Origin of the sequence: Pseudomonas sp. Leaf129 (assembly GCF_001423465.1) — a bacterium.
GTDB lineage: Bacteria > Pseudomonadota > Gammaproteobacteria > Pseudomonadales > Pseudomonadaceae > Aquipseudomonas > Aquipseudomonas coleopterorum.
Map to the genome: position 1 here is coordinate 230687 of NZ_LMOC01000009.1, position 55851 is coordinate 286537.

Consider the following 55851-nt stretch of genomic DNA (forward strand, 5'->3'; position numbering starts at 1 on the left):
CGCCTGCACGCTTGGAAGGGGGGCGCGACAGTTATAAGCATCGATTATGACGTTCGCATGACAGGCCTGGCCGCATACACATGCTGTCTACGATCTCAGGTTGACAAGCATTGTTCACGACAAGACACATTTGGACACTTTCATGTATGTCCCTGAAGGGTTAGGCTGCGCATTCACTTCGCCAGCATCGATAAAATGCTCCAACAATTCCTGAACGATTTTGGCTATTTCGCCCTGTTCCTCGGCACGTTCTTCGAAGGCGAGACCATTCTGGTCCTGGCCGGATTCCTGGCGTTCCGTGGCTACATGGATATCAACATGGTTGTGGTGGTGGCCTTCTTCGGCAGCTACGCAGGCGACCAGCTCTGGTATTTCATGGGCCGCAAGCATGGCCGCAAGCTGTTGGCGCGCAAACCCCGCTGGCAGCTGCTAGGCGACCGTGCGCTGGAGCATATCCGCCGGCATCCGGACATCTGGGTCCTGAGCTTTCGCTTCGTCTATGGCCTGCGCACCGTCATGCCGGTGGCCATCGGCCTGTCGGGCTATCCCCCGCGACGCTATTTGCTGCTCAACGGCATTGGCGCGGCGGTGTGGGCCACCGCACTGGGATTGGCAGCCTATCATTTCGGCTCGTTCCTGGAACACATGCTGGGCAACGTGAAGAAATACGAGCTGTGGGTGCTGGGTGCGCTGGTACTGATCGGCGCCTTGCTGTGGATACGCCGCCGCATCAAAGCGGCCCGCATCGCCCGCCAGGCTCGCCTGCAACCCCCTGCAGTCACGCCTGCGCCCAGCGACGAACAGCCCTGATCGCCGACTCGAACTGAACACGCGACGCCGATCGGGATCCATGCTACTGAAACAGCGGACAGAATCGGAGTTCGACATGACCAAGAAAATTGCGGTGATCCTTTCCGGCTGTGGCGTCTATGACGGCAGCGAAATTCAGGAAAGCGTGATCACCCTGCTGCGTTTGGACCAACGTGGCTGCGAAGTGCAGTGCTTCGCTCCCGACGTTGCCCAGAAGCACGTGATCAACCACCTCAGTGGCGAGGAAATGCCCGAATCGCGCAACGTGCTGGTGGAATCGGCGCGGATCGCCCGTGGCGAGGTGAAGGACATCGCCCTGGCCAACGCCGACGACTTCGATGCCTTGATCGTCCCCGGTGGCTTCGGTGCGGCAAAGAACCTGTCTTCCTTCGCCAGCGACGGCGCCGCCTGTTCGGTGAACCTGCAGGTGCAGGCACTGGCCGAAGCCTTCGCCGAAGCACGCAAGCCGGTTGGCCTGATCTGCATCTCGCCGGCACTGGCCGCCAAGATCTACGGACCCGGCGTGACCTGCACCATCGGCACCGATGCCGATACCGCGCAGGCCATCGAGAAGATGGGCGGCACTCACCAGGAATGCGAAGTGACCGAGATCGTCGAGGACACCGCGCGCAAGCTGGTCAGCACGCCCGCCTACATGAGCGCAAAGACCATCAGCGAAGCCGCTGCCGGTATCAATAAACTGGTGGATCGGGTGATCGAGCTCACCCAGGCCTGAGTGCTGCTGTACAGGCAGGTCTAGGGGTCTGGGTCCGCATGGTAGTGATCGGCCATGAAATCGACAAAGGCGCGGACCTTGGCTGGCAGATGCGCGGCGCTAGGGTAGAGCGCGTAGTAGCTACGCGCTCCCAGCGTCACCTCTGGTAATACCCGCACCAGGCGCCCGGCGCGCAGATCGCGCGCAACGGTTGCCAGGGTGAAGGCGGCGATCCCCAAGCCCGCGACAGCGGCCGTGTGCAACGCGGCAATGCTGTCGCTGCGCAGTTGCCGTCCGGCGTCCACACTTTGCACCGTCTGCTCAACCGTGTGCAGTTGCCAGTGTGCTTCATCGGCATAGGCCAACAAACTGTGCGCCAGCAGATCGTCCACGCCTCGAGGCAATCCACGGCGATACAGGTAGGCCGGCGAGGCGACCAGCACCATGGGTGACACGGTCAGCAAGCGCGCGACCATGGTGCTGTCGGACAACGGCGGGCCACTGATGCGCAGGGCAACGTCGAAACCGTCGGCCACCAGATCCACCAAGGGATCCGAGCACGACATGTCCAGCTGGATATCCGGGAAGCGCTCCTGAAAAGCCGGCAACCAGAACGGCAGTTCCAGTGTTCCCAACACGAGCGGAACGCTGATACGCAAGCGACCGGAGGGCTGCTTGTGCACGCGCGCTTCCTCGGCTGCGGCATCGACCCGCTGCAGGATATCGACACAGGCCGTGTAGTAGCGTTTGCCCGCATCCGTAAGGCTCAGCTGCCGTGACGTCCGGTTGAGCAGCCGCGCACCCAGCTCGCTCTCCAACTGCTGCAATTGCCGGGATACCGTCGAATGAGTGGTCTCCAGGCGCTCTGCTGCGCCGGTGAAACTGCGTGTTTCCACCAGGCAACGGAAGATGCGCATTGCGAGCAGTTGATTCATTCAGGGCTCAACGTACAGATAACGCCTGGATCTGCGCGGTGCTCAGCACATCGCCGAAGGTGTCTTCGATTTCCGCAAGAGCGGCTGCGTGCAGTGCCTTGTCATCAACGCTCTGGCCGTTGAAACGGGTAATGCTACGGGTCGCCGACGCATCGGACGCTACCACCACGTTATAGCCCAGCGGCACCGCGTCGCGGGCAGCGCCTGCCACACATGCATGAGTCATCAGGCCAGCGACCAGGACAGTATCGATGCCACGAGCCTTGAGCTGAGTGTCCAGATCGGTACTGGCGAAAACGCTGACCGTATTCTTGCGCAACACCTGATCAGTGGCACGGGGCTGCAGGCGTGGGTGAAACTTCACTGTTTCACCACCCTCGGCGAACAGTGCCGACCCCGCAGGTGCAACGTGTTGCACGTGGAACACCGTGATCAGGTGGCGATCGGCATAGCCAATCAATTCCTGGGTATTGGCCAGAGCGGTGGCACCGTCGGGAATCGGCATCTTGCCGGTGAAGTACTCGTTCTGGAAATCGATTACCAGCAGCGCCGTCTTGCCGGCAGGAAGGTGCTGCACGGGCGCCGCACCGAACATTGCCCGAATGGTCGGTTGGTTAGGAGTCTCGGTGCTTGCGCCAGCAGAGCCGACGCCTGCGGCAAGCAGACCGGCACACAGCAAACGGCGGGGGAAAGTGAACATGGGCGGTATCGTGTCAGAAGTGAGCGCCCAGTCTAGGGTTGGTACTGCCCTGCTCCCAGACTGAAACCGCAACACGATCTGTGCAGCCGCCGCACAGATCGGGTTCAGGCAGGTACTCGGCGCAAGGTCGCGAGCAACGTCGCAGCGGCCACGAACAGTCCCGCGAAGGTACGGTTCATGCGCCGCTGCTGACGGGGCGTGCGCAACAGCCGCAAGACCTTGGCCGCAAGCCCCGTGTAGCCGGCCATGACGATCAGGTCCACGGTGATCATGGTCGCTGCAATGGTCAGGTATTGGGCCAGCAGTGGCGCATGCGGATTGATGAACTGTGGTAGTACCGCAAGCATGAACACCAGTGCCTTGGGGTTGCCGACGTTCACCAGAAAGCCTCGAAGAACCAGACTGGACGCTTTGCCTGTCGGCTTTTGCTGGGTTTCTTCACTGATGTCGGCGGGCAGTGCACGCCACTGCTTGACGGCCAGATAGAGCAGATAGAGCACGCCAAACCACTTGATGGCCTGGAACGCCGTGGCGGACGCCGCCAGCACGGCCCCGACGCCCGCGGCGATGATCACGATCTGCAGGAGCAGCCCCAACTGCAGGCCAATCGCATTCCAGTAACCGCGCAGGAAACCGTGCTGCAGGCCGCTGGACATGGACGCGATGGCCCCGGCACCCGGTGAAAGGCTGATGATCCAGCACGCAGCAAAAAAGGCCAACCAGGTTTCCAGCAACATACGGACCTCGACGCTCGAATAGGGACAGCCTAAGGTAAAGCGGCGCAGCGAATTTGGCTATGGACCTGTGACGGCGGCCCGGCATCGAGCCGCAGCGTCAGCCTAATGCCTCGAGTTGTGCCTGCATGTCTTCGAGCAGCTCCAGCGCTTCCATCCACTGCTCCTCCAGCTCGCCCTCGCGAACCTTGAGCTTGGCCTGCTGGGCAAGCTGGTCGCGCAATTCGTCCTTGCGCGCGGCCTCGTAGAGCGCGCTGTCGGACAAGGCGGCTTCTATCTTCGCCAGTTTCTCGTGCACCTCACCCAGATCGCGCTCCAGCTTGTCGGCCTGGCGCTTGTGCGGGGCCAACTGCTGACGCAAGGCAGCGGCAGCCTGGCGCTGGGCTTTCTTGTCGGTCTTGTCGGGATTGACCGGGGTGTTGCTGACCGGGGCATGGCGTTGACGATAATCCACCAGCCAGCGCGCGTAGTCGTCCAGATCGCCATCGAAGGGCTCGACCTTGCCATCGGCCACCAGCAGGAAGTCGTCCGTGGTGCTCTTGAGCAGGTGCCGGTCGTGGGACACCACCAGTACCGCGCCACTGAATTCCTGCAGGGCCATGGTCAGGGCCAGGCGCATCTCCAGGTCCAGGTGGTTGGTCGGTTCATCGAGCAGCAACAGGTTGGGCCGCTCCCAGGCGATCAAGGCCAGCGCCAGGCGAGCTTTTTCACCGCCGGAGAAATTCAGCACCGGCTCGTCGATGCGCGCACCGCGGAAATCGAAACCACCGAGGAAATCGCGCAGCACCTGCTCCCGCTCGGTAGGCGCCAGGCGTTGCAGATGCAGCAGCGGGCTGGCCTTGCTGTCCAGAGAATCAAGCTGGTGCTGGGCGAAATAGCCCACCACCAGATTCTCGCCACGCACCAGGCGCCCGCCGATGGGCGTCAGCTCACCGGCGAGGTTCTTGATCAGGGTCGACTTGCCGGCGCCGTTGGGGCCCAGCAAACCAATGCGCGCACCGGGCGCCAGTTGCAGCTTGACCTTGTCCAGCACAGCCTTGTCGCCATAGCCGAGGCGACCTTCGGAGAGGTCGAGCAACGGGCTGGAAATCTTCACCGACTCGCGGAAGACGAAATCGAAGGGCGAGTCGACGTGCGCCGCCGACAGCTCCTCCATGCGCTCCAGGGCCTTGATCCGGCTCTGAGCCTGGCGCGCCTTGGTGGCCTGAGCCTTGAAACGGGCGATGTACTTCTCCATGTGCGCCCGCTGCGCCTGCTGCTTCTCGTACGCTTGCTGCTGCTGCGCCAGGCGCTCCGCGCGGGCACGTTCGAAGGCGCTGTAGCCGCCGCGATACAGGGTCAGCTTCTGTTGTTCGACGTGCGCCACATGATCGACCACTTCGTCGAGGAAGTCGCGGTCGTGGGAGATCAACAGCAAGGTACCGGGATAGCCTTTAAGCCAGTCTTCGAGCCACAGGATGGCATCGAGGTCCAGGTGGTTGGTCGGCTCATCGAGCAGCAGCAGGTCGGAGGGACACATCAAGGCCTGCGCCAGGCTCAGACGCATCCGCCAGCCACCGGAAAAATCACCGACCTGACGGTCCATCTGCTCGTTGCTGAAGCCCAGCCCGGCCAGCAGCTTGCGTGCACGCGCATCGGCGGTATAGCCATCGGCGCTGTCGAGCTCGGCATGCAAACGAGCCTGGGCGGCGCCATCCTGCCGGGCTTCGGCATCGGCCAGGGCATGCTGCACTTCGCGCAGACGTACGTCGCCGTCGAGCACATAGTCGACCGCAATGCGTTCGAGGGTATCGACCTCCTGGCGCATATGAGCGATGCGCCAGTCGGCAGGCAGGTAGCAATCGCCCGAGTCGGGCGCAAGCTCGCCGCGCAACAAGGCGAACAGGCTGGATTTGCCGGCACCGTTGGCACCGATGAGACCGGCTTTCTGACCGGCGTGCAGAGTCAGCTCGGCATCTTCTAGCAGACGCTGCGGGCCACGCTGTAAAGTGAGGTTCTGAAGTCGGATCATAATGGCGGCGAAGTCTACCAGCTTCCTTGCCCACTGGCGCGAGTAGCACGATGCACGATGAATTGTGGGAGTTTGCCTTGAAGCTCTATGCCCGACCGGGCATCGAGGCCGCCTGCCTGCAGTTGCAGGCAGAAGGCGCCAATGTGTGCCTGCTGCTGTGCGGCGCCTGGCTGGGTGCCAGAGGCGTGGCCTGTTCGCATGAACGCGTCATGCTGCTGCAGGCGATCGCCACACCCTGGCACGATGAGGTCGTGCGGCCTCTGCGCGAGCTTCGCCAGCAGTGGCGCGCAAAGGCCATGCATGATCCCGAGCTGATGCCGCTGCGTGAATCGATCAAGGCGCTGGAACTCAATGCCGAGCGCCAGTTGCTGCAGCGCCTGCATCGCCAAGCCGCTCCGTGGCTCCTTGCCGCGGAACAGTCCAACATGACTTGGCTGCCCGCCTTGCTACCGGCGCCGGCTGCAGGCGTCAGCGATGCATTGCGGACACTGAGCGTGGCAGCCCGCGACACTCAGGCCTCGCTGGACGACGCGCCACCTTTGTCTGGCTGACCGGCCACGGCTTGAGCATCTGACTCGGTTGCGCTCGTATGAACGGCTGCCGCCAGCGACTTGGCGGCGGCAGGCTTCCTTGCAGGCCGGGCGGCAGGCTTGGCAGGCGCCTTCGCTTCGGGCTTGACCGCTGCGCCTGGCGCGGCGAGGGCCTTGCGCGTGGTGCTGCGCGAAACAGCAGGTTTGCTTGCAGTGGCGGCGGCAGCGGCTCGGGTGGTCTTGCTCGCTGCCGGCTTGGCTGCGGCACGCGCGGTCGAAGCTGTCGGACTGGTTTTGGCTGGGGTACGAGCAGCGGGCTTGGCCGCCGAGCTGGCAGGCTGAGTGACGGATGCCGTGGTCACCTTGGGCTTGGTCGAACGGGTTTCGATGGCCTTGCTGGCCGCTTCGCGCACACGACCCACGCCGGCTGCCAGCTTCAGGCTCTCCTGGGCATCACGCTTGAGCTCGACGATGTAGGCGCGGGTTTCGGCCTGGCGTTCCTTGAGATCGTCGAGCAGCTCCTCGAGTTCGCTCACCGAATCATGCGCCTTGGCCTGTTTCTTTTTCTTGCCGGCGGCAGCGGCGTCCTGCACTTTGGTGCGCGACTTGTGCAGTTTTTCCTGAGCCTTGCCGCGTTGCTTCTCGAGCTTGGCGAGCAGTTTTTCAGCATCGGCCAAGGCTTGGGAACATGCACTTTCAAGGTGCTCGAGCAAACTGCCGGACAGCTGTTGCAGCAAGTGCAGCGGGGTGTTTACAGGCTTCTTGTTAGCCGACATAGGTTACCTCCGGGCCGATGGGTTGAGGCTCATACTAGACCTGAGACCGTAGGGCCGCCAGAACATGTTGACCGTACCTGCCAGCCCCCGTTGCGCACTCGGTGGCATAATCGCTCGATGCTCGGTCTGTCTTGTTCTGGAGAACCCCCATGTTGTCTCGCCTGCTGCTGTCGTTGTCCTTGGTGCCGTTGTCGCTGGTGTGGTCGCAAGCGCACGCTGCGCAGGGTACACCGAATGATGGCCACGACCTGGCCTACAGTGTGGGTGCCAGCTTGGGCGAACGCCTGCGTCAGGATGCCCCCGGCCTTCAACTGGACGCCTTGGTCAAGGGCTTGCAGCAAGCCTACCGGCAGGAGCCGCTCGCCTTGAGCGATGAGCGCATGGGCCAGCTGCTGGCTCAATACCAGGCGCAGACGGACAAGGCTGACACCGGCCCGGACACGGAAAAGGCGCAGGCGGCCGAACGTCGCTTCATGGCCGGCGAGCGGGCCAAGGCTGGTGTGCGGGAGATCTCGGACGGGGTGCTGATAACTGTAATCGAACCGGGGGCAGGCAGCCCTGCCACGGCCGATGGGCGCGTGCAGGTTCAATACATGGGGAGGTTGCCTGACGGCAGTGTGTTCGACCAAAGCAAACAGCCGCAGTGGTTTCGCTTGAACAGCGTCATCGAAGGCTGGCGTACGGCACTGCAGCAGATGCCTACGGGTGCGAAATGGCGCGTGGTGATTGCCTCTGCCCACGCCTATGGTGCCGAGGGCGCAGGGGATCTGATTCCCCCCTACACGCCACTCACTTTTGATATCCAACTGTTGGCCACGGCCCCATAGGGCCGCGTCTGACGCCCATCACGCCTGAGCGACGGATTCTTCCTTGTGGGCGTTGTGCAGCACTTCGATCAGGCAATCTTCGAGCTCGAAGCGTTCGTGCAGCAAGCGCCCCAGCTCCTTGAGCTTTTCCAGGATGACGGCGGCATCGGAGCAGTCGCCCTTGTCGCAGTAGTCGTTGAAGTCGAGGGCTTTCTGGGTGATCTCGTCGATGCGTGGCCAGATCGTCTCGGCCAGCTCCAGACCACGCTTGTCGTTGAATGCCTTGGCTTCGTCGGTCAGTTGCTCGTAGATCTCGAAATGGCCTGCCGAGGTGTAGTCGACCAGCAAACCGCAGAAATCCTGAAGCCTCTTGCGATCCTCGACCAGCGCCTGAGGTGTGTCGCCCAGTGCATCGAAGGCCTTGATCAGCTCGTTGCGTTCCTGCAGCCAGCGATCGATCAGCAGGTGAACTCCGCCCCAGCGTTCCTGGGCATTCTTGCAGCTTTCCAACATGATGAGTGCTTCCCTTGTGGGTCATGCCCGGCGTCGCACTCCTGTATCACAGGAAGCAGGGCTCGGACCGATTCGCCGCCTGTGATGGCGAATGTCGATGTACGTGCAGGGGGAGATTATGCCCGTGCGCCAGTGGCATCAAGGTACGCATCGGATAAAGTTCATACAAGTGTTTAATCGTGGCAATACCGGAACGAATGCCGGATTTGCGGGCCTCGCCCCTGTTCCACGATCAAGTGGTGGAACAGGAGCGCATCAGCCTGAGCACTCAGGCCGAAACGGGCTTCAGAGCGGGCGAACCGTGGTCGGCAGCGGCGCGGCCAACAGGCGCTCGTCGAGCAGCCCGAGACCTTCCTGGAACAGCAGGTTGCTGCGCTCGGTATCGCCGAGCTGGGCCAGCAGGCGGGCCAGCTCCGCACAGGTTTCCGGGCTGCGCTGCAGACGCAGGCTGCTTTCCAGGTAATCGCGTGCCTTGCCCCACAGACGGTTCTGCAGACACAGGCGGCCGAGTGTCAGCAACAGCCCGGCGTCATCGGTGTGCTGCTTGAGCCAACCTTCGGCGGTCTGCAGTTGGCGCGCCGGATCGTTGCCGATGACCAGGCCGTACAGGCGAGCCAGGTGCGTGTCGTATTGACGCTTCTGCGCGGTACGCAGGACCTCTTCGGCCTGGGTCTGCGCACCTACCTGCCGCAACTGCTCGGCATAGGCAAGGACCAATGCAGGCTCCTGACGCTGCGCCGAACTCAGCGCCTGCCATGCGCGCTCGAGTGCAGTCAGGCCCGCTTCGCCCTGACCTTGATCCGGTGCCGATACATGCGCGGCCACGCTGAGGTTCTCGCCCCAGGCACGTCGTTCCAGTTCGGCCAGCTCGGCCGCTGGCAAGGCTTTGTCCTTGCGCAGTTGTGGCAGTAGCTTCACCACGGCAGCCCAGTCTCCACGTTGCTGATGCACGCGTTGCAATTGACGCAACACCTGCACGTTGCGCGGATGACGCTCGTGCATGGCCTGCAGGGTTTGCAGGGAGCCGTCGCTGTCGCCGCGATCGCTCTGCAGCTGGGCATGGCTCAAGGCAATCGCCAGTTCGGCTTGTGGCTGACGTGCCAAGGCCTGTTCGAGCAGGCTGTCGCTGTCTTCGTAGCGACCCAGCTCGTTGGCTGCGCGGGCTGCGCCCAGGTAATACAGCAGGGGCTGACGTTCGTGTTCAGCGGCGTGCTGCAGGTGCTTCTGAGCGCTGGCCCAGCGTCCTTCGGCCAGGTCCAACTGGCCCTTTTCGATGGCAGCCTGCACGCGACGACTGCGGTTGCGGCCCGACCACGGATTGACCACGCGACCGGATGTAACCACCACGCTGATCAGCAGATAGATGATGAATACCAGCAGCACCAGCACCAGCAAGGCCAGCAACGTGGTCCACAGGCCGGATTCGTAGCGCATCACATGGGGGTAGTCGATCAGCACGTAGCCTGGGTGCTTGGCCACGGCCAAGCCGAGCCCGACCATGGCGGCGATCACCAGAAACAGGATCACGTAGAACCGTTTCATGGTTGGCTCTCCGCAGCGCCTGGCGTGGCTTCGGTCGATTTCTGCAGGCCTTCGACCGGTGTATGGCGGCGTTGCAGGTAGGCCTGGATGGCATTCAGGCTGGCATCCAGATCAGGTGTGGTGACCGACACCGGCTGGCTCTTGAGTGCGGTCAGCTGTTCGATCATGGCCTGGGTGGGGCCGTTTTCGCGATTGAACCCTGCGATCAGAATGCCGCGTGCGTCGTCCAGCGCTTGGGTATAGACCTTGCCCTGACCGTTGAGCGCGGCCCATTGCGCCTGTTCCAGTGCAAGGCTCAGGGCCAGGCGAACCTGGTTCAGGCTTTGCCCGGCCAGCAACGGACGGATGCTGTCATCGGGGTTGAAGTCGACGCGGAAGAACCCGGAAATCTTGTTCCACCACTGACGCCAGCGGGTTTCCCCTTCAGGCGAAGTGCCTTGCGCGGCGTCGGCGGCGGCCTGGAATTCCGGGGCCAGGGCCGTCAACTGCGTTGCCTGCTCGCGCAGTGCGCTCAACTGCAGGAACAAGCCGGTGCGGTCGGGCTGGGTTGTGCCTTGCAGCGACGCCAGGCTACGGGTCAATTGTTCGCGGGCGGCGAAGGCTTGTGGGTCATCCTGCTCGCGCAGGATTTCATCGGCGCCCTGCACCAGTGCCTTGGCGCTGGTGACATCCTGCAGCGCAGACAGACGCAGGCTGGCCAGGCGCAGCAGATGCTCGGCCTCGGCCAGGCGCCAGTCCTTGCGGCTGGCACCCAGCACGGTTTCCAGGCGTTGGCTCAGACGCTGCTGGTCGCCCTGCAACTGCGCGACCAGACGGCGGCGATCTTCCAGTTCGTTGGCATCAGGCAACTGCGCCAGGTCGGCGCTGAGTTGCCGTTCGTTGTGCTCCAGGGTCAGCGTCTGCGTGGCGAGCCCTTCGATCACCCGCGACTGCTGCTGATGACCGGCGGTGAGCGTGCGCACCTGCCACACGCCCCAACCCGCGGCAGCGAGGCCAGCGGCGGCCAGCAGCAGCGCGATGATCGCCAAGCCATTGCCATTGGCCGAGCGCTGAGGCGGCACGGCGGCTGGCTGTTCGAAAGGCGCCTTCGGGGCGCTCTGCGTCTCGTCTTTGGGCAAGGCTGTTTCGCTCACGTGTCCATCCTTTGCATTGGGGCGCGCCCGCCAGGCTGGCGGTCGCGCCTTACGATCTGGGTGCGGTCTGCGTGTGCAGCGCCGCCAGCAACGCCGAAGTGCTGGCACCTCGGCAATCCACAACATTCAAAGCGCCAGCGTCACGCGCCAGCGCCGCCACCCGCGGGCTGGGCACAAACAGTGGCAGGGCGCGGATCGCCGGCCACTGCTCACCTGCCAACTGGTGCAAGTGTTGAAAACCCTGCCCACTGCTGACCACCACGGCGTTCAAGCGTTCCGATTCTATACGGGTCGCCAGCGTACCCGGCGGGTAGACCGGAATGCTGCGTCGATACAGTTGCAGATACTCCACCGCTGCGCCTTGGTCGCGCAAGTGTTCGGCCAGCGCCTCGCGTCCGCCCTCGCCACGAATGATCAGCACCCGAGGCTGAGGACCGCTCAAAGCGGTGCGCAATTGGGCCAGATTCAGCAGGGCTTCGCTATCGTCTCCTGTTTCAGGATACGTCACGTGCAGCCCGCGCTCTTCGAGAATGGCCGCCGTGCCAGCGCCGACGCTGAACCAGGCAGTCTGGCCAAGGCTGGCAGGTGCTTGCTGCAGTGCCAGGCGCGCGGCGGGTTTGCTGACCACGATCACTGCGTCGTATTGACCAAGGTTGGCCAGCATTTGCCGCTGGCTATCACTCGACGGCAGAGGCTCGATTGCCAGAAGCGGCAAGCTTGCTGCGAACACACCCTCTTTGCGCAGCGCCTGAGTTTGCTGCGCGCACTCGTCGGTGGGCCGTGTCAGCAACACTCGCCAAGGGCTCAAGGATGACCTGCCTCGCCGTACACCGCACGCAGGATGTCGTCGGCGCCCTGCGCCAGCAACGCCTCGGCCACCTGTACGCCCAGCTGTTGCGCATCGGCCAGTGGTGCCCGTGCCTGGGCATGCAGCAAACGCTGCCCGGCTGGATCGCCCACCAGGCCACGAAGCCAGATCTGTTCGCCTTCGAGCACCGCATAGCAGGCGATGGGCACCTGGCAGCCACCGTTGAGGTGCTTGTTCAGGGCACGCTCGGCGCTGACGCGGAATTCGGTATCGCGATGATGCAACGGCCCCAGCAGCGCATGGATCTCGCTGTCGTCCGTCCTGCATTCGATACCGACCGCGCCCTGGCCGCCTGCAGGCAGGCTATCCTCGACGCTGATGCTGGTGGTGATGCGATTTTCGAAGCCTAAGCGGATCAGGCCGGCGGCGGCGAGGATGATCGCATCGTATTCACCGGCATCGAGTTTGGCCAACCGGGTGTTGACGTTGCCCCGCAAGAAGCGGATCTGCAAGTCGGGGCGGCGCGCCAGCAGTTGGGTTTGACGACGCAGGCTGGAAGTGCCGACGACACTGCCGGGCGGCAATGCTTCCAGGCTGTCCCAGGCATTGGATACGAAGGCATCGCGAGGGTCTTCCCGTTCGCAGATGCAGTACAGACCCAGCCCTTCGGGAAAGTCCATCGGTACGTCTTTCATCGAATGCACGGCGATGTCTGCCGTACCTTCGAGCAAGGCGTTTTCCAGTTCTTTGACGAACAGCCCCTTGCCGCCGATCTTCGACAAGGGCGAATCGAGCAGCTTGTCGCCGCGACTGACCATCGGGACCAGACTGACCTGAAGACCGGGATGGGCCTGCTCCAGTCGAGCCTTGACGTACTCGGCCTGCCACAGGGCAAGGGCACTTTTACGGGTGGCGATGCGGATTTCGCGAATGGGCATGAATCGATCCGTATGAAGATTAGCGGACGATGATACCAGCTGTGCGGCAGGCCGCGCCCAGTCAGCCAGACTGGGCGCGGCCACTGGAGCCCTAGAGGTGCTGCATCATCTTGCGCACGCCGGCGACATGGCGTCGGCTGACGATCAGCGCGTCACCGTTGAGGCCTTTCAGGTAGAGCTGAAAGTGGCCCAACGGTGTGCGTTGCAGTCGCTCGATGCGCTCGCGGGCCACCAAAGCATTGCGGTGAATGCGCACGAAACGATCGCCGAACTCGTCTTCCAGTGCCTTGAGCGGCTCGTCGAGCAGCACTTCGCCGCCCTCGTGGCGCAGGGTCACGTACTTGTGGTCGGCGATGAAGTAGATCACCTGGTCCAGTGGAATCAGCTCGATGCCTTTACGGGTTCGCGCACTGATGTGGCTGCGCGGACCGGTACCGGCCTCGGCAGCAGGACGAGTCAGTGCAGCCAACTGCACACGGTTGGGCTTTTCAGCCTTTTTCAGTGCTTCGAGCAGGTGTTCGGAGCGCACCGGCTTGACCAGATAACCCACGGCGCTGACCTGGAATGCGTCCAGGGCGAACTCGTCATGGGCGGTGCAGAACACCACCGCTGGAGGCGTGTCGCGCTCGCACAGCTTGGCGGCGACTTGCAGCCCGTCCAGGCCAGGCATGCGAATGTCGAGCAGGACCACATCGGGCTTCTGCGCGTCGATCATGCTCAGGGCTTCTTCACCATTGCTGGCACCGGGTTCGAGCACATGATAGCCCTCGAGCTCGCCAACCAATCGGCTCAGGCGCTCGCGGGCAAGGGGTTCGTCATCAACGATCAGGACATTCATATAGCGCTGGATTCCTGCGTGAGTCTCGCACATGGATAACGTAGACAAGTGAAGTGACGACCGTCACGGCGATTCACGCTAAGACTTGCGCGCGGACCGAAAAGTGCCGCAAGTCGAGCGCCAATGTTCGCCAGTGCCTGCTGGGTTCCGCCCGAGGCGTGCCCCGCGGCGGCTTCTTGGTAGGGATTGCTGATGGTCAATATGAACTCTCCCCCTTTATAGTCGGCCTCCACGCTGACCACCCCACCCGAAATCAAAGGGGCGATGCCATGTACCAGCGCATTTTCCAACAATGGTTGCAAGGTTAGTTGAGGGATCGGCAGATCATCCGGGATTGTTTCGATCCTCCAGTGCAACTGTAGACGCTCGCCGAGACGATATTGCTCAATCGATAAATAACGTTTGGCCAATTCAACTTCGTCCCGCCACATGACCAGGCTGTTGGGCTGGGCGAGACTGGCGCGGAACAGGTCGGACAGGTTGAGCACCGCCTGCTCGGCCTTCACCGGATCGCTGACCACCAGGCTGGCGATGCTGTTCAGGCTGTTGAACAGGAAGTGCGGACGAATGCGCGCCTGCAAGGCCTGGATGCGCGACTGCAGTTCAGCCTGCTGCTGGCGCCGCCACTGGCTCTGCAAGTAGAAGTAACGCAGCAGCAGTGCCGACATGATCAGCCCGATGAGGGCATGACGCAGGTATCGGTTGACCTCCACGGTCGGCGTGTCGAGCCCGCCCAACTGGAAATAGTCGATCACCGCTGTGCCTGTCAGGGTCAGCCCCACCACCAATGCGCAGCACAGGCTACCTGCCATGCCTGGGCGCAGCCGCGCCAGCCAGGGGCGCAGGGTACAGAGCAGGCCCGCCGTGAGCAGGACGATCCACTGCACGAACAGCGACGTCAGCGCCAGGCGCACCCAGTTGAAGCCCGGATTCATGGGCTCGGCCAGCACCAGCACGAACACCAGCAACTGCGCCAGTACGATCAGCATCAGCAGGGCCTGGGGCAGGCAGAGCTCGGGCAGGAAAAAGTCCGGCTCGGGAGGGTTCGACGGCTTGCTGAACATGGGGGGTTCCTGGCTCTGGCTAAGGTATCAAGCCTGTTCGCGGCCGCTCACCGCTCCCACAGGAATCCGCGCAGATCACGTGTAGGAGCGGTCAGCGGCCGCGAAGAGCTCAACGCAGACAATAGACATCTGCACTATGCCGCCAACAGACCCAGGCCGCATTTGTTATTATCGCGGCAATTTCCCGTTCACGCCTTGCACGAGCCTATTCATGAGCACTGACAAGACCAACCAGTCCTGGGGCGGCCGCTTCAGTGAACCCGTCGACGCCTTCGTCGCCCGCTTCACCGCATCGGTCGACTTCGACCAGCGCCTCTACCGCCATGACATCATGGGCTCGATCGCCCACGCCACCATGCTGGCCAAGGTCGGCGTGCTCACTGACGCGGAGCGCGACACCATCGTCGACGGCCTGCGCACCATCGAGCAGGAAATCGAGGCTGGCCAGTTCGACTGGCGCGTGGACCTCGAAGACGTGCACATGAACATCGAGGCGCGCCTGACCGATCGCATCGGCGTGACCGGCAAGAAACTGCACACCGGGCGCAGCCGCAACGACCAGGTGGCCACCGACATTCGCCTGTGGCTGCGTGACGAAATCGACCTGATCCTGAGCGAAATCACCCGCCTGCAGCAAGGCCTGCTGGAGCAGGCCGAGCGCGAAGCCGACACCATCATGCCGGGCTTCACCCACCTGCAGACGGCCCAGCCGGTGACCTTCGGGCATCACCTGCTGGCCTGGTTCGAAATGCTCAGCCGCGACCATGAACGCCTGGTCGATTGCCGCAAGCGCACCAACCGCATGCCTCTGGGCAGCGCTGCGCTAGCCGGCACCACCTACCCGATCGACCGCGAACTGACTTGCCAGTTGCTGGGCTTCGAAGGCGTCGGTGGCAACTCGCTGGACGGCGTGTCGGACCGTGATTTCGCCATCGAATTCTGCGCTGCGGCGAGCATCACCATGATGCACCTGTCGCGGTTTTCCGAAGAGCTGGTGCTGTGGACCAGCGCGCAGTTCCAGTTCATCGACCTGCCCGACCGTTTCTGCACCGGCAGCTCGATCATGCCGCAGAAGAAGAACCCCGATGTGCCGGAACTGGTGCGTGGCAAGAGTGGCCGGGTGTTCGGTTCGTTGATGGGCCTGCTGACCTTGATGAAGGGTCAGCCGTTGGCCTACAACAAGGACAATCAGGAAGACAAGGAGCCCTTGTTCGACGCCGCCGATACCCTGCGCGACTCACTGCGGGCCTTTGCCGACATGATCCCGGCAATCAAGCCCAAGCACGCCATGATGCGCGAAGCCGCGCTGCGTGGCTTCTCTACGGCCACCGATCTGGCCGATTACCTGGTGCGCCGTGGCCTGCCGTTCCGCGATTGCCACGAGATCGTCGGGCATGCGGTGAAGCACGGTGTGGACACCGGCAAGGACCTGGCGGAAATGAGCCTGGAAGAGTTGCGCCAGTTCAGCGATCAGATCGAAGCGGATGTGTTCGAGGTATTGACCCTGGAAGGCTCGGTCAACGCCCGCGATCACATCGGCGGCACCGCGCCGGCTCAGGTACGTGCAGCCGTGGCTCGTGGCCGGGAATTGCTGGCGGCTCGCTAGGCGCCCGGCAGGTCCGGCCTCTTCGCGGGCAGAGACCCGCTCCCACAGTAGGTGTTGAACATCCTGTGGGAGCGGGTCTATGCCCGCGAAGGGCGCCCCACAGAATCCGACATTGACCCCATCGAGAACATGCCATGAGCGACAACCTGATAGACGAAGACGAAGCGTTCGCCGAGGCCACCCTCACCCAGGCCATCGAGAACCAGATCGAAAGCGACAACCCGCCGGCTGCCAAGGCCACGTTCAACAAGCTGACCCTGGTCGGTTACGAGCGCGAGGACATCCTCAACATGATGGCTCATGTGTTGGCGATCGAGATCGACGCCATCCTGGAGCAGGACCGGCCCTTCGACACCGCCTGGTACGAAGCCGCCCTGCGCGCCCTGCCCGAGCTGCCACCGGAAAAAGTCTGACGCCGCACAGGCGCGTTCGCCCAGGGCTGACTACACTGGAAAAACCCCGCTGCCACCGCATCAGGGGTACAGCGCACGGCGCCATTCGGCGCTGTCGTTCATTCCATAAGAAAGTCGGGAGCGCCTATGTCGTCCTACACCCCGGAACTGGTTGCCGAGCTGGAAATCCTTGCCCTGTTCAACCTCGGCAACACCATGGAAGGTCTGAAAATCCACCACACCGCGTCGCCCGCGGCCATCGCAGCCGCCACTCGCCTGCATGACAAGGAACTGATCAGCAAGCCGGACGGCGGCTACCTGACCAGCCTGGGCCATGAAGCGGCCGAGCATGCGCAGTCGTTGCTGACCATCCTGACGGTGGCCGAACCTGCCTGAGCGGCAGAGGCTTTATCGATCGTCCGCAGGCGCCGCCAGCGCCTGCAACCGGCGCTGCTCGGCAGCCGCGATGATTTCGCGCCGAGTGTCGTCATCGGCCGAGCGCCAGGCCCTGATGTCCTCGACGTGGCGGAAACACCCCTGACAGACCCGCTCTTCGTCCAGTCGGCACAAGCTCACGCAGGGTGACTGTACCGAGGGGCTGACATTGCTGTAGAGAGGCTTGGGCGCGCGTGCAGGCTGGCTCACAATCATCAGATCTCTTCGAAGTCCAGCTCGACGCCGGCTTGCTCCTTGACGGCCCGGGCCAATACTTCGCCCAGCAGCTCCTCGGATTTCTCGCAGCTCCACTGGCCCGACTCTTCGTCGTAGTCGAAGTGATAGCCACCGGAGCGTGCGGCGAGCCACAGCTGGCGCAGCGGCTCCTGGCGGCTGATGATCAGCTGGCTGCCGTTGTCGAACTTGATGGTCATCATGCCGGCGGAAATCTCGATGTCGTCGGCGTGGTCTTCGAGCAACTCCTCCAGCGCCTGCTGGGTGGCATCGACCAGGTCGTGGAAACGGGCTTCGGTCAAACTCATTGCAGGAACCTCGGAAAGTGTCTGTGCGCGCTACGGGCGGCAAGATACGAGCAGCCAGCGGTTTATGCAAAGCATAATGCACCCGTCTGGATCGATGGCACTGCTGGCAGGCCACCTGCATAGCCACCATGCCGGGCGCTGGGTATACTCGGGCGCAATTACTGCTTATACAAAGGATTTCGCCATGAAGCGCCTGATCTCTTCCCTGGCCGCGCTCGTCGCCGTTGCCTGCCTGGTGTCCGCCTGCGGTCAAAAGGGCCCGCTGTACTTGCCCGATGACAGCAAATCCCCCGAAGACCAAGCCAAGTCGTCGCAACCGCACAAGCATTACTAAGGGAACACCATGGACGCTTTTCAACGCCGCGACGGTGAACTGTTCGCCGAAGGCGTAGCGCTGTCTGCCGTGGCCCAGCGCTTCGGCACGCCGACGTACGTCTACTCGCGCGCCCACATCGAGGCGCAGTACAACGCCTACGCCGATGCCCTGCAGGGCACCTCCTCGCTGGTCTGCTTCGCCGTGAAGGCCAACTCCAACCTGGCCGTGCTCAATGTCCTGGCGCGTCTGGGCGCCGGTTTCGACATCGTTTCGGGCGGCGAACTGGAGCGGGTGCTGGCCGCTGGCGGGCGCGCCGATCGCGTGGTGTTTTCCGGCGTCGGCAAGACCCGCGCCGACATGCGCCGCGCCCTGGAAGTGGGCGTGCATTGCTTCAACGTCGAATCCACTGACGAACTGGAGCGCCTGCAGGAAGTGGCCGCCGAGCTGGGCGTGCGGGCTCCAGTGTCGCTGCGGGTCAATCCGGATGTCGACGCGGGCACCCATCCGTACATTTCCACCGGTCTGAAAGAGAACAAGTTCGGCATCGACATCGCGGCTGCCGAAGACGTCTATGTGCGTGCCGCGCAACTGCCCAACCTCGACGTGGTGGGCGTGGACTGCCACATCGGCTCGCAGCTGACCACCCTGGCGCCGTTTCTCGACGCACTGGACCGTCTGCTCGATCTGGTCGATCGCCTGGGCGATTGCGGCATTTACCTGCGCCACATCGACCTGGGCGGTGGCCTGGGCGTGCGCTACAGCGAAGAACAGCCGCCACTGGTGGCCGACTACATCAAGGCCGTGCGCGAGCGCCTGGACGGCCGCGAGCTGACCCTGGTGTTCGAGCCGGGGCGCTTCATCGTGGCCAATGCCGGGGTGCTGTTGACCCAGATCGAATACCTCAAGCACACCGAGCACAAGGATTTCGCCATCGTCGATGCGGCCATGAACGACCTGATCCGCCCGGCCCTGTACCAGGCGTGGATGAACGTCACCCCGGTCAAGCCGCGTGAAGGTCAGGCGCGCGCCTACGACATCGTCGGGCCGATCTGCGAAACCGGTGATTTCCTGGCCAAGGATCGCGAGCTGGTGCTGGCCGAAGGCGACCTGCTGGCGGTGCATTCGGCCGGCGCGTACGGTTTCGTCATGAGCTCGAACTACAACACGCGCGGTCGTTGTGCCGAGGTGCTGGTCGATGGCGACCAAGCGTTCGAAGTCCGCCGCCGCGAAACCGTGGCTGAGCTTTTCGCCGGCGAAAGCCTGTTGCCGGAGTAATCCCATGCTACTGCGTTTTACCAAGATGCATGGCCTGGGCAACGACTTCATGGTGCTGGACCTGGTCAGCCAGCATGCCCACATCCTGCCCAAGCATGCCAAGCAATGGGGCGATCGCCATACCGGCATCGGCTTCGATCAACTGCTGCTGGTCGAAGCGCCGAGCAATCCGGACGTCGACTTCCGCTACCGCATCTTCAATTCCGACGGCTCCGAAGTGGAACAGTGCGGCAACGGCGCGCGCTGCTTCGCCCGCTTCGTGCTGGACAAGCGCCTGACGGCCAAGAAGATCATTCGCGTGGAAACCAAGGGCGGCATCATTACCCTGGACGTTCGCAGCGATGGCCAGATCAGCGTCGACATGGGCCCGCCGCGCATGCTGCCGGCCGATATTCCGTTCCAGGCTGACGCCCAGGCGCATAACTATGCGCTGTCGGTCGATGGCCAGAGCGTCGAGATCGCCGCGCTGTCCATGGGCAACCCCCATGCGGTGCTGCGCGTGGACGACATCAACAACGCACCGGTGCACACGCTGGGGCCGAAGATCGAACATCATCCGCGCTTTCCGGCACGAGTGAACGTGGGCTTTCTGCACGTCGTCGATCGCACCCGCGCCCAGCTGCGTGTCTGGGAGCGTGGCGCCGGTGAAACCCAGGCCTGTGGTACCGGCGCGTGCGCCGCTGCAGTCGCGGCCATCAGCCAGGGCTGGATGGACTCCCCGCTGCTGCTCGATCTGCCGGGCGGCCGCCTGTCCATCGAATGGACCGGTCCAGGCCATTCGGTGATCATGACCGGCCCTGCGGTGCGGGTCTTCGAAGGACAAGTGCGTTTATGAGCGAGTACAGCCAATGACCGATCAGCCTCAAGTACCCGCGCCTGCGGAGCTCCTGGAGGCTTCGGCCGTGGCCGAGTTTCTCGCCGCCAACCCGGCCTTCTTCGAGCAGCATGAAGAACTGCTGACCCAACTGCGCCTGCCCCACCAACGCGGTGATACGGTGTCGCTGGTGGAGCGGCAGATGACCCTGCTGCGCGAGCGCAACGGCGAGATGCGCCAGCGTCTTTCGCACCTGATGGAAGTTGCCCGCGACAATGACCGCCTGTTCGAGAAGACTCGACGACTGATTCTGGCCATGCTCGATGCCACGTCCCTGGATGAGTTGGTGATCAGCGTCGAGGACAGCCTGCGCGAAGATTTCCAGGTGCCGTTCGTCAGCCTCATCCTGTTCAACGACATCCCTGCCCCGGTGGGTCGCAGCGTGACCAGCGGCGAAGCCCAGCAAGCCATCGGCGGCCTGTTGTCGGAGGGCAAGTCGCTCAGTGGCGCATTGCGCGAACACGAACTGGCGTTCCTGTTCGGCAGCGATCAGGCCTCGCAGGTCGGCTCGACCGCGCTGGTGCCGTTGCTGCACCAAGGGCTGCACGGCGTGCTGGCCATTGGCAGCCGCGACCCTGCGCACTACAAAAGCTCGGTGGGCACGCTGTTCCTCAGCCACATCGGCGAAGTGCTCAGCCGGGTATTGCCGCGTTACACCGGCGCCTTGCGCTCGGTGCGCTGAAGTGCGTGAACAGCTGGACGCCTACTGCACGCACCTGCGCAGTGAGCGCCAGGTGTCGGTGCATACCCTGGATGCCTATCGGCGCGACCTGACGAAAGTCGTCGAGTTCTGCGAGAAGGAAGGCCTGGCCAGTTGGCAGGCATTGGACATCCAGCAGTTGCGGCGCCTGATCGCGCGCCAGCATCAGCAGGGACAATCGTCGCGCAGCCTGGCGCGGCTGCTTTCGGCAGTGCGCGGCCTGTACCGCTACCTCAATCGCGAAGGCCTGTGCAGCCATGACCCGGCCAATGGCCTGGCCCCGCCCAAAGGCGAACGGCGCCTGCCCAAGACACTGGACACCGATCGGGCCCTGCAGCTGCTCGAAGGAGCGGTGGAAGATGATTTTCTGGCTCACCGCGATCAGGCCATTCTCGAACTGTTCTACTCCTCGGGCCTGCGGTTGTCAGAGCTGACCAGCCTCGACCTGGGCCAGCTCGACCTCGCCGATGGGCTGGTGCAAGTGCATGGCAAGGGCAGCAAGACCCGCGTGCTGCCTGTAGGGCGCAAAGCGCGCGCGGCCCTGGAGCAGTGGCTGTCCATGCGCCCGATGAGCAATCCGATCGACGACGCGGTGTTCGTCAGTCAGCAGGGCCGACGTCTCGGACCGCGCGCCATCCAGGTGCGGGTCAAGGCCGCCGGCGAGCGCGAGCTGGGGCAGAACCTGCACCCGCACATGTTGCGTCACTCGTTCGCCAGCCACTTGCTGGAGTCTTCCCAGGACCTGCGCGCCGTGCAGGAAATGCTCGGCCACGCCGACATCGCCACCACGCAGATCTATACCCACCTGGACTTTCAGCACCTGGCCAGTGTCTATGACAGTGCCCATCCACGGGCCAAACGCAAAGGCGGCGACTCATGAGCATCAAGCTGATCACCTTCGACCTCGACGACACCCTGTGGGACACCGCCCCGGTGATCGTCAGCGCCGAGGCCATCCTGCGTGACTGGCTCGCCGATCAGGCGCCGAAGCTGGGACCGGTGCCGGTGGAACACCTGTTCAAGATCCGCCAACGCCTGGTCGACGCCGATCCTTCGCTCAAGCATCGCATCAGTGCGCTGCGCCGCCGCGTACTGCTGCACGCCATGCAGGAAGCCGGCTACCCGGAAGACGAAGCCGAGCCGTTGGCCGACAAGGCCTTCGAGGTATTCCTGCATGCCCGGCATCAGGTGGAAATCTTCCCGGAGGCCCAGCCGACCCTTGAAATCCTCTGTCAGCGCTACACCCTGGGCGTGGTCACCAATGGCAACGCCGATGTGCGCCGGCTGGGCCTGGCCGACTTCTTCACCTTCGCGCTGTGCGCTGAAGACCTGGGTGTGGGCAAGCCGGATTCACGGCCTTTTCTGGAGGCCATGCGCCTGGGCGGCGCAAGCGCTCATGAATCGGTGCACATCGGCGATCATCCGGGTGATGATATCGCCGGCGCGCAGAAGGCAGGCATGAAGGCCATCTGGTACAACCCGCAGGGCAAGCCATGGACCGCCGAAGGCAAACCCGACGCCGAAGTGGCCAGCCTTGCCGAACTGCCCGCGTTGCTAACCCAGCTAGCCTAGTCACCGCCGTGGGAGCGGGGCGGGCGGCGAGCCCTCTGCCCGCGAAGAGGCCCGAACTGCCCACCTCACGCCCACAAAAAAGCCCGCAGCGACCGCGGGCTTTTTCGTCAGCGCGCCAAGCGCAGCAGACCGTCAGATAGGACGGCTGCCGTACTTGTTGTCGGGCTTCTTGGGTGGATCGGCCACCACATTGGGCTCGACTTCCTGCACCTTGCCGCCGCGCGAAAGAAATTCTTCCATCGCCCGCGCCAGCGCATCGCGCTCTTTGTTCTTGGCTTCGATACTCGGCAGTTCGTCCACCGACACCGACGCCTTGGCCTTACCTTTGGCAGCGGGTGCGGGCGTGTCGCCACCTTCGTCGTCCGCCACGTCTTCGGCAGCGGCCTCGAGGGTTTCCTCGGTATCGTCTTCTTCGCCTACTTCGAGGTCGTCGTTTTCCAGATCATCGTCGCTCATGTTCTACCTCATGACTTGCGAAAGCAGATTATTTATAGCCCAGCTTTACCTTATGTCGACGGCTGCCGGAAAAAATTCACATCCACTGATAACCAGCGGTCAAGCGTCCTCGCCATACAGCGTGGCAAGGACCCGACGCGCGCCGCCATGATCGCGATGCTCGCCCAAATAAATACCTTGCCAGGTACCTGTCGCCAGCCTTCCCGAGGTAACCGGAACGGTCACCTGGCAGCCCAGCAAGCTGGCCTTGAAGTGCGCAGGCAGGTCATCGGGGCCTTCGTCGTTGTGTTCAAAACCGTCCGAGCCCTGTGGCACCAGACGGTTGAAGAAGCGCTCGAAATCCTGGCGAACGGCCGGATCGGCGTTTTCGTTGACGGTCAACGACGCCGAGGTGTGTTGCAGCCACAAGTGCAGCAGGCCCGTGCGGCATTCGCGCAGGCGCGGCAGCTGTGCAAGCAACTCGTCGGTCACCAGATGAAACCCGCGAGGCCTGGCTCGCAAGGTGATGAGGGTCTGCTGCCACATACCGTTCTCGTCCGTTCGGGGCGCATTCTAGCGCGCTCTGGGAAAAAGCAAAGAGCCTGTTCGTGACTGTTTTGCAGTGAGCCGCCGTCCTCGATCGCTACGGCAAAGGGCCGCCCCGGCGGCAAACCCGCAGGGACTGAAGCAGATGACAAATCGCAGGCAAAAAAATGCCCGGCAAGCCGGGCATTTTTTTCCGAACGGTTACAAGTTGTAGCCGCGCTCGTTGTGTTGCGCGAGGTCAAGGCCCACGGCCTCTTCTTCCTCGTTGACTCGCAGACCCATCACCGCATCCAGAACCTTGAGGATGACGTAGGTCACGATCGCGGTGTAGACCACGGTGAAACCGACACCCTTGAGCTGGATCCAGACCTGCGCGCCGATGTCTTCGACGGTGCCGAAACCACCCAGTGCGGGAGCGGCGAACACGCCGGTCAGGATGGCACCGACGATGCCACCGATACCGTGTACACCGAAGGCGTCCAGGGAGTCGTCGTAGCCCATCTTGCGCTTGAGCGTAGTGGCGCAGAGGAAGCAGATGACACCCGCCGCCAGGCCGATCACCAGGGCGCCCATCGGGCCGACGGTGCCGGCAGCCGGGGTGATGGCAACCAGGCCAGCGACCACGCCCGAAGCGATACCCAGCGCGCTTGGCTTGCCGTGGGTCAGCCACTCGGCGAACATCCAGCCCAGTGCAGCGGCGGCGGTTGCGATCTGGGTCACCAGCATCGCCATGCCGGCGGTGCCGTTGGCGGCAGCGGCGGAACCGGCGTTGAAGCCGAACCAGCCGACCCACAGCATGGCTGCGCCGATCAGGGTGTAGCCCAGGTTATGAGGCGCCATCGGCGTGGTTGGGTAGCCCTTGCGCTTGCCCAGCACGATGCAGGCAACCAGACCCGCCACACCGGCGTTGATGTGCACCACGGTGCCGCCGGCGAAGTCCAGCACGCCCCAGTCCCACATCAAGCCGCCGTTGCCGGACCAGACCATGTGCGCGATCGGTGCATAGACCAGGGTGAACCAGATGGCCATGAAGATCAGCATCGCGGAGAACTTCATGCGCTCGGCGAAGGCGCCGACGATCAGCGCCGGGGTGATAATGGCGAAGGTCATCTGGAAGGTGATGAACACCGCTTCGGGGAAGAGCGCTGCAGGGCCGGTGATGCTGCTTGGGGTGACGCCACTGAGGAACGCCTTGGACAGGCCGCCGACGAAGGAATTGAAGTTGACGACGCCTTGTTCCATGCCGGTCGTGTCGAAGGCCAGGCTGTAGCCGTAGACCATCCACAGAATGCTGATCAGGCCGGTGATGGCAAAACACTGCATCATCACCGAAAGCACGTTCTTGGAGCGCACCATGCCGCCGTAGAACAACGCCAGGCCAGGAATGGTCATGAACAGCACGAGGGCGGTCGAGGTCAACATCCAGGCGGTATCGCCGGAGTTGAGAACGGGGGCTGCCGCCTCGTCCGCCAAGGCAAGGCCAGGCATTGCGAGGGACAACAGGGCTCCTAGCCCTGCGAATTGACGCAGAGTCATATTGTTTACTCCTGGGGCGTTGGGTTGTGTCGGCTTTTTTTTAGATTGCGTCGGTATCGGTTTCGCCGGTACGGATGCGAATCGCCTGTTCCAGATTGACCACGAAAATCTTGCCGTCGCCGATCTTGCCGGTGTTGGCGGCCTTGGTGATGGCTTCGATGACGCGATCCAGATCCTTGTCGTCGATGGCAACGTCGATCTTGACCTTGGGCAGGAAGTCGACCACGTACTCCGCGCCGCGATACAGCTCGGTGTGGCCTTTCTGCCGACCGAAACCCTTGACTTCGGTTACGGTGATGCCCTGCACGCCGATTTCCGACAACGACTCGCGGACGTCGTCCAGCTTGAATGGCTTGATGATGGCAGTGACTAGCTTCATGAAACTCTCTCCCGAATTGGTGGACTTGCCCCAGGAAAACAAACCCGGATCAAGTCTAAGCGCAGTGCCTGGCTTTGTAACGCATCGTCGACCCCGCAGCCCCGGACCGACACCAGATAAACTGCTCCTGACGAAACACATCCTGCGAAGCTCAGCACTGCTCTCGTCACGGCGAGTCCATCAGTGCCTGGGTCACTTGGCTCTAAGCAGAAAGCTTGCCATGTCACGCAAACCGCGTGATTTCGCCGCCCTGCCCGGCTTTTGTGCGACTGCGCGAGCAGGTCGCGCCAGCAGGTGCACAACAAGGGTGCAGCCATGGGCACGCTCGTGCTCGAAAACCGTGCGCAGCCGGCCTGCTTTTCAGCATGGGGCTGCGTGATACACTGCAACCCACTCTGCCTCAGGATATTTCCCATGCTTGCGCCCAAAGCTTTTCTCGACGCCCTGAGCGACCACGCATCCCGCCTGTTCAGCGGCGATACCGCGCAGCCGCGCGCCGAACTCGAAAGCCAGTTCAAGGCCTTGCTGCAGTCCGGTTTCAGCAAGCTGGACCTGGTCAGTCGCGAAGAATTCGATAGCCAGATGGTCGTCCTGGCGCGTACCCGTGCGCGGTTGGAGAGCCTGGAAGCCAAAGTCGCCGAGATGGAAGCCAAGGCCGACTGACTTCAAGGTGCAGCACGTCGCTGGGGCGACTGCACCGCTTTGCGTCACTCCCAGGCATTGCCATTGAACATGCCATTGAACAGCAGGGACGTGCTTCGATGAACCGCAACGAGCTGCGCAAGGCCGATATCAACCTGATGGTGGTGTTCGAAGCGCTCATGCTCGAGCGCAACGTCACCCGCGTCGCGGAAAAGCTGTTCCTCGGCCAACCCACCGTCAGCTCGGCGCTGAACCGGCTGCGCGCCCTGTTCAACGACCCTTTGTTCATCCGCATCGGCCATCGTATGGAGCCCACCGCGCGCGCCGAGGAAATCATCCGGCACCTCTCGCCCGCGCTGGACGCCATGTCCGTCGCGCTGAGCCTGACTCATGATTTCGACCCGACCGTGAGCACCATGACCTTCCGCATCGGGCTCTCCGACGACGTCGAGTTCGGCCTGCTGCCGCAAGTGCTGCGCGCCTTGCGCACCGAGGCGCCAAAGGTGGTGATCGTGGTGCAGCATGTGGATTACTGGCGCATCCCCGACCTGCTCGCGTCCGGCGACATCACCGTGGGCATCAGCCAGACCCGCGGCCTGCCGGCCAACGCCAAGCGCAAACTGCTGCGCCGCATGCGCCCGCGCGTACTGCGCGCCGACAAGTCCGCCACACCGCTGAGCCTGGACGAATACTGCTCACGCCCCCACGTGCTGGTGTCGCCCACCGCGCACACCAGCGGTATTGCGGACGAATGGCTGCAGGAAATCGGTCGCACACGCCAGGTGGTACTGTCGGTGCCCCAATTCAGCTCCCTCCCCGCCCTGCTCGCCGGCACCGACCTGCTCGCCGGCCTGCCCGACTACGCCGCAACCGCCATGGCCGCCCATGGCAATCTGTTCGACGAACCGCTGCCGTTCGATGCGCCTACCCTGGATTTGTCGATGGTGTGGTTGAGCATCACCGATACGGACCCGGCGGAGCGGTGGTTGCGGTCGCGGTTGGAGGCGTTCATGGGGGATCGGGGTGGGGTGGTGTAGGGTCGCAACAAATTGTCACCCATCTTACAAGCCCGCCCTGGTCGTGGGCACGTCGCTGAACAGCAGTGTCTGGAAACCATGACCAGCCTGCTGCTGCCACCCGTAGCACCGTGAATCATTTCCGCACTGGCGCCCCCTTCCCCATCCACTACCCTCGCACCACTACCGCAGGAAGCGGTTCCTCTTTCAACGCATGGAGCACGCATGTCTCTCGCTATCGTTCACAGCCGGGCTCAGGTGGGTGTGGGTGCGCCTGCGGTCACGGTCGAGGCGCATCTGGCCAATGGGCTGCCGGCGCTGACCCTGGTGGGGTTGCCGGAGGCATCGGTCAAGGAGAGCAAGGATCGGGTGCGCAGCGCGATCCTCAATTCGGGGCTTGAGTTTCCGGCGCGGCGGATCACGTTGAACCTGGCGCCGGCGGATCTTCCGAAAGACGGCGGGCGGTTCGATCTGGCCATTGCGCTGGGAATCCTGGCGGGCAGTGGCCAGATTCCGGCGATCACCCTGGATCACGTGGAGTGCCTCGGCGAGCTGGCGCTTTCGGGTGCCGTGCGGCCGGTGCAAGGTGTGTTGCCCGCTGCCCTTGCCGCTCGCGAAGCGGGACGCACGCTGATCGTGCCCAGGGATAACGCCGAAGAGGCGGCGCTGGCCTCGAACCTGACGGTGATTGCCGCGGATGATCTGATGCAGCTGGTCAGTCACTTCAATGGGCGCGACCCGATCAGTCCCTTCAATGCCAATGGGCTGCTGCTGGTGAGCAAGCCTTATCCGGACCTGAGCGAGGTGCAGGGTCAGGTCGCGGCCAAGCGCGCGTTGCTGGTGGCCGCCGCTGGCGCGCACAACCTGTTGTTCAGTGGCCCACCGGGAACGGGCAAGACCTTGCTCGCCAGTCGATTGCCCGGATTGCTGCCGCCGCTGGACGAACGCGAAGCGCTGGAGGTAGCGGCCATTCAGTCGGTAGCCAGCTATGTGCCGCTGAAGAATTGGCCGCAGCGGCCCTTTCGGCATCCCCATCATTCGGCATCGGGTGCGGCGCTGGTGGGCGGCGGTAGTCGGCCGCAGCCAGGGGAAATCACCCTGGCGCACCACGGCGTGCTGTTTCTCGATGAATTGCCGGAGTTCGACAGGAAGGTGCTGGAGGTCTTGCGCGAACCCTTGGAGAGCGGCGAGATCGTGATTGCGCGGGCGCGGGACAAGATTCGTTTTCCTGCGCGGTTTCAGTTGGTGGCGGCGATGAATCCGTGCCCCTGCGGGTATCTGGGTGACCCCAGCGGTAAATGCCAGTGCGGCAGCGATCAGATCCAGCGGTACCGCAACAAGCTGTCCGGGCCGTTGCTGGATCGGATCGATCTGCATCTCACGGTGGCGCGGGAGGCAACGGCCCTGAGTCATGAGCCACAGGCGGGGGAAAACACAGCCAGTGCCGCCACCAAGGTGGCCGAGGCGCGTGAGTTGCAGAATCGGCGTCAGGGTTGTGCCAACGCGTTTCTCGATCTGCCGGGATTACGCGAGCATTGCAGGTTGTCGTCCGAGGACGAGCGCTGGTTGGAAACCGCGTGTGAGCGGTTGACGCTGTCGCTGCGGGCGGCGCATCGGTTGTTGAAGGTGGCTCGTACGCTGGCGGATCTCGAGCAGGCGAAAGATATCGAGCGGGCGCATGTTGCGGAAGCGTTGCAGTATCGGCCTTCGGCGCAGTGAGCCGTGGCGGGAGATGTGCAGTGGAGCCAGAAGCATGATTGCGTTTCAGCAGGCCAATCGGGGATACCGCCGACGCGGCTTGCACCGCTGCTACAGGGGATCAGGCATTCATGCATTACCGCGTCGGCGGTGGGTGCGGTGTATCTGTCGGTTACAGAACGACGCGCAGGACCTGCCCGGCGTGGTAGAGGGAGAAGCCGGTTTCGTAGACGCCGGTACGCAAACCAGCTGCCGACACCGGTTTGTCGGCGCAGAACGGCAGGGGCAGCTTGTCGGCCTGGCCATGCAACAAAAACTGCGCCAAGGCTTTGCCCACGACGGTGCCGGTGGTGTTGCCGCGGCCGTTGTAGCCGGTCACCGACACCAGCCCTGGAGCGGGTTCGAACAGGCGCATCAGGTGGTCGGGGGTGAAGTCGATGCAGCCGGTCCAGTGCATTTCCCAGTCGACCTTGCCCAGTTGCGGGAAGTAATGGGTCTGGATACGGTCGGCCCAGCGGCGGATGAACCAGGCGGGTTTGTTGTCCACCCGGCCCATGCTGCCGAGCAACAGACGGCCGTCGTCGTCGCGGCGGATGCTGCTCAGCACCAGGCGGGTATCCCAGGAGCCTTGCCCATGTTTGAGCACGGCATCGGCGGCTGTCGAATGCAGGGGCTTGGAAGCGACCTGATAGTAGTAGCCGCGGAAGAATTGGCCGCGCAGGTTGCACCAGTCGCCTTCGGTATAGGCACCGGTGGAAATCAGCACTTTGTCGGCGTTGACTTCGCCCTTGGCGGTCTTCACCAGCCAGCCCCCGGCTTGTTGTTCCAGACCCAGTACCGGCGAGTGCTGGAACACCTGCCCGCCCAGACGCTGAACCGCCGCGCCCAGACCACGGGTGTAGGCCATGGGGTTGATGGTGCCGGCGCGGCGGTCGAGCAGGGCCGCTTCGATCTTTTCGGTGCCGCAGTAGTCGACGCATTGCGCCCCGGTGAGCAGCTCTACGTCAGCGCCCCGCCGCTGCCATTGCTCGCAGCGCGATTTCAGATCGGCCACGCCATTGGCGTTGTGAGCCATGTGCAAGGTGCCGTCGTTGTGGGCCTGGCAGTCGATGCCATAGCGTTCGATCAGCGCGAAGACTTCGGCCGGCGCCCCGCCGAGCACGGTGTTGAGGCGGCCGCCCACGGCACTGCCCAGGGTCTGCTCGACTTCGTCGGGCGGGATCCAGGTGCCAGCGTTGACCAACCCGACATTGCGCCCCGAGCCGCCCGTGCCGATTTCACTGGCATCGAGCAGCACCACCCGCTTGCCCTGCTCCAGTAATTCGATGGCCGCGCACAACCCGGTGATACCGCCGCCGATCACGCAGACATCCGCCTTTACCACACTGGCCAGAGCCGCCGTGTGAGGGGGCCTGGCGGTGATGTGTTCCCAAAGACATTGTTGCCGTAGTTCGCTCATGACTCATTCCAAGCCAGGGAAATCGGGTTCGGACCGCGCCGCCGTTATCGCGGGCAGAGCCCGCTCCCACAGGGATCTCCATTGCAGCGAAGATGTGGGAGCGGGTTCCGCCCGCGATAGCGCCAGCCCCGCCACCACATCACTCAACCATCAATCAATCAAACACGATGCCCTGGGCCAGCGGCAGCTCGCGCGAGTAGTTGACGGTGTTGGTCTGGCGGCGCATGTAGGCCTTCCAGGCATCGGAGCCGGATTCGCGGCCGCCACCGGTTTCCTTCTCGCCACCGAAAGCGCCGCCGATTTCCGCGCCACTGGTGCCGATGTTGACGTTGGCGATGCCACAGTCGCTGCCGGCCGCGCTCTGGAAACGCTCGGCTTCGCGCAGGTCGGTGGTGAAGATGCACGAGGACAGGCCCTGTGGCACTTCGTTGTTCAGGCGCAGGGCCTCGTCGAAGTCTTCGTAGCTCAAGACATACAGGATCGGCGCGAAGGTTTCGTGGCGCACTACGTCCGACTGCCCCGGCATTTCGACGATGGCCGGGGCCACGTAGTAGGCGTTCGGGTATTGATCGGCCAACTGACGCTCGCCACCGAACACTTCGCCACCCTCGTCACGCGCCTTGGCCAGGGCACCCTGCATGGCGTCGAAGGATGGCTTGTCGATCAGCGGGCCGACCAGGTTGTCCTTGCGCGGATCGCCGATACGCACCTTGGCGTAAGCCGCCTTGACCCGAGCGAGCACTTCGTCCTTGATCGAGCTGTGCACAATCACCCGGCGCAATGTGGTGCAGCGCTGGCCTGCGGTGCCCACGGCACTGAACAGGATGCCGCGCACGGCCAGGTCGAGGTCGGCGCTGGGGGCCAGAATCATGGCGTTGTTGCCGCCCAGTTCGAGGATGCTGCGGCCGAAGCGCGCGGCGACCCGTGGGCCGACTTCGCGCCCCATGCGGGTGCTGCCGGTGGCACTGACCAGCGCGACGCGTGGGTCGTCGACCAGAGCTTCGCCGGCTTCGCGATCACCGATGATCAGTTGAGCCAGGCCCTTGGGTGCATCGCCGAACTGCTCCAGGGCCTTGTCGAACAGTGCCTGGCAGGCCAGCGCGGTCAGCGGGGTCTTTTCCGACGGTTTCCAGATCACCGAATCACCGGCCACCAGGGCCAGGGCGGTGTTCCACGCCCACACCGCCACCGGGAAGTTGAACGCGCTGATGACGCCCACCACGCCCAGCGGCTGCCAGGTTTCACGCATGTGGTGGCCAGGGCGCTCGGAGGCGATGGTCAGACCGTACAGTTGACGAGACAGGCCGACGGCGAAATCGCAGATATCGATCATTTCCTGCACTTCACCCAGACCTTCCTGGGTGATCTTGCCGGCTTCGATCGACACCAGCTCGCCGAGCTGGGCCTTGTGGGCGCGCAGGACTTCACCGAACAGGCGCACCAGCTCGCCGCGACGCGGTGCCGGCACGGTGCGCCAGGCCAGGAACGCCTCGTGCCCCAGAGCGATCTTGTCGACGACCTGCGCCTTGGATTCCAGGCTCACCGAGGCGATCTGGCTGCCATCGATCGGGGTATGCACGGGATGGTTGCCATCCTTGAATGCACTCGCCGCAACACCCAGGCTTTCGAGCAGGCCATCGACCATTGTTTTCTCCTCACAAGGCTTTAACGATAAGAACGAATTGAGATCAGTATTAATCCGCGGGCCAGACCACCACAACGGAGCAATATTCCATATATCATTCCCTCACCTCATGACCTTGCGCCGATGCCTCCATGTCAAAACGCCTTGTTCCTTCGATGACGGCCTTGCAGTGTTTCGAAGCGGCCGCCCGCCACCTGAGCTTCACCCGCGCGGCGGAAGAACTGCACCTGACCCAGAGTGCGGTCAGCAAGCAGGTCGCACAGCTCGAAGACATGTTGCGCCATCACCTGTTCCTGCGCATTCGCCGACGCCTGCAACTGACCCCGGCGGGCTCGCTGTATCTGGCCGAGGTGAACAAGATCCTCACCCAGGTGGACATTTCCAGCCGCTACATCTTGTCCTACGGCGATGAAACCGAAGTACTGACCGTGGCCACCCAGCCTAGCTTCGGCGTGGGTTGGCTGATCCCCAAGCTCAAGGGTTTCGGCAAGGCGCACCCCAATATTCATCTGGACATCCGCAACGAACTGGAGCCGTTCGCGTTGCTGCAGGCCAAGGCGGACGTGGGTTTCTTCTTCGGCCAGGGCACCTGGCCCGGGGCGACCTGCATCGAGCTGTTCGACGATCAGGTGGTGCCGGTCTGCGCACCCGACCTGCTCGACCAGCCGCTGAGCAACGCCGAGGAGCTGGCCGAGCAGGTGCTGATGCAATGCACGTCGCGGCCCGAAGCGTGGCACGAGTGGTTTCTGGAGCAGGGCCTGAGCGCCCAGAACAGTTACCACGGTCCCCGTTTCGATACCTTCTACATGTGCCTGAGCGCAGCGCTTGCCGGCTGTGGCGTGGCGCTGGTGCCGCGTTATCTGGTGGAGAACCACCTGGCCAACGGCGATCTGGTCATGCCCTGGCCGCACACCATGAGCAGCCAGGGCGCGCATTTCGTGGCGTTTGCCGAGCATGCGGCGGAAGTCCCGAAAGTGCGTGCGCTGGTCGACTGGATCCTCGATCAGGTCCCGTCCTGACAACCCAGGCTGATCGGCGGCGATGCCGACTTGCAGGAATGACCCCCGCACTTTTTTTCGCTTGATCGTTCAGGTCATTCCCCGCTTTCATACTCCCAGCCCTTTGCGCCTGGAGTCCGCCATGCCCTTCGTCAGTCCCGACCAGACCCGTGCCGCGTTTTCCCGCGCCATGTCCGAGATGTACAAGAAAGAAGTGCCGTTGTACGGCGACTTGATGAGCCTGGTCGGCGAGGTCAATCGTCAGTGCCTCGAGCAACAGGCGGAGCTGGCCCGATCCCTGGCCCGTACCGGCGAGATCGAGCGCCTGGATACCGAACGCCACGGAGCGATTCGGGTCGGCACCGCCGCGGAACTGGCGACCATCGCCCGTCTGTTCGCGGTCATGGGCATGCAGCCGGTGGGTTACTACGACCTGACGTCGGCGGGGGTACCTGTGCACTCGACGGCCTTTCGGGCGGTACACGAACAGTCACTGCAAATGAGCCCCTTTCGCGTGTTCACCTCGCTGCTGCGCCTGGAGTTGATCGAAGACGCGGCGCTACGCGAACAGGCCCGGCAACTGTTGGAACAGCGGCAGATCTTCACCCAGCCGTGCCTGGCGTTGATCGAGCGCTTCGAGCGTGATGGCGGCCTCGATCAGGCCAGCTCCGACGCCTTCGTCGAGCAGGCCCTGGAAACCTTCCGCTGGCACCACGACGCCACGGTGACCGCAGCCCAGTATCAAAGCCTGCACGACGCCCATCGTCTGATCGCCGACGTGGTGGCCTTCAAGGGGCCGCACATCAATCACCTGACACCGCGCACGCTGGACATCGATAGAGTGCAGGCGCTGATGCCCGCTCGCGGGATCACGCCCAAGGCCGTGATCGAAGGGCCGCCGCAACGTCGTCATGCCATTCTGCTGCGTCAGACCAGCTTCAAGGCGTTGCAGGAAAAAGTTGCGTTCACCGACCCAACGGCTGGCGCCGAAGGCAGCCACACCGCGCGCTTCGGCGAGATCGAGCAACGCGGCGCGGCACTGACGCCCAAGGGACGCGAACTGTACGACCGCCTGCTGAACGCTTCGCGCACCGCACTGGCCGGGTTTCCCAGCGAGACCAACGCTGAGGAATACATGCGCCTTCTGGCTGAGCAGTTCGGTGAGTTTCCCGATGACCTGACGCAGATGCGCGAGCAGGACCTGGCGTTCTTCCGCTACTTCGCCAGCGGCCAGCCGAGTGCGGGCGAAACCACACTGCAGGGACTGCTGGACAACGGCGCCATCCGTTGCGAACCGTTGGTGTACGAAGACTTCCTGCCGGTCAGTGCCGCCGGCATCTTCCAATCCAACCTGGGCGACGATGCCCAGGCCGAGTACGGTTTGGGGTCGAGCCAGGAGGCGTTTCATCAGGCCTTGGGGCGCGCGGTGCTCGATGAGCTCGCGCTGTACGCGCAAACCCAGCAGCGCTCGCTGGACGATTGCGCCCAAGCATTGGGCCTGTCTTCGCTAAGCTGATCCCGCCACTAGCGGGCACCGCCCACCCGGAAGCGATTCACTTCCTGACGCAGTTCCGCCGCCAGCCCTTCGAGCTCGCGAGCGGTCTGCGCCAGGTTGGAGACCACTTCGCGCTGCTCGCCATTGGTCATGGCAATGCTCTGCAGGTTGCTGCTGAGCATGGTGGCGGTGCTGCTCTGCTCCTGGGTCGCGGTGCTGATCGCATCGAACTGATGCCCCGCCGACCGGCTCTGCTCGTCGATCTGGGCGAGCGCCTGGGCGACCTTGGCGTTGCGGGTCAGGCCTTCGCGCATCAGCACGTTGCCTTGGTCCATGGTGCTGATGGCGTTGGCGGTTTCCTTCTGAATGCTGCCGATCATGCCGGAGATTTCGTCGGTGGCCTGGCGCGTGCGCGAGGCCAGGCTGCGCACCTCGTCGGCGACCACGGCGAAGCCACGGCCCTGCTCACCGGCACGGGCGGCTTCGATGGCAGCGTTGAGGGCCAGCAGGTTGGTCTGCTCGGCAATCGAGGTGATCACCCCGACGATGCCGCCGATTTCCTGCGAGCGCTGCCCCAGGGTGTTGATGACCCCAGCGGTGCTGTTCAGGGCGCCGGCAATCTGCTCCAGCGAATTAGATGCCTCGTCCATCGAGGCGCGGCCGATGCGGGTCTGCTGGGCGTTGTCCTGGGCCAGACGCTGGGTGTGGCCCATGTTGTCGGCGATGTCCAGGGACGTCGCACTGAATTCCTCGACAGCGCCGGCCATGCTGGAAATCTCGCCGGACTGGTGCTCCATGCCTTCATAGGCGCCCGCCGACAGGCTCGACAACATTTGCGCGCGACCGCTGACCTCATGGGCGGCGTTGCGGATGTGCACCACCATGTTCGACAGGGCTTCACCCATGTGGTTGAAACTGCTGGCCAGCTGGCCGATCTCGTCGTGGCTGGACACCTTCAGGCGGGCATCCAGATCGCCTGCACCCAGCGCTTCGGCCTGGCGCACCAGCTCACCGAGTGGTCGCAGCTTGCTGCGCAACAGCCAGATCGCGGCGCCAACCGCGATCAGCATCGCCAGCAGGCTGCCGATCGCCAGTTGAGTGCCGACGTTCCAGGTCACGGCATTGATTTCAGCCTTGGGCATGCTTGCCACCACACTCCAGGGTCCCCCGGTAAACGTCACCGCTTCGGAGAAGATGTCCTGCTTGCCGTCGTTCCACAGTCGGCCCTTGCCATCCAGACGCGCCAGATCGGCCAAGGTCTTGGCCGCAGCGTCCGGGTCGTTGACGTTGGCCGGCGGCACCAACCAGCGGTTCTGCTCGTCGAGCAGGGCCAGGGAGCCGGTCTCGCCGATGCGGAAGCGTTGCAGGTTGGCGAACTGGGTATTCTGCGCATCGGTGTAGTCGAAGCCGACGAAGAGCACCGCAATCACTTGGCCTGAGCCATCACGCACGGGTGTGTATTGAGTCATGTAGGAGCGTTCGAACAGAACCGCGCGACCGATGTAGTTCTGGCCGTCGAGCAAGCGCTTGTAGGCAGGATGGGCATGGTCGAGCACGGTGCCGATGGCGCGACTACCGTCCTGCTTGGTCAGCGAGGTGCTGATGCGCACGAATTCGCTGCCGCTGCGCACGAAGACCGTGGCAACGCCCGCGGTGAGCTGCTTGAAGTCGTCGACTTCCGTGAAATCGTTGTTCAGCGTCTGGCTGCCCAGGCGCAGGCTTGGCGTCTGCTGGTTGCCCACGGTGACCTGCGTACCTGTGTCCACACTCAGACCACCAGAGAAGCGCTTCTCGAACAGCCCGCTCAAGCGCTGGGTGCTGTCGCGCAAGGTGCTGTGAAACGTGCTGAGCTGGTCGGCCAGCAACCTCGCCTCGCTGGCCATGTGCTGCTCGCGAATGGCCAGGTTGGCGATGTCCAGTGAGCGCAAGGCAAAGGCCGTGCTGCCGGTGATGACGATCGCCAGAATCACGGCCAGGGCGATGCCCAGTTGCGTGGCGATACGAGCGCGAGGTTGCGACATGTGAAGCTCCTGAGAATCGTGTGCGTGGCGGCAGTGCCAGGGATGGTCCAGACCTGTCGAGCACCTGTCATCCTTGATCTTATAGTCACTGCTACATCGGCGATCCGAACGAATACTTGAGCGCGATACTGCGGCATGGCCGGCACACGTACATTTGCGTTGCGCTGCCACAAGGCCGAGAATCCAGCGTCCCATTCCTGAGCCGACCGAGCTTCATCATGCATGCCACGATCCGTATCGAACTTCGAGCCCTGCTTCGGCTGGCGGGGCCGCTGATCGCCTCGCAACTGGCCCACATGCTGATGGTCCTGACCGATACTTTGATGATGGCACGCCTGAGCCCCGAGGCGTTGGCCGGTGGCGGCCTGGGGGCGGCCAGCTATTCCTTCGTGTCGATCTTCTGCATCGGCGTGATCGCTGCGGTCGGTACGCTGGTGTCGATCCGCAAGGGTGCCGACGACCAGCAAGGCGTGGCCCGCCTGACCCAGGCCGGGCTCTGGCTGGCCTGGGGCATGGCGGCCGTGGCGGCCGTGCTGCTGTGGAACCTGGGGCCGGTGCTGTCCATGCTCGGGCAGACCCCGGCCAACGTCGCCTTCGCTACCCAGTTCCTCCTGCTGCTGCCGTTCGCCTTGCCGGGCAACCTGAGCTTCATGGCATTGCGCGGCTTTACCGCCGCGCTGGGTCGCGCCACGCCGGTGATGGTCATCAGCATCATCGCCACCGTGGCCAACTACCTGCTCAACCATGCGTTCATCGAAGGCATGTTCGGCTTGCCCAAGCTCGGTCTGGTGGGCATCGGCATGGTCACGGCGATCATCAGCACCCTGATGGCGATTGCCCTGGCCCTGTACATTCGCTTTCACCGTGCCTATGCACCCTACCCGCTGCTCAAGGGGCTGGCCCGGCCAAACCTGAACGCCCTGCGCGAGTTGTGGCGCCTGGGCCTGCCGATCGGCGGCACCTATGCCGTGGAGGTCGGCCTGTTCGCCTTCGCCGCGCTGTGCATCGGCACCATGGGCACCACGCCGCTGGCTGCGCACCAGATCGCCCTGCAGATCATTTCGGTGGCCTTCATGGTGCCGGCGGGCATGTCCTATGCGGTGACCATGCGCATCGGCCAGCACTACGGCGCCGGGCACCTGCTGGCCGCGCGCTTGGCCGGGCGGGTCGGCATCAGCCTCGGCGCCGTGGTGATGCTGGGCTTCGCCCTGCTGTTCTGGCTCGCGCCGGGGCCTTTGGTCGGGGTGTTTCTGGACCGCTCCGATCCGGCCTTCCACGGTGTCATCGAGCTGGCCATCAGTCTGCTGGCCGTGGCGGCCTGGTTCGAGATGTTCGATGGCATCCAGACCATCGCCATGGGGGCCATTCGTGGCCTCAAGGACGCCAAGACCACCTTTCTGGTCGGGCTGTTCTGCTACTGGGCGATCGGTGCGCCCGCGGCCTGGAGCCTGGCGTTCCATTTCCAGCTCGGCGCGGTGGGCGTCTGGTGGGGGCTGGCGCTGGGTCTGCTGTGTTCGGCCGTTACCCTGACCCTGGCGTTCGAGTGGCGCATGCGTCGATTGCGCCGGCTGGCCACGCCTACGGCGCTGGCGACCTGACGGCCTGAGCCTGGCCGAAACGCAGGAATGCCTGCAACTGCTCCAGGGGCAAGGGCTGACTGATCAGATAGCCCTGCACCTGGTCGCAGCCGAAATCGCGCAGCAACGCCAACTGCTCGGGCGTCTCGACGCCTTCGGCCACGACGTTCAGGTCCAGGTTGTGCGCCAGGTTGATCATGGCGTGCACCAGCTTGCTGTTTTCAGGACGTTGCTCCATGCCGCTGACGAAGCTCTTGTCGATCTTGAGCAAGGCGATCGGCAGGCTGCTGAGGTGAACGAACGAAGAGAAGCCGGTGCCGAAATCGTCGAGGGAAAAGCGCACGCCTAGACGGCCCAACGCGTCCATGGTCTGCTTGACCAGATCGTTGCGGCGCATGACCGCGGTTTCGGTGAGTTCGAACTCCAGCCAGCCGGCATCGATGCCGCGCTCGGCGATCAACCGTCCCAGGGTGCTGAGCAACTGACTGTCCTGAAACTGCCGGAACGACAGGTTGATCGCCATGTGCAAGGGTTCGAAGCCGCTTTCGCGCAAGGTCTGCATGTCGCGCAGGGCCCGTGCGATGACCCAGTAGCCCATCGGCACGATCAACCCGCTCTGCTCGGCCAGCGGCACGAACTCGCCGGGTGCGAGCACGCCACGTTCGCGATGCCGCCAGCGCACCAGGGCCTCGAGACCGACGATGGTATTGCCGCTCAGGTCCAGCCGTGGCTGGTAGTGCAGTTCCAGCTCGTCACGCCGCAAGGCACGGCGCAGCTCGCTTTCGAGGTCGGCCAGGCTGCGCGCATGGCGGTTGATGCGTTCGTTGAACAGATGGTAGCTGCAGCCCTGGGTGCTCTTGGCCTGCTGCATGGCGATGTGCGCGTGCCACATCAGCGGGTCGGCACCGGCGCCGGCGCGGGCATGGGCGATGCCCAGGCTGCAGCCGATCAGCAGGCTCTCGCCATCGACGTAATAGGGTTCGGCCATGGCCTCGATGATGTTGGCCGCCAGGCGCTCGGCCCGTGACGGGTCGCGGCGGGTGTCGAGCAGCAGGGCGAACTCGTCGCTGCCCAGGCGGGCCACCTGATCGCCCGCCTCCAGCTGCTTCTTCAGGCGTGCCACCACCTGCAGGATCAGCCGATCGCCGGCCTGGTGTCCCAGCGCATCGTTGGCATGGCGGAAGTTGTCCATGTCCAGGTGGCCCAGGGCAACGCCACGGCCTTCCTGTTCGGCCAGGCGGGCGGTGAGCAGGGTCTGGAAACCGGGACGGTTGGCGATGCCGGTCAAGGGATCCTGTTCGGCCAGGCGTTGCAGGGTGTCCTGCAGCACGCCGCGCTCGCGCGCATGGCGCAGGCAGCGGCGCAACGTATCGCTGTTGAGCTCGCCCAGCACCAGCCAGTCGCTGGCGCCGGGCGGCGGTTGCGCAGGCTCCTCTGTGAGCAGCAGCACCACCGGCAGCGCGCAGCGCCCGGGTGCCGGCAGCCGCTCGGGGGTCGCCAGCAACAGGGTGCCGGGCTGATTGTCGAACTGCCCGGCCACCGTGTCCCAGGATGACGCTTCGATCAACGTGGCCACATCGCCCAGGGGCGCCAGGCACTCGCGCAACGACGTGGCCCAGGTGCGATCCTGGGCCAGCAGCAACAGCCGCGCGGGTTCGACAGGCGTAGACAAACGAGCTCCTTGGGACAGTTTCACAGTCATTCGATAGCGCTTAAAAACGGCCTCGGCAACAGCTCGGGCCAGACCCAATCCAAAGTACGTGTCAACGTGTAACCACATCCTGCTGCAAAGTCGACAAACCGGCAAATTTTAATGGATCTGCGGTCGCGGCACAGTTGGACCAGCGGTGCTAAAATGCGCGGCCATTTCGTCAGTGACTCCCGTCATGTCCCGACTCAATCCCCGGCAGCAAGAAGCCGTGAACTACGTCGGCGGCCCTCTTTTGGTGCTCGCCGGTGCAGGTTCCGGCAAGACCAGCGTGATTACCCGCAAGATCGCCCACCTGATCCAGAACTGCGGCATTCGTGCCCAGTACATCGTCGCCATGACCTTCACCAACAAGGCCGCGCGCGAGATGAAGGAGCGCGTCGGCACCCTGCTGCGCAGCGGCGAAGGGCGGGGTCTGACCGTGTCGACCTTCCACAACCTGGGCCTCAACGTCATCCGCAAGGAACACGCGCGGCTGGGCTTCAAGCCGGGCTTCTCGATCTTCGACGAAGCCGACGTGAAAGCGTTGATGACCGACATCATGCAAAAAGAGTACTCGGGCGAGGACGGCGTCGACGAGATCAAGAACATGATCGGCGCCTGGAAGAACGACCTGATACTGCCGCCCCAGGCCCTGGAGCAGGCTCGCAACCCGAAGGAACAGACCGCAGCCATCGTCTACAGCCATTACCAGCGCACCTTGCGCGCGTTCAACGCGGTGGACTTCGACGACCTCATCCTGCTGCCGGTGAAGCTGTTCCAGGAACATCCGGACATCCTCGAGAAGTGGCAGAACAAGGTTCGCTATCTGCTGGTGGACGAGTACCAGGACACCAACGCCAGCCAGTACCTGCTGGTGAAGCTGCTGATCGGTACGCGCAACCAGTTCACCGTGGTCGGCGACGACGACCAGTCCATCTATGCCTGGCGTGGCGCGCGCCCGGAAAACCTGATGCTGCTCAAGGACGACTACCCGTCGCTGAAAGTGGTCATGCTGGAGCAGAACTACCGCTCCACCAGCCGCATCCTGCGCTGCGCCAACGTACTCATTTCGAACAACCCGCACGCCTTCGAGAAGCAGCTGTGGAGCGAGATGGGGCACGGCGATGAAATCCGCGTGATCCGCTGCCGCAACGAGGATGCCGAAGCCGAGCGCGTGGCCGTCGAGATTCTCAGCCTGCACCTGCGCACCGACCGGCCCTACAGCGATTTCGCCATCCTCTATCGGGGCAACTACCAGGCCAAGCTCATCGAGCTGAAGTTGCAGCACCACCAGATTCCCTATCGGCTCAGTGGCGGCAACAGCTTCTTCGGGCGTCAGGAAGTGAAGGACCTGATGGCCTATTTCCGCCTGATCGTGAACCCGGACGACGACAACGCCTTCCTGCGAGTGATCAACGTGCCGCGCCGGGAAATCGGTTCCACGACCCTGGAAAAGCTCGGCAACTATGCCACCGAGCGCAAGATCTCGATGTACGCGGCCACCGACGAGATCGGCCTGGGCGAGCATCTGGACGCGCGCTTCACCGATCGCCTGAGCCGCTTCAAGCGCTACATGGACAAGGTCCGCGAGCAGTGCGCCGGTGATGACCCGATCGGGGCGCTGCGCAGCATGGTCATGGACATCGACTACGAGCAGTGGCTGCGCACCAACAGTTCCAGTGAAAAGGCCGCCGACTACCGCATGAGCAACGTGTGGTTTCTGGTCGAGGCCTTGAAGAACACCCTGGAAAAGGACGAAGACGGCGCCATGACGGTCGAGGAAGCGATCGGCAAGCTGGTGCTGCGCGACATGCTCGAACGGCAGCAGGAAGAAGAGGACGGCGCCGAGGGCGTGCAGATGATGACCCTGCATGCGTCCAAGGGCCTGGAATTTCCCTACGTGTTCATCATGGGCATGGAAGAGGAAATCCTGCCGCACCGCTCCAGCATCGAGGCTGACACCATTGAGGAAGAACGCCGCCTGGCTTACGTGGGCATCACGCGCGCGCGGCAGACCCTGGCCTTTACCTTCGCCGCCAAGCGCAAGCAGTACGGCGAGATCATCGATTGCGCACCCAGCCGCTTTCTCGATGAACTGCCGCCCGACGACCTGGCCTGGGAAGGTAACGACGACACGCCCACGGAAGTCAAAGCCGTGCGCGGCAATACCGCATTGGCCGATATCCGCGCCATGCTCAAACGCTGAATTCAACCCTGCCCAGGCCACAGCCGGCCTGCGCACATTGGTACATCGAGGAACCACCGTGGAAGCTCTGCACAAAAAGATTCGCGAAGAAGGCATCGTGCTTTCCGATCAGGTATTGAAGGTCGATGCCTTTCTCAACCACCAGATCGATCCGCTCTTGATGCAGCAGATCGGCGACGAATTCGCCCGCCGGTTCGCCGATGCCGGGATCACCAAGATCGTTACCATCGAGGCTTCGGGCATCGCCCCGGCGGTCATGGCCGGCCTGCGCCTGGGCGTACCGGTGATCTTCGCGCGCAAGCACCAGTCGCTGACGCTGACGGAAAACCTGCTGGTGGCCTCGGTGTATTCGTTCACCAAGCAGACGGAAAGCACGGTGGCCATTTCGCCGCGTCATTTGAACAGCAACGATACCGTGCTGGTGATCGACGACTTCCTGGCCAACGGCAAAGCGTCGCAGGCGCTGATTTCGATCATCAACCAGGCCGGCGCCAAACTGGCCGGACTGGGTATCGTCATCGAGAAGTCCTTCCAGGGCGGCCGCGCCGAACTCGATGCGCAAGGCTATCGCGTGGAATCCCTGGCCCGGGTACAGTCGCTGGCCAATGGCGTCGTGACCTTCGTGGAGTGACCTGACCCACCGCGGCGCCTAGAGCGCCGGGTTTTCGGTCTCCTGCAGGGCGGCCAGTACCAGGCGTTGGTAGAGTTCCTCGCGCAACCCCTGAGGCTGATCCAGGCCCATGCGCTGCAGGTGCAGAGGGTAGCGGCTGGCCTCGGGTGCCTCCAGCGCCGCCTTGCCCAGTTCGAGCATCTCGCTGAGCTTGAACTTGCTTTTGAGCCAGTTCAGCGCGCGCAGCAAGTCCTTCTCCTCATCGGTGAAATCGCACCCCAGCGGATACTCCGGGAACAGAGAGGCATGCCGCTCGCGAATCTCGTGCAAACGCTCGCTGGTGTTGTTGGCAAAGCGCGGATCGAGCACGAAATCCTTGCTCAATTTGCCAGCGCGCTGGGCCTCGTCGATCAGGCTGGGCTGGAAGCGCGAATCACTGATGTTGATCATCGCCTCGATCACCTCGGCATCGGTGCGCCCGCGCAACTGGGCAATGCCATACTCGGTCACGACGATGTCGCGCAGGTGCCGTGGAATCGTGCAGTGACCGTAGTCCCACAGCACGTTGGAGCTGATGACACCCGCCGACTCCCGCCAGCTGCGCAGGATCAGCACCGAACGTGCGCCCTCCAGGGCGTGCCCCTGGACGACGAAATTGTACTGCCCGCCCACGCCGCTGATGACCCGCCCGTCTTCGAGCTGGTCCGACACGGCCGCGCCCATCACCGTCGCCGTGAAAACGGTATTGATGAACCGCGCATCGCGTCGTTGCAGACGTTTGAGCTGCTCGTCGCCATACAGCTCGTTGATGTAGCTGATCGCGGTCATGTCGAAGCGGGCCAAGCTTGCCGCCGGCATCTGCCGAAGTCGCTCGTAGAAACTGTTCGGCCCGAGAAAGAAACCGCCGTGTACCACCACCCCGTCCCGGTCCTCATCGGCGTGCAGCACACCGGCGTTTGCCGCGGCCTGGCGTGCCACGTCCGGGTACACCTTGCGGCGTATCACCCCCGCTTCGGCGAGGGCCAGCAGGCCGTTGACGAACATTTCGCTGCAGCCATACAGGCCGGTAGCGAAGGGCTCGACGCCGCCTTCGGCCTGGATCAACGCCTGCCAGGGCGACAGGTCGAGTTCATCGAGCAACGCCCGGTAGCCGGCATTGTCGGCCTGACGCGCGAGCAGGGCGGCGCTCAGCGCATCGCCCATCGCCCCGATACCGATCTGCAGCGTGCCACCGTCGCGCACCAGTGTGCTGGCATGCAGACCGATGAAATGATCCTGCACACCGACCGGCATGTTCGGCGTGGAAAACAGCGTCGACTGCTCGGCACCGTCGATCAGCAGATCGAACGCCTCGCTGTCGATCTCAGCACTGCCGGGCATGAACGGCAGGGCCTCGTGGATCTGGCCCAGAATCAGAATGGTTTCGCCGGCCGCACGACGCCTTTCGATCATCGGCAGCAGGTCCAGGGTGATGTCCGGATTGCAGCTCAAGCTCAGGCGGCCGGCATCTTCGGGATCCTGGCTGACCAGTTGCGCCACCAGATTCAGCCCCCTGGCATTGATGTCGCGCGCGGCGTGGCTGTAATTGCTGCTGATGTAGCTTTGCTGCGCCGTCGTGCTGCCCAGCAGGCTGCCTGGTTGCATGAAGAACTGTTGTACCGTGATGTTGGAGGGAAGCTCGTCACGGCGCAGGTCGGCGAGAAACTCGAACTCGGGGTAATCACCGAACACACGCTCGACGAAGGGTTCGAGCAAGCGCTTCTGCAGGCCGTCGCCCAGGGGCGGGCGGCCCAGCACCAGTGCGGTATAGATCGTCAGGCGCCGCTCGGGCAGGCCCTTGATGCGGGCATACAGCGCGTTGACGAAGCGGTTGGGCTTGCCCAGGCCCAGCGGCATGCCCATGTGGATATGCGTGGGCAAACGCTGCAGCACCTGGTCCACGGCCACTTCGATGGAACACCGATGCACCATGCTTTGGTCTCCTGACCTGTTATTTGCAGGTTGGACCGCTATCCTATTGGGATTGTTGCACAGCTGCCGCTGCCACCGGCCGTTGAGCGAACCGACCACACCCTCCAGGACATGCCCGTGACGCTTGAACTTCGCCTTGCCACTCCCGACGATTCCGTGAGCATCTCCCGCCTGCTGATTGCCAACTCAGCCGCCAACGGTGGCACCCTGTATGGCGACTGGTCTGCAGCCGTGGTGCGCACATGGGTCGAAACGGGTACGCCGATCATAGTCGCTATCGACGGCGAGCAGGTCAAAGGCGTGCTGTTCAGTGCCGAAAACGCTGAAGACGCCGCGCCGCCCGTCAAGGCCATGTTCGCCGCCTGCCCGGCCATCGATGATGCCTACGCCTACGGCCCCATCTGCGTGGATGCCTCCATGCGCGGCCAAGGCCTGCCCAAGGCGCTCTACACAAAGCTGTGTCATTACATGGGGGAGCGCCGTGGATTGCTGTTCATCAACCGCAGCAATGTTGGCTCGCTGAAGGCCCATCAAAAACTGGGCATGGACGTCATCGCCGATTTCAAACTCGGTGATCAAGCGTTCGATGTGCTGCAAACACCTGCGAGTTGACGCTCGGAGCAGACCAGAAAATGATCAGCGCGACCGGCCGACTCAGAAATTCGCCGGCGTGGCGGCGCTGATCAAGCGGGCGGGCGTATCGAACGGGTTGCGGAAGCGATGCGGTTTGCTGCTTTCGAAGTAGTAGCTGTCGCCCTCTTCGAGCACGTAGGTGTCCTGACCGACCACCAGCTCCAGGCGCCCTTCCACCAGGATGCCGGTCTCCTCGCCCTCGTGCATGAGCATTTCCATACCGGTGTCGGCACCCGGCGGATAGACCTCGCTGAGAAAGGCGATGGCCCGGCTGGGGTGGGCCTTGCCGACCAGCTTCATGGTCACCGCGCCGTCGGAGATATCGATCAGCTCGTTGGCCTTGTAGACCACTTGGGTTGGCCGCTCGGCCTGCAGTTCTTCGGAAAAGAACTCCACCATGGACATTGGAATCCCGCCCAGCACCTTGCGCAGCGAGCTGATCGAGGGACTCACGCTGTTCTTCTCGATCATGGAAATGGTGCTGTTGGTGACGCCCGCTCGTTTGGCGAGTTCACGCTGGGACAAACCCTTGAGTTTGCGAATGGCTTGCAGTCGTTCGCCGACGTCCAATGCGAAAGCCTCCTGGAATGCTGAGCAGTTCATGATGGCCGGTATCATGGCAACAGCGTTCGGGATTTACAACACATTGGCGGGCGATGGGTCGGCCCGGGCGCATGGCGCGCCCAGACGCTGGGCTAAACGTACTGCAAAGGCACGCGGCGCAGGTTGCAGAAGATCTGGTAGGCAATGGTGCCAGCGGCCTGGGCGACGTCACTGGCCAGCACCTGCTTGCCCCACAGCTCGACCGTACTGCCGACGCCCGCCTGGGGCACATCGGTCAGGTCGACGTTGAGCATGTCCATCGATACCCGCCCCGCCAGCACGGTACGCACGCCATCGACCAGCACTGGCGTGCCATTGGGCGCCAGGCGCGGGTAACCATCGGCATAACCCATGGCCACCACGCCGATCCGGCTCGGCCGCTGGGTGACAAAGCGCGCGCCGTAGCCCACGGCCTCCCCCGCAGGCAGTTCACGCACGCTGATGACCTTGGACTGCAGCGTCATCACCGGCTGCAACTGGGCACTGGCAGAGGTCGCGGTTTCGAACGGTGTGGCCCCGTAAAGCATGATGCCGGGGCGCACCCAGTCACTGGGAATCTGCGGCCAGCCGAGCACTGCCGGGGAGTTGCGCAGGCTGATCTCGGCGCTCAGCCCCTGCCGCGCCGTGTCGAACACGGCCAGTTGCTCGGTACTGCTGGGGCAGTCCAGCTCATCGGCGCGGGCGAAATGGCTCATCAGCACGATCTTGGCCACCTTGCCGCTGGCCAGCAGGCGCTGATAGGCGGCCTGGTAATCCTTGGGATGCAGGCCGACACGGTGCATGCCCGAGTCGAGTTTCAACCAGACCTGCAACGGCTGGCTCAAGCGTGCCTGCTCGATGGCTTCCAGTTGCCACAACGAATGCACCACGCACCACAGCCCATGCTCGATGATCAATGGCAGTTCGCTGGCTTCGAAAAATCCTTCGAGCAGCAATACCGGCGCGGTGATACCCGCCGCACGCAACTGCAGGGCTTCCTCGATGCAGGCCACGGCAAACCCGTCCGCCTCGCCTTCCAGCGCCTGGGCACAACGCACCGCGCCATGCCCGTAGGCATCGGCCTTGACCACAGCCAACGCCTTCGCCCCACTCATCTGGCGTGCCAGTCGGTAGTTGTGGCGCAGGGCGGAGAGGTCGATCAGGGCGCGGGCTGGACGCATGGCGGGCTTCTTTTGCAAGGTTTGAAGGGTGTACAGGTCGAGGGGCCGCCGCGCGGGGCGGCGATCCAGGACCAACAGTTACGAATGCGCCGGCGCCGACTGACCCTGGCGAACCGTTTCGTGTGGCTGTCCGTAGCGCGATATGTCGAGGCCGGCGGCGCTGATCTGCGGCTTTTTACGCGCGATCAGGTCGGCAAGCAAGCGTCCCGAACCACATGCCATGGTCCAGCCCAGCGTGCCATGGCCGGTGTTGAGGAACAGGTTCTTGAATGGCGTGGCACCCACGATCGGCGTGCCGTCCGGGGTGGTCGGCCGCAGCCCGGTCCAGAAACTGGCCTGAGTCAGATCACCGCCCTGCGGGTAGAGATCATTGACGATCATTTCCAGCGTTTCGCGACGACGTGGATTCAGGCTCAGATCGAAACCGGCGATCTCGGCCATCCCGCCGACGCGAATGCGGTTGTCGAACCGGGTGATCGCCACCTTGTAGCTCTCGTCGAGAATGGTCGAGGTCGGCGCCATCGCCGCATCGGTGATCGGCACGGTCAGCGAGTAGCCCTTGAGCGGGTACACCGGTGCCCGGATGCCCAGCGGCTTGAGCAACTGCGGCGAATAGCTGCCCAGTGCCAGCACGTAGCGGTCGGCGGTTTCCAGCTTGCCGTCGATCCAGACGCCGTTGATGCGGTCGCCGGCGAAGTCCAGGCGCTCGATGGACTGGCCGAAGCGGAACTGTACACCCAGATCCCTGGCCATCTGCGCCAGGCGGGTGGTGAACATCTGGCAGTCGCCGGTCTGGTCGTTGGGCAGCCGCAGGGCGCCGGCCAGAATGCCGGTGACCGACGCCAGGGCCGGCTCGACGCGGGCGATGCCTTCGCGGTCGAGCAGCTCGTAGGGCACGCCGGACTGCTCCAGCACGGCGATGTCCTTGGCGGCGTTGTCCAGTTGCGCCTGGGTGCGGAACAGCTGGGTGGTGCCCAGGGTCCGGCCTTCGTAGGCGATGCCGGTCTCGGCGCGCAGCTCGTCGAGGCAGTCGCGGCTGTACTCGGACAGGCGCACCATGCGCTCCTTGTTCACCGCATAACGGCTGGCGGTGCAATTGCGCAGCATCTGCGCCATCCACAGGTACTGATCGACATCGCCGGTCAGCTTGATCGCCAGCGGTGAATGGCGTTCCAGCAGCCATTTGATGGCCTTGAGCGGCACGCCCGGCGCCGCCCAGGGCGACGCATAACCCGGCGAAACCTGCCCGGCATTGGCGAAGCTGGTTTCCATGGCGACGGCCGGCTGGCGATCGACCACGGTCACTTCCATGCCTTGCCGGGCCAGATAATAGGCACTGACGGTGCCGATCACACCACTACCGAGTACCAGAACGCGCATGTGTGTCGCCCTCATCGCGGAAATCCGCTGACGTAAGATGTTAGGTCCGAAGATGTGGGCAGTATAAAAAGGTCGAACCAGTGCTTTTCACTGTATGCAAGGCTATATTTGGCGAGAATTCTCGGCCATTGACGCTTTAACGGAGGGGCATCGCCTGTGCGTACCCAGCACCAGAGCAAACGCGAACTCGACAAGATCGACCGCAATATCCTGCGGATCCTGCAGGCTGACGGACGCATGTCGTTCACCGAACTGGGCGAGAAGGTCGGCCTGTCCACCACACCCTGCACCGAACGAGTCCGCCGTCTGGAGCGCGAAGGCATCATCATGGGCTATTACGCCCGGCTCAATCCGCAGCATTTGCGCGGAAGCCTGCTGGTGTTCGTCGAGATCAGCCTGGACTACAAGTCGGGCGACACCTTCGAGGAATTTCGCCGCGCGGTGCTCAAACTGCCTCATGTGCTGGAGTGCCATCTGGTGTCGGGTGACTTCGACTATCTGGTCAAGGCACGCATTTCCGAGATGGCGTCCTACCGCAAGCTGCTGGGCGACATCCTCTTGAAACTGCCCCATGTGCGCGAATCCAAGAGTTACATCGTCATGGAAGAAGTGAAGGAGAGCTTGAACCTGCCGGTGCCGGACTGATCCAGACGCTTCAGACCAGCACCTGGCGAGTGCTGGCGATCAGCTTGTGCACCTGATGCTCCACGGCGGGGTCGATCATCTCCACCGGACGCCGTCCATTGGGGCATGGCAGCGTCGGCGTGGTCCCGAACAGCCGGCAGATCAGCGGGCGCTCTTCATACACCGTGCACCCCTGCGGCCCCAGATGCACGCAGTCGAACCGGGCCAGCGCGGCCTCCTGTTCAGCGGCCGTCTTGCGCGGCAGGCGCGCCATTTCCTCGGATGAAGTGGTCACCGGCCCGCAGCAGTCATGGCATCCCGGCACGCATTCGAACGAAGGAATCTGCTCGCGCAGGAAACGAAGCTTGTGGCTGTTGCAACTCATGACGGTCACCGCGTGGACGAGGCGCCATTGTGCCGCGCGGTTGCCGCCATGGGAAACCCCGGCTTATGCTGCGTCGAATTTTCCGTACACCCCTTTCAAACCATTGCTACCAGGACCACTCACATGAACGCTCGCGCCGAGCACGCCGCCTCGTACTACGCCGCCAGTCTGCATCGGCAGCCGGTATACCCGTCCTTGCAGGGCGAGATCAGCGTCGATGTGTGCGTGGTAGGCGGTGGCTTCTCCGGGCTGAATACCGCGATCGAACTGGCGCAGCGGGGGTTCAGCGTGGCCCTGCTCGAAGCCCACCAGATTGGCTGGGGTGCCAGCGGGCGCAACGGTGGGCAACTGATTCGCGGCGTCGGCCACGATCTGGAACAGTTTCGCAAGATCATCGGCGACGACGGTGTGCGCGACCTGACCTTGATGGGGTTGGAAGCGGTCGAGATCGTCCGCCAGCGGGTCGACCGCCATGGTATCGAGTGCGACCTGACCTGGGGCTACTGCGATCTGGCCAACAAACCAGCTCAGTTGCAGGGTTTCATGGAGGAAGCAGAAGCACTGCGCAGCTTGGGCTACGCTCACGAGCTGCAAATCGTCGAGGCGCAGGACATGCACAGCGTGGTCGGCTCGGATCGCTACCACGGCGGTCTGGTCGACATGGGCTCCGGCCACCTGCATCCGCTGAACCTGGCCCTGGGTGAGGCCGAAGTGGCCCGGCAGTTGGGTGTGCAGGTCTTCGAGCACTCGCGGGTGAAGCGTATCGAATATGGCCCGCAAGTGCGCGTGCACACCGCTCAAGGCCAGGTGCGGGCACGCTTCCTGGTGCTGGGCTGCAACGCCTATCTGAACGATCTCAACCCGCAGCTGAGCGGCAAGGTGCTGCCGGCCGGCAGCTACATCATCGCCACCGAGCCTCTGGATGCCGAACAGGCACGGCAGCTGCTGCCCCGCAACATAGCGGTGTGCGACCAGCGGGTGACAGTGGACTACTATCGACTGTCCGCCGATCGGCGCCTGCTGTTCGGCGGCGCCTGTCACTACTCGGGGCGCGATCCCAAGGACATCGCCGAATACATGCGGCCCAAGATGCTCGATGTGTTCCCGCAACTGGCCAATGTGCGCATCGACTATCAATGGGGCGGCATGATCGGCATCGGCGCCAACCGTCTGCCACAGATCGGCAGGCTCAAGGAGCAGCCCAACGTGTTCTATGCCCAGGCCTATTCCGGGCACGGGCTGAACGTCACGCACCTGGCGGGCAAACTGCTCGGCGAAGCCATCAGTGGCCAGGCCAGCCGCGGCTTCGACCTGTTCGCCAAAGTGCCGCACATGACCTTTCCCGGCGGCCGCTACCTGCGCTCGCCCCTGCTGGCGCTGGGCATGCTCTGGCACCGGTTCAAGGAGCTGGGCTAGACCGCTTCGCTACGAACGCCAGAACGGCTTCAAGCCTTCGCGACGGGCCTGCTGCGCGTCCAGGCCGATGTCGCGCAACTGATCCTCGTCCAGTTCGAGCAGGGCCGGACGCGTGCGCAAGTGATGCAGCATCAGCGCCCAGCGCCCCAGGCCTGCCGGTGCGCACGGCGTGCGCGAGCGCAGCTTCGGCTCTTCCAGCAATTCTTCGGTGCGTAGCAGCAGACGTACATCGCTCAAGCCGTTCATGGCCTTTCTCCTTGAAGTGTTTGGACAGCAAGGCCATGGTGCCGCAGCCGACACCGCTTAATACAGATTCAAAAAGCGCTTATGTTTTTCATACAGAAGGCTGACCAGCGCGTCTGAATGCTGTATTTTCTACGCATCTGTATGGTCATCAGTTCGAGCACGCCCATGACGCTGTACATGAACCTCGCCCAGTTGCTCAGCCAGCGCATCGAACAAGGCCTCTACCGCCCTGGCGATCGCCTGCCGTCGGTGCGTGCCCTGAGCATCGAGCACGGCGTCAGCCTGAGCACCGTGCAGCAAGCCTATCGCCAGCTCGAAGACCACGGCTTGGCCGCTCCCCGGCCGAAATCCGGCTATTTCGTGCCCACCGCCCGCGAACTGCCGGCACTGCCCGCCGTGGGCCGCCCCATGCAGCGCCCCGTGGACATCTCGCAGTGGGACCAGGTCGTCGAACTGATGCGTGCCGCGCCGCGCGATGACGTGGTGCAACTGGGCCGTGGCATGCCCGACGTCAGTAGTCCGACCCTGCGACCGTTGTTGCGCGAGCTGGCCCGCCTGAGTCGGCACCAGGCGATGCCGGGCCTGTACTACGACTCGCTGTATGGTACCCAGGCCCTGCGGGAGCAGATCGCCCGGCTATTGGTGGATGCCGGCTGCCGATTGGGCATTGGTGAACTGGTCGTCACCACCGGTTGCCATGAAGCGCTGTCGGCCAGCATCCGCGCCATCTGCGAGCCCGGCGATATCGTCGCCGTGGACTCGCCCAGCTTCTTCGGCGCCATGCAGACACTCAAGGGCCTGGGCATGAAGGCCCTGGAAATCCCGACCGACCCGCTCACCGGCATCAGCCTGCAAGCGCTGGAGCTGGCCTTGGAGCAATGGCCGATCAAGGCCATACAGTTGACGCCCAATTGCAACAACCCGCTGGGCTACGTGATGCCCGAAGCTCGCAAGCGTGCCTTGCTGACGCTCGCGCAACGCTTCGACGTGGCCATCATCGAGGACGATGTGTATGGCGACCTGGCCTTCAGCTATCCCCGTCCGCGCACCATCAAGTCGTTCGACGAAGACGGTCGCGTGCTGTTGTGCAGTTCGTTTTCCAAGACCCTGGCCCCCGGCCTGCGCATCGGCTTCGTCGCCCCCGGTCGCTATCTGGAGCGGGTGCTGCACATGAAGTACATCGGCACCGGGTCGACCTCGACGCAGCCGCAGCTGGCGATCGCCGAGTTCATCAAGGGTGGTCATTACGAACCGCACCTGCGCCGCATGCGCACCCAGTACCAGCGCAGCCGCGACCTGATGATCGACTGGGTCACCCGCTACTTTCCCGTCGGTACCCGCTGCAGCCGTCCCCAGGGTGGCTTCATGCTGTGGGTCGAACTGCCCGAGGGCTTCGATACCCTCAAGCTCAACCGCCTGCTGCTCGACCAGGGCGTACAGATCGCCGTGGGCAGTATCTTTTCGGCGTCGGGCAAGTACCGTAACTGCCTGCGCATGAACTTCGCCAGCAAGCCTTCGCCCGACATCGAGGCCGCCGTACGCACCGTGGGTACCTGCGCTCGGCAGCTGCTTGCGGATAATCCGCACCCCGATGCCGACCTTTGAGCCCGTGCCAAGGTCGAACGGCACGCCCGCCCTCCCTGCAAGGATGATCGCTTTGCCCTGCCCCAGGCTGTTACCGCTGCTGTTGACCCTGATCCTCGCCCTGCAAGGCTGTGCCAGCGTGAATGCGCCGCGTGAATACAGCGAAATGCTCCCGGCCGAACAATCGGCCTTCGGCAGGTCGGTGCAGGCCCAGGTGCAGGCCCATCATGGCCAGTCGGGCTTCCGCCTGCTGTCGAGCAGTGACGAGGCCTTTCGCGCACGTGCCGAGCTGATCCGCAATGCCCAGGTCAGCCTCGACCTGCAGTACTACATCGTCCACGACGGGTTCAGTACCCGCGCCCTGGTCGACGAACTGCTCAAGGCCGCCGACCGCGGCGTGCGCGTACGCATCCTGCTGGACGACACCACCAGTGATGGCCTGGACAAGACCATCGCCACCCTCGCCGCGCATCACAACATCCAGATCCGCCTATTCAACCCCACCCACCTGGGTCGCTCGACCGGCGCCACACGCGCGGTGGGCCGCCTGCTGCAACTGTCTCGGCAGCACCGGCGCATGCACAACAAGCTGTGGCTGGCCGACAACAGCGTGGCTATCGTCGGCGGACGCAATCTGGGCGACGAATACTTCGACGCCGAGCCGGACATGAACTTCACAGACATCGACCTGCTCGGCTTCGGGCCGGTCGCCCAGCAACTGGGCTACAGCTTCGATCAGTACTGGAACAGTGCGCTGAGCCAGCCGATTGCCAATTTTCTGTTCACGGTGCCGACGGCCAAACACCTGGCCGCGTCGCGGGTGCGCCTGGAAAAGTCCCTGACCACCTCGCGAAGCCAGCATCACGCCCTCTACGAACGCTTGATGACCTACCAGAGCGCGCCACAGCTGGACGTCTGGCGGCGCCAGTTGATCTGGGCCTGGGGCCAGGCGCTATGGGATGCGCCGACCAAGGTGCTGGCCCGAGGCGAGCCCGACCCGCACCTGCTGCTGACCACGCAGCTCGCTCCGGAGCTGACCCAGGTCAAGCATGAGCTGATGCTGATCTCCGCCTACTTCGTGCCGGGCAAAGCTGGCCGCGACTATCTCACCGGACGCGCCGATGCCGGTGTCGACGTCAGCCTGCTGACCAATTCCCTGGAAGCGACCGACGTACCTGCGGTACATGGCGGCTACGTGCCCTACCGCAAGAACTTGCTCGAGCACGGAGTGAAGCTGTTCGAACTGCGCCGTCAGCCGGGTGACGATGCGGGTGGCACATTGAGCTTCAGTGGCAGTTCCGATTCCAGCCTGCACAGCAAGGCGATGATCTTCGACGAGCGCAAGTCCTTCATAGGCTCTTTCAATTTCGACCCGCGTTCGGTGCTGTGGAACACCGAGGTCGGCGTGCTGGTGGACAGCCCGGAACTGGCGGCGCAGATGCGCCACCTGGCCCGTGAGGGCATGTCGCCTGCACGCAGCTACCAGGTGCGCCTGGAAAATGGCCAGGTGGTGTGGGACACCGAGGACCACCAGCAGATGCACACCCTGTACCGCGAACCGGGTGACTGGTGGCGGCGGCTGAATGCGTGGGCCAGTGAAGTGATCGGGCTGGAGAAGATGCTTTGATCGACCAGCCCGACCGGCAGTGGCTCAGAGCTTGATCCAGGTGGCCTTCAGTTCGGTGTATTTGTCGAACGCATGCAGCGACTTGTCACGACCATTGCCCGACTGCTTGAACCCACCGAACGGCGCGGTCATGTCGCCACCGTCGTACTGGTTGACCCACACGCTGCCGGCGCGCAGCGCCTTGGCCGTCAGGTGCGCCTTGGAGATGTCCGCGGTCCATACCGCTGCGGCCAGGCCGTAGGCGCTGTCATTGGCGATGCTGACCGCCTCTTCGGCAGTGTCGAAGGTAAGCACCGACAGCACCGGCCCGAAAATCTCTTCCTGGGCGATCTTCATGGCATTGGTCACGCCATCGAAGATGGTCGGTTCGACGTAAGTGCCGCCTGTTTCCTCAAGGATGCGCTTGCCACCCACCAGCAAGGTGGCACCGCCTTCCTGACCGGCGCTGATGTAGGACAGCACCGTGTTCATCTGCTGGGTGTCCACCAAAGCACCGACATTGGTCGCCGGGTCCAACGGGTTGCCTGGCTTCCAGGCCTTGAGCGCCTCGACCACCATGGGCAGGAAGCGCTCCTTGACCGAACGCTCCACCAGCAGGCGCGAGCCAGCCGTGCAGACTTCGCCCTGATTGAAGGCAATGGCGCTGGCTGCCGAATCGGCCGCCGCCTGCAGATCAGGTGCATCGGCGAACACGATGTTGGGGCTCTTGCCGCCCGCCTCCAGCCAGACGCGCTTCATGTTCGACTCGCCAGCGTAGATCATCAGTTGCTTGGCGATCCTGGTGGAACCGGTGAAGACCACGGTGTCCACGTCCATGTGCAGAGCCAGTGCCTTGCCGACCGTGTGGCCATGGCCCGGCAGCACATTGAGCACGCCCTTGGGAATGCCCGCCTCGATCGCCAACTGCGCGATGCGGATGGCGGTCAATGGGGATTTCTCCGACGGCTTGAGGATCACCGAGTTGCCCGTGGCCAGGGCCGGCCCCAGCTTCCAGCAGGCCATCATCAGAGGGAAATTCCACGGCACCACTGCGGCCACCACGCCGACGGCTTCACGCGTGACCAGCCCCAATTGGTTGTGCGGGGTCGGAGCGACCTCATCGTAGACCTTGTCGATGGCTTCGCCGCTCCAGGCCAGGGCATTGGCCGAGCCGGGTACATCGATGTTCAGCGAATCACTGATCGGCTTGCCCATGTCCAGCGTTTCCAGAAGCGCCAGCTCCTCGGCATGCTCGCGCAACAACCCGGCGAAACGAATCAGGGTGGCCTTGCGCTTGGCCGGCGCGGCCTTGGCCCAGGCGCCTTCGTTGAACGTGGCGCGGGCATTCTCGACCGCGCGCTCGGCGTCGGCAGCGTCGCAGCTGGCCACCTGGGCCAGCAGTCTACCGTCGACGGGGCTTACGCATTCGAAGGTCTGGCCCGACACGGCGTCGGTGTACTCGCCGTTGATGAACGCGCGCCCTTCGATCTTCAGCTGCTGGGCACGTTGTTCCCAGTCAGCGCGAGTCAGAGTGGTCATACGGATCTCCTGTGATTGAATGCAAAGCCCGGCCGTGCAAGGCTGAGCGGGGTGACATCGAACCACCCTAAACCACTGGTGCGACGCTTTTCAATATATTTGACACCCAGCGCACATAGGCCCACGGATGTGCGTTTTATCCAACAAGCGAGGGGTTTCCTGCATGAACATCACCAGCATCGTCGA

The 55851-nt window shown here is 63.6% G+C and carries 56 protein-coding genes (1 of these 56 running past the window's edge); 27 read left to right on the forward strand and 29 right to left on the reverse strand.

All coding sequences use genetic code 11. The annotated features are described in order from the left end of the window. The first annotated feature begins 195 nt into the window (after nt 1–195). A complete protein-coding gene (locus tag ASF66_RS17400; RefSeq protein ID WP_049860303.1) occupies nt 196–810 on the forward strand; it encodes a DedA family protein in 615 nt (204 codons plus the stop codon). Between the two features lie 76 nt (nt 811–886). Further along, nucleotides 887–1546, forward strand: coding sequence for an isoprenoid biosynthesis glyoxalase ElbB (elbB, locus tag ASF66_RS17405; RefSeq protein WP_056844751.1), 660 nt, complete (start codon nt 887–889; stop codon nt 1544–1546). A gap of 20 nt (nt 1547–1566) precedes the next feature. On the opposite strand, the gene ASF66_RS17410 is transcribed toward elbB, so the two are convergent. The 4 genes from ASF66_RS17410 to ASF66_RS17425 all read right to left on the reverse strand — a co-directional run bounded on the left by ASF66_RS17410 (nt 1567) and on the right by ASF66_RS17425 (nt 5905). Next, complete coding sequence (locus tag ASF66_RS17410; protein WP_056844752.1) at nt 1567–2460, reverse strand: LysR family transcriptional regulator; 894 nt, start codon at nt 2458–2460, stop codon at nt 1567–1569. Between the two features lie 7 nt (nt 2461–2467). Beyond that, on the reverse strand, nt 2468–3160 hold the full coding sequence (locus tag ASF66_RS17415) for a cysteine hydrolase family protein (RefSeq protein ID WP_056844753.1): 693 nt from the start codon (nt 3158–3160) through the stop codon (nt 2468–2470). Between the two features lie 104 nt (nt 3161–3264). Then, entirely contained in the window at nt 3265–3897 is a 633-nt protein-coding gene (locus ASF66_RS17420; protein ID WP_049860307.1) for a LysE family transporter, read from the reverse strand. Nucleotides 3898–3994: 97 nt separating this feature from the next. Continuing rightward, nucleotides 3995–5905 (reverse strand): ATP-binding cassette domain-containing protein, encoded by a 1911-nt coding sequence (locus ASF66_RS17425; RefSeq protein ID WP_056844754.1) that lies wholly within the window; start codon nt 5903–5905, stop codon nt 3995–3997. A gap of 50 nt (nt 5906–5955) precedes the next feature. On the opposite strand from ASF66_RS17425, the gene ASF66_RS17430 reads away from it, so the two are divergent. After that, a complete protein-coding gene (locus tag ASF66_RS17430) occupies nt 5956–6456 on the forward strand; it encodes a TIGR02444 family protein (RefSeq protein WP_056844755.1) in 501 nt (166 codons plus the stop codon). Here the strand turns inward: ASF66_RS17430 and ASF66_RS17435 are convergent. Next, on the reverse strand, nt 6417–7211 hold the full coding sequence (locus ASF66_RS17435) for an AlgP family protein (protein ID WP_056844756.1): 795 nt from the start codon (nt 7209–7211) through the stop codon (nt 6417–6419). The genes ASF66_RS17430 and ASF66_RS17435 overlap by 40 nt on opposite strands. A 149-nt stretch (nt 7212–7360) precedes the next feature. On the opposite strand from ASF66_RS17435, the gene ASF66_RS17440 reads away from it, so the two are divergent. Then, on the forward strand, nt 7361–8038 hold the full coding sequence (locus ASF66_RS17440; RefSeq protein WP_056844757.1) for an FKBP-type peptidyl-prolyl cis-trans isomerase: 678 nt from the start codon (nt 7361–7363) through the stop codon (nt 8036–8038). Between the two features lie 18 nt (nt 8039–8056). Here the strand turns inward: ASF66_RS17440 and ASF66_RS17445 are convergent, their stop codons facing one another. The 7 genes from ASF66_RS17445 to ASF66_RS17475 form a co-directional block, all read right to left on the reverse strand. Next, on the reverse strand, nt 8057–8530 hold the full coding sequence (locus ASF66_RS17445) for an Rsd/AlgQ family anti-sigma factor (RefSeq protein ID WP_056844758.1): 474 nt from the start codon (nt 8528–8530) through the stop codon (nt 8057–8059). A 285-nt stretch (nt 8531–8815) separates the two neighbouring features. Continuing rightward, on the reverse strand, nt 8816–10072 hold the full coding sequence (locus ASF66_RS17450) for a heme biosynthesis HemY N-terminal domain-containing protein (protein WP_056844759.1): 1257 nt from the start codon (nt 10070–10072) through the stop codon (nt 8816–8818). Continuing rightward, a complete protein-coding gene (locus tag ASF66_RS17455; protein ID WP_056844760.1) occupies nt 10069–11205 on the reverse strand; it encodes a uroporphyrinogen-III C-methyltransferase in 1137 nt (378 codons plus the stop codon). Before ASF66_RS17455 ends, ASF66_RS17450 begins: the two co-directional genes overlap by 4 nt. Before the next feature lie 49 nt (nt 11206–11254). After that, a complete protein-coding gene (locus tag ASF66_RS17460) occupies nt 11255–12013 on the reverse strand; it encodes a uroporphyrinogen-III synthase (protein ID WP_056844761.1) in 759 nt (252 codons plus the stop codon). Beyond that, the gene (hemC, locus tag ASF66_RS17465; protein ID WP_056844762.1) at nt 12010–12951 is read right to left on the reverse strand and encodes a hydroxymethylbilane synthase; all 942 of its coding nucleotides are present in this window, start codon (nt 12949–12951) and stop codon (nt 12010–12012) included. Before hemC ends, ASF66_RS17460 begins: the two co-directional genes overlap by 4 nt. Nucleotides 12952–13042: 91 nt before the next feature. Continuing rightward, a complete protein-coding gene (locus ASF66_RS17470) occupies nt 13043–13789 on the reverse strand; it encodes a LytR/AlgR family response regulator transcription factor (protein ID WP_056844763.1) in 747 nt (248 codons plus the stop codon). Beyond that, nucleotides 13786–14853, reverse strand: coding sequence for a sensor histidine kinase (locus ASF66_RS17475; protein WP_056844764.1), 1068 nt, complete (start codon nt 14851–14853; stop codon nt 13786–13788). The genes ASF66_RS17470 and ASF66_RS17475 overlap by 4 nt, the downstream gene beginning before the upstream one ends. 211 nt (nt 14854–15064) lie before the next feature. Between ASF66_RS17475 and argH the strand changes: the two genes are divergently transcribed. From argH to ASF66_RS17490, 3 genes are all read left to right on the forward strand, one after another. Further along, nucleotides 15065–16459, forward strand: coding sequence for an argininosuccinate lyase (argH, locus tag ASF66_RS17480; protein ID WP_056844765.1), 1395 nt, complete (start codon nt 15065–15067; stop codon nt 16457–16459). A gap of 134 nt (nt 16460–16593) precedes the next feature. Beyond that, a complete protein-coding gene (locus ASF66_RS17485; RefSeq protein ID WP_049860320.1) occupies nt 16594–16872 on the forward strand; it encodes a hypothetical protein in 279 nt (92 codons plus the stop codon). A gap of 126 nt (nt 16873–16998) precedes the next feature. Further along, the gene (locus ASF66_RS17490; protein WP_056844766.1) at nt 16999–17247 is read left to right on the forward strand and encodes a TIGR02647 family protein; all 249 of its coding nucleotides are present in this window, start codon (nt 16999–17001) and stop codon (nt 17245–17247) included. A gap of 12 nt (nt 17248–17259) precedes the next feature. On the opposite strand, the gene ASF66_RS17495 is transcribed toward ASF66_RS17490, so the two are convergent. Then, nucleotides 17260–17502: a DUF1289 domain-containing protein gene (locus ASF66_RS17495; RefSeq protein WP_049860322.1), complete on the reverse strand. Its 243-nt coding sequence runs from the start codon at nt 17500–17502 to the stop codon at nt 17260–17262. After that, nucleotides 17502–17828: an iron donor protein CyaY gene (cyaY, locus tag ASF66_RS17500; protein WP_049860323.1), complete on the reverse strand. Its 327-nt coding sequence runs from the start codon at nt 17826–17828 to the stop codon at nt 17502–17504. The genes ASF66_RS17495 and cyaY overlap by 1 nt, the downstream gene beginning before the upstream one ends. Before the next feature lie 184 nt (nt 17829–18012). Between cyaY and lptM the strand changes: the two genes are divergently transcribed. Genes lptM through ASF66_RS17525 form a run of 6 tightly spaced genes read left to right on the forward strand, consistent with a single transcriptional unit; the run spans nt 18013 to nt 22565 of the window. Then, on the forward strand, nt 18013–18162 hold the full coding sequence (gene lptM, locus ASF66_RS22195; RefSeq protein ID WP_043192229.1) for an LPS translocon maturation chaperone LptM: 150 nt from the start codon (nt 18013–18015) through the stop codon (nt 18160–18162). Between the two features lie 9 nt (nt 18163–18171). Continuing rightward, the gene (gene lysA / locus ASF66_RS17505) at nt 18172–19419 is read left to right on the forward strand and encodes a diaminopimelate decarboxylase (RefSeq protein ID WP_049860324.1); all 1248 of its coding nucleotides are present in this window, start codon (nt 18172–18174) and stop codon (nt 19417–19419) included. Between the two features lie 4 nt (nt 19420–19423). Next, the gene (dapF, locus tag ASF66_RS17510) at nt 19424–20254 is read left to right on the forward strand and encodes a diaminopimelate epimerase (protein ID WP_056844767.1); all 831 of its coding nucleotides are present in this window, start codon (nt 19424–19426) and stop codon (nt 20252–20254) included. Nucleotides 20255–20267: 13 nt separating this feature from the next. After that, nucleotides 20268–20975, forward strand: a complete 708-nt coding sequence (locus ASF66_RS17515; RefSeq protein ID WP_049860326.1) for a DUF484 family protein — start codon at nt 20268–20270, stop codon at nt 20973–20975. 1 nt (nt 20976) lies between these two features. Beyond that, nucleotides 20977–21873 (forward strand): tyrosine recombinase XerC, encoded by an 897-nt coding sequence (gene xerC, locus ASF66_RS17520; protein ID WP_056844768.1) that lies wholly within the window; start codon nt 20977–20979, stop codon nt 21871–21873. After that, entirely contained in the window at nt 21870–22565 is a 696-nt protein-coding gene (locus ASF66_RS17525; RefSeq protein WP_056844769.1) for an HAD family hydrolase, read from the forward strand. The genes xerC and ASF66_RS17525 overlap by 4 nt, the downstream gene beginning before the upstream one ends. Nucleotides 22566–22697: 132 nt before the next feature. On the opposite strand, the gene sutA is transcribed toward ASF66_RS17525, so the two are convergent. The 4 genes from sutA to glnK form a co-directional block, all read right to left on the reverse strand. Then, nucleotides 22698–23021, reverse strand: a complete 324-nt coding sequence (gene sutA / locus ASF66_RS17530) for a transcriptional regulator SutA (RefSeq protein WP_056844770.1) — start codon at nt 23019–23021, stop codon at nt 22698–22700. 99 nt (nt 23022–23120) lie between these two features. Beyond that, nucleotides 23121–23546: a secondary thiamine-phosphate synthase enzyme YjbQ gene (locus tag ASF66_RS17535; protein ID WP_056844771.1), complete on the reverse strand. Its 426-nt coding sequence runs from the start codon at nt 23544–23546 to the stop codon at nt 23121–23123. 201 nt (nt 23547–23747) lie between these two features. Further along, entirely contained in the window at nt 23748–25082 is a 1335-nt protein-coding gene (locus tag ASF66_RS17540) for an ammonium transporter (protein ID WP_049860330.1), read from the reverse strand. A gap of 40 nt (nt 25083–25122) precedes the next feature. Continuing rightward, a complete protein-coding gene (gene glnK, locus ASF66_RS17545; protein WP_002555808.1) occupies nt 25123–25461 on the reverse strand; it encodes a P-II family nitrogen regulator in 339 nt (112 codons plus the stop codon). A 414-nt stretch (nt 25462–25875) separates the two neighbouring features. Here glnK and ASF66_RS17550 point away from each other — a divergent pair, with 414 nt between their 5' ends. From ASF66_RS17550 to ASF66_RS17560, 3 genes are all read left to right on the forward strand, one after another. Continuing rightward, nucleotides 25876–26124, forward strand: a complete 249-nt coding sequence (locus ASF66_RS17550; RefSeq protein ID WP_056844772.1) for an accessory factor UbiK family protein — start codon at nt 25876–25878, stop codon at nt 26122–26124. A gap of 98 nt (nt 26125–26222) precedes the next feature. Next, nucleotides 26223–27140: a LysR family transcriptional regulator gene (locus ASF66_RS17555; RefSeq protein WP_056844773.1), complete on the forward strand. Its 918-nt coding sequence runs from the start codon at nt 26223–26225 to the stop codon at nt 27138–27140. 204 nt (nt 27141–27344) lie between these two features. Continuing rightward, complete coding sequence (locus tag ASF66_RS17560) at nt 27345–28838, forward strand: YifB family Mg chelatase-like AAA ATPase (protein ID WP_056844774.1); 1494 nt, start codon at nt 27345–27347, stop codon at nt 28836–28838. Between the two features lie 151 nt (nt 28839–28989). Here ASF66_RS17560 and amaA read toward each other — a convergent pair whose 3' ends face one another. Together amaA and amaB are read right to left on the reverse strand one after the other, a co-directional pair. Further along, a complete protein-coding gene (amaA, locus tag ASF66_RS17565) occupies nt 28990–30276 on the reverse strand; it encodes an L-pipecolate oxidase (protein ID WP_056844775.1) in 1287 nt (428 codons plus the stop codon). A gap of 154 nt (nt 30277–30430) precedes the next feature. Then, nucleotides 30431–31921 (reverse strand): L-piperidine-6-carboxylate dehydrogenase, encoded by a 1491-nt coding sequence (gene amaB / locus ASF66_RS17570; RefSeq protein WP_049860339.1) that lies wholly within the window; start codon nt 31919–31921, stop codon nt 30431–30433. A gap of 131 nt (nt 31922–32052) precedes the next feature. On the opposite strand from amaB, the gene ASF66_RS17575 reads away from it, so the two are divergent. Both ASF66_RS17575 and hglS read left to right on the forward strand, forming a co-directional pair. After that, entirely contained in the window at nt 32053–32940 is an 888-nt protein-coding gene (locus ASF66_RS17575) for a LysR substrate-binding domain-containing protein (RefSeq protein WP_056844776.1), read from the forward strand. A gap of 121 nt (nt 32941–33061) precedes the next feature. Then, nucleotides 33062–34435, forward strand: coding sequence for a 2-oxoadipate dioxygenase/decarboxylase HglS (hglS, locus tag ASF66_RS17580; RefSeq protein WP_056844777.1), 1374 nt, complete (start codon nt 33062–33064; stop codon nt 34433–34435). Nucleotides 34436–34443: 8 nt separating this feature from the next. On the opposite strand, the gene ASF66_RS17585 is transcribed toward hglS, so the two are convergent. After that, nucleotides 34444–36435, reverse strand: coding sequence for a methyl-accepting chemotaxis protein (locus ASF66_RS17585; RefSeq protein ID WP_056844778.1), 1992 nt, complete (start codon nt 36433–36435; stop codon nt 34444–34446). A gap of 218 nt (nt 36436–36653) precedes the next feature. Here ASF66_RS17585 and ASF66_RS17590 point away from each other — a divergent pair, with 218 nt between their 5' ends. Continuing rightward, nucleotides 36654–38033, forward strand: a complete 1380-nt coding sequence (locus ASF66_RS17590; RefSeq protein WP_056844779.1) for a NorM family multidrug efflux MATE transporter — start codon at nt 36654–36656, stop codon at nt 38031–38033. On the opposite strand, the gene ASF66_RS17595 is transcribed toward ASF66_RS17590, so the two are convergent. Next, a complete protein-coding gene (locus ASF66_RS17595; RefSeq protein WP_049860344.1) occupies nt 38014–39684 on the reverse strand; it encodes a putative bifunctional diguanylate cyclase/phosphodiesterase in 1671 nt (556 codons plus the stop codon). The genes ASF66_RS17590 and ASF66_RS17595 overlap by 20 nt on opposite strands. Nucleotides 39685–39898: 214 nt before the next feature. On the opposite strand from ASF66_RS17595, the gene rep reads away from it, so the two are divergent. Beyond that, a complete protein-coding gene (gene rep / locus ASF66_RS17600) occupies nt 39899–41908 on the forward strand; it encodes a DNA helicase Rep (protein WP_056844780.1) in 2010 nt (669 codons plus the stop codon). Nucleotides 41909–41966: 58 nt separating this feature from the next. Continuing rightward, nucleotides 41967–42539: a xanthine phosphoribosyltransferase gene (locus tag ASF66_RS17605; protein ID WP_049860346.1), complete on the forward strand. Its 573-nt coding sequence runs from the start codon at nt 41967–41969 to the stop codon at nt 42537–42539. 18 nt (nt 42540–42557) lie between these two features. Here ASF66_RS17605 and ASF66_RS17610 read toward each other — a convergent pair whose 3' ends face one another. Next, nucleotides 42558–44489: an acetyl-CoA hydrolase/transferase C-terminal domain-containing protein gene (locus ASF66_RS17610; RefSeq protein WP_056844781.1), complete on the reverse strand. Its 1932-nt coding sequence runs from the start codon at nt 44487–44489 to the stop codon at nt 42558–42560. 117 nt (nt 44490–44606) lie between these two features. Between ASF66_RS17610 and ASF66_RS17615 the strand changes: the two genes are divergently transcribed. Then, nucleotides 44607–45101 (forward strand): GNAT family N-acetyltransferase, encoded by a 495-nt coding sequence (locus ASF66_RS17615; protein WP_056844782.1) that lies wholly within the window; start codon nt 44607–44609, stop codon nt 45099–45101. A gap of 42 nt (nt 45102–45143) precedes the next feature. Here the strand turns inward: ASF66_RS17615 and ASF66_RS17620 are convergent, their stop codons facing one another. From ASF66_RS17620 to dadA, 3 genes are all read right to left on the reverse strand, one after another. Then, entirely contained in the window at nt 45144–45692 is a 549-nt protein-coding gene (locus tag ASF66_RS17620; RefSeq protein ID WP_049860349.1) for a cupin domain-containing protein, read from the reverse strand. Between the two features lie 125 nt (nt 45693–45817). Further along, nucleotides 45818–46885 carry an alanine racemase gene (alr, locus tag ASF66_RS17625; RefSeq protein WP_056844783.1) on the reverse strand — a complete coding sequence of 356 codons (1068 nt, stop codon included), beginning with the start codon at nt 46883–46885 and terminating at the stop codon, nt 45818–45820. A 78-nt stretch (nt 46886–46963) separates the two neighbouring features. After that, complete coding sequence (gene dadA, locus ASF66_RS17630; protein WP_056844784.1) at nt 46964–48265, reverse strand: D-amino acid dehydrogenase; 1302 nt, start codon at nt 48263–48265, stop codon at nt 46964–46966. 156 nt (nt 48266–48421) lie between these two features. Here dadA and ASF66_RS17635 point away from each other — a divergent pair, with 156 nt between their 5' ends. Then, nucleotides 48422–48910: an Lrp/AsnC ligand binding domain-containing protein gene (locus ASF66_RS17635; protein WP_043192202.1), complete on the forward strand. Its 489-nt coding sequence runs from the start codon at nt 48422–48424 to the stop codon at nt 48908–48910. A 10-nt stretch (nt 48911–48920) separates the two neighbouring features. On the opposite strand, the gene ASF66_RS17640 is transcribed toward ASF66_RS17635, so the two are convergent. Beyond that, nucleotides 48921–49274: a YkgJ family cysteine cluster protein gene (locus tag ASF66_RS17640; protein ID WP_049860352.1), complete on the reverse strand. Its 354-nt coding sequence runs from the start codon at nt 49272–49274 to the stop codon at nt 48921–48923. A 123-nt stretch (nt 49275–49397) separates the two neighbouring features. On the opposite strand from ASF66_RS17640, the gene ASF66_RS17645 reads away from it, so the two are divergent. Next, nucleotides 49398–50690: an NAD(P)/FAD-dependent oxidoreductase gene (locus tag ASF66_RS17645; protein WP_056844785.1), complete on the forward strand. Its 1293-nt coding sequence runs from the start codon at nt 49398–49400 to the stop codon at nt 50688–50690. A 9-nt stretch (nt 50691–50699) separates the two neighbouring features. On the opposite strand, the gene ASF66_RS17650 is transcribed toward ASF66_RS17645, so the two are convergent. Next, nucleotides 50700–50936, reverse strand: coding sequence for a DUF1127 domain-containing protein (locus tag ASF66_RS17650; protein WP_056844786.1), 237 nt, complete (start codon nt 50934–50936; stop codon nt 50700–50702). A 165-nt stretch (nt 50937–51101) separates the two neighbouring features. On the opposite strand from ASF66_RS17650, the gene ASF66_RS17655 reads away from it, so the two are divergent. Both ASF66_RS17655 and ASF66_RS17660 read left to right on the forward strand, forming a co-directional pair. Then, on the forward strand, nt 51102–52541 hold the full coding sequence (locus ASF66_RS17655) for an aminotransferase-like domain-containing protein (RefSeq protein WP_056844787.1): 1440 nt from the start codon (nt 51102–51104) through the stop codon (nt 52539–52541). 43 nt (nt 52542–52584) lie between these two features. Next, nucleotides 52585–54147, forward strand: coding sequence for a phospholipase D family protein (locus tag ASF66_RS17660; RefSeq protein WP_049860355.1), 1563 nt, complete (start codon nt 52585–52587; stop codon nt 54145–54147). Between the two features lie 24 nt (nt 54148–54171). Here ASF66_RS17660 and ASF66_RS17665 read toward each other — a convergent pair whose 3' ends face one another. Next, entirely contained in the window at nt 54172–55665 is a 1494-nt protein-coding gene (locus ASF66_RS17665) for an aldehyde dehydrogenase (RefSeq protein ID WP_056844788.1), read from the reverse strand. Between the two features lie 163 nt (nt 55666–55828). On the opposite strand from ASF66_RS17665, the gene ASF66_RS17670 reads away from it, so the two are divergent. Beyond that, a protein-coding gene (locus ASF66_RS17670) for a cupin domain-containing protein (protein WP_049860357.1) crosses the window boundary here: on the forward strand, nt 55829–55851 show its 5' end (the start). It continues 337 nt past the right edge of the window; only the first 23 of its 360 coding nucleotides appear in the window; its start codon is at nt 55829–55831; its stop codon lies off the right edge, out of view.

What these genes read in the sequence shown, in the direction of transcription:
- ASF66_RS17400 (WP_049860303.1), top strand. Translation starts at nt 196, where the DNA reads ATGCTCCAACAATTCCTGAACGATTTTGGCTATTTCGCCCTGTTCCTC.
- elbB (WP_056844751.1), top strand. Translation starts at nt 887, where the DNA reads ATGACCAAGAAAATTGCGGTGATCCTTTCCGGCTGTGGCGTCTATGAC.
- ASF66_RS17410 (WP_056844752.1), bottom strand. Translation starts at nt 2,460, where the DNA reads ATGAATCAACTGCTCGCAATGCGCATCTTCCGTTGCCTGGTGGAAACA.
- ASF66_RS17415 (WP_056844753.1), bottom strand. Translation starts at nt 3,160, where the DNA reads ATGTTCACTTTCCCCCGCCGTTTGCTGTGTGCCGGTCTGCTTGCCGCA.
- ASF66_RS17420 (WP_049860307.1), bottom strand. Translation starts at nt 3,897, where the DNA reads ATGTTGCTGGAAACCTGGTTGGCCTTTTTTGCTGCGTGCTGGATCATC.
- ASF66_RS17425 (WP_056844754.1), bottom strand. Translation starts at nt 5,905, where the DNA reads ATGATCCGACTTCAGAACCTCACTTTACAGCGTGGCCCGCAGCGTCTG.
- ASF66_RS17430 (WP_056844755.1), top strand. Translation starts at nt 5,956, where the DNA reads ATGCACGATGAATTGTGGGAGTTTGCCTTGAAGCTCTATGCCCGACCG.
- ASF66_RS17435 (WP_056844756.1), bottom strand. Translation starts at nt 7,211, where the DNA reads ATGTCGGCTAACAAGAAGCCTGTAAACACCCCGCTGCACTTGCTGCAA.
- ASF66_RS17440 (WP_056844757.1), top strand. Translation starts at nt 7,361, where the DNA reads ATGTTGTCTCGCCTGCTGCTGTCGTTGTCCTTGGTGCCGTTGTCGCTG.
- ASF66_RS17445 (WP_056844758.1), bottom strand. Translation starts at nt 8,530, where the DNA reads ATGTTGGAAAGCTGCAAGAATGCCCAGGAACGCTGGGGCGGAGTTCAC.
- ASF66_RS17450 (WP_056844759.1), bottom strand. Translation starts at nt 10,072, where the DNA reads ATGAAACGGTTCTACGTGATCCTGTTTCTGGTGATCGCCGCCATGGTC.
- hemC (WP_056844762.1), bottom strand. Translation starts at nt 12,951, where the DNA reads ATGCCCATTCGCGAAATCCGCATCGCCACCCGTAAAAGTGCCCTTGCC.
- ASF66_RS17470 (WP_056844763.1), bottom strand. Translation starts at nt 13,789, where the DNA reads ATGAATGTCCTGATCGTTGATGACGAACCCCTTGCCCGCGAGCGCCTG.
- ASF66_RS17475 (WP_056844764.1), bottom strand. Translation starts at nt 14,853, where the DNA reads ATGTTCAGCAAGCCGTCGAACCCTCCCGAGCCGGACTTTTTCCTGCCC.
- argH (WP_056844765.1), top strand. Translation starts at nt 15,065, where the DNA reads ATGAGCACTGACAAGACCAACCAGTCCTGGGGCGGCCGCTTCAGTGAA.
- ASF66_RS17485 (WP_049860320.1), top strand. Translation starts at nt 16,594, where the DNA reads ATGAGCGACAACCTGATAGACGAAGACGAAGCGTTCGCCGAGGCCACC.
- ASF66_RS17490 (WP_056844766.1), top strand. Translation starts at nt 16,999, where the DNA reads ATGTCGTCCTACACCCCGGAACTGGTTGCCGAGCTGGAAATCCTTGCC.
- ASF66_RS17495 (WP_049860322.1), bottom strand. Translation starts at nt 17,502, where the DNA reads ATGATTGTGAGCCAGCCTGCACGCGCGCCCAAGCCTCTCTACAGCAAT.
- cyaY (WP_049860323.1), bottom strand. Translation starts at nt 17,828, where the DNA reads ATGAGTTTGACCGAAGCCCGTTTCCACGACCTGGTCGATGCCACCCAG.
- lptM (WP_043192229.1), top strand. Translation starts at nt 18,013, where the DNA reads ATGAAGCGCCTGATCTCTTCCCTGGCCGCGCTCGTCGCCGTTGCCTGC.
- lysA (WP_049860324.1), top strand. Translation starts at nt 18,172, where the DNA reads ATGGACGCTTTTCAACGCCGCGACGGTGAACTGTTCGCCGAAGGCGTA.
- dapF (WP_056844767.1), top strand. Translation starts at nt 19,424, where the DNA reads ATGCTACTGCGTTTTACCAAGATGCATGGCCTGGGCAACGACTTCATG.
- ASF66_RS17515 (WP_049860326.1), top strand. Translation starts at nt 20,268, where the DNA reads ATGACCGATCAGCCTCAAGTACCCGCGCCTGCGGAGCTCCTGGAGGCT.
- ASF66_RS17525 (WP_056844769.1), top strand. Translation starts at nt 21,870, where the DNA reads ATGAGCATCAAGCTGATCACCTTCGACCTCGACGACACCCTGTGGGAC.
- sutA (WP_056844770.1), bottom strand. Translation starts at nt 23,021, where the DNA reads ATGAGCGACGATGATCTGGAAAACGACGACCTCGAAGTAGGCGAAGAA.
- ASF66_RS17535 (WP_056844771.1), bottom strand. Translation starts at nt 23,546, where the DNA reads ATGTGGCAGCAGACCCTCATCACCTTGCGAGCCAGGCCTCGCGGGTTT.
- ASF66_RS17540 (WP_049860330.1), bottom strand. Translation starts at nt 25,082, where the DNA reads ATGACTCTGCGTCAATTCGCAGGGCTAGGAGCCCTGTTGTCCCTCGCA.
- glnK (WP_002555808.1), bottom strand. Translation starts at nt 25,461, where the DNA reads ATGAAGCTAGTCACTGCCATCATCAAGCCATTCAAGCTGGACGACGTC.
- ASF66_RS17550 (WP_056844772.1), top strand. Translation starts at nt 25,876, where the DNA reads ATGCTTGCGCCCAAAGCTTTTCTCGACGCCCTGAGCGACCACGCATCC.
- ASF66_RS17555 (WP_056844773.1), top strand. Translation starts at nt 26,223, where the DNA reads ATGAACCGCAACGAGCTGCGCAAGGCCGATATCAACCTGATGGTGGTG.
- ASF66_RS17560 (WP_056844774.1), top strand. Translation starts at nt 27,345, where the DNA reads ATGTCTCTCGCTATCGTTCACAGCCGGGCTCAGGTGGGTGTGGGTGCG.
- amaA (WP_056844775.1), bottom strand. Translation starts at nt 30,276, where the DNA reads ATGAGCGAACTACGGCAACAATGTCTTTGGGAACACATCACCGCCAGG.
- amaB (WP_049860339.1), bottom strand. Translation starts at nt 31,921, where the DNA reads ATGGTCGATGGCCTGCTCGAAAGCCTGGGTGTTGCGGCGAGTGCATTC.
- ASF66_RS17575 (WP_056844776.1), top strand. Translation starts at nt 32,053, where the DNA reads ATGTCAAAACGCCTTGTTCCTTCGATGACGGCCTTGCAGTGTTTCGAA.
- hglS (WP_056844777.1), top strand. Translation starts at nt 33,062, where the DNA reads ATGCCCTTCGTCAGTCCCGACCAGACCCGTGCCGCGTTTTCCCGCGCC.
- ASF66_RS17585 (WP_056844778.1), bottom strand. Translation starts at nt 36,435, where the DNA reads ATGTCGCAACCTCGCGCTCGTATCGCCACGCAACTGGGCATCGCCCTG.
- ASF66_RS17590 (WP_056844779.1), top strand. Translation starts at nt 36,654, where the DNA reads ATGCATGCCACGATCCGTATCGAACTTCGAGCCCTGCTTCGGCTGGCG.
- rep (WP_056844780.1), top strand. Translation starts at nt 39,899, where the DNA reads ATGTCCCGACTCAATCCCCGGCAGCAAGAAGCCGTGAACTACGTCGGC.
- ASF66_RS17610 (WP_056844781.1), bottom strand. Translation starts at nt 44,489, where the DNA reads ATGGTGCATCGGTGTTCCATCGAAGTGGCCGTGGACCAGGTGCTGCAG.
- alr (WP_056844783.1), bottom strand. Translation starts at nt 46,885, where the DNA reads ATGCGTCCAGCCCGCGCCCTGATCGACCTCTCCGCCCTGCGCCACAAC.
- dadA (WP_056844784.1), bottom strand. Translation starts at nt 48,265, where the DNA reads ATGCGCGTTCTGGTACTCGGTAGTGGTGTGATCGGCACCGTCAGTGCC.
- ASF66_RS17640 (WP_049860352.1), bottom strand. Translation starts at nt 49,274, where the DNA reads ATGAGTTGCAACAGCCACAAGCTTCGTTTCCTGCGCGAGCAGATTCCT.
- ASF66_RS17645 (WP_056844785.1), top strand. Translation starts at nt 49,398, where the DNA reads ATGAACGCTCGCGCCGAGCACGCCGCCTCGTACTACGCCGCCAGTCTG.
- ASF66_RS17650 (WP_056844786.1), bottom strand. Translation starts at nt 50,936, where the DNA reads ATGAACGGCTTGAGCGATGTACGTCTGCTGCTACGCACCGAAGAATTG.
- ASF66_RS17655 (WP_056844787.1), top strand. Translation starts at nt 51,102, where the DNA reads ATGACGCTGTACATGAACCTCGCCCAGTTGCTCAGCCAGCGCATCGAA.
- ASF66_RS17660 (WP_049860355.1), top strand. Translation starts at nt 52,585, where the DNA reads ATGATCGCTTTGCCCTGCCCCAGGCTGTTACCGCTGCTGTTGACCCTG.
- ASF66_RS17665 (WP_056844788.1), bottom strand. Translation starts at nt 55,665, where the DNA reads ATGACCACTCTGACTCGCGCTGACTGGGAACAACGTGCCCAGCAGCTG.